Source organism: Exiguobacterium sp. s149, assembly GCF_018618395.1.
Lineage (GTDB): Bacteria > Bacillota > Bacilli > Exiguobacteriales > Exiguobacteriaceae > Exiguobacterium > Exiguobacterium chiriqhucha.
Genome location: NZ_JACSLZ010000002.1, coordinates 1 through 57,671 on the forward strand (window position 1 = coordinate 1; position 57,671 = coordinate 57,671).

Genomic DNA, 57,671 nt, shown 5'->3' on the forward strand with positions numbered 1-57,671 from the left:
CCGCCAGCGTTCGTCCTGAGCCAGGATCAAACTCTCCAAAGAATTTGATATAGCTCTTTAAAAATGACGAAGCTTGCGCTTCATTCAAAAATTGTAAAACATTTTTGCCTCATCGTTCAGTTTTCAAAGTTCGTCAGTTTAAATGGTGGGCCTAAGTGGACTCGAACCACCGACCTCACGCTTATCAGGCGTGCGCTCTAACCGGCTGAGCTATAGGCCCATAATAAAAATGGTGCACCCTGAGAGATTCGAACTCCCGGCCTTTAGATTCGTAGTCTAACGCTCTATCCAGCTGAGCTAAGGGTGCATATTGGTGCGGTCGAGAGGACTTGAACCTCCACGGTGTTAACCACCACTAGGCCCTCAACCTAGCGCGTCTACCGATTCCGCCACGACCGCAGCGTATTAAGGTGTTACGAGGGATAAAAAATGGTGAGTCATGCAGGGCTCGAACCTGCGACCCTCTGATTAAAAGTCAGATGCTCTACCAACTGAGCTAATGACTCAAATTATAAGCTGGGCCGGAAGGGATCGAACCTTCGCATGTCGGAATCAAAATCCGATGCCTTACCACTTGGCTACGGCCCAACGTAAATGGCGGTCTTGACGGGATTTGAACCCGCGATCTCCTGCGTGACAGGCAGGCATGTTAACCCCTACACCACAAGACCGTTATACGTGCTTAAATTTGAAATGGTGGAGGATGACGGGATCGAACCGCCGACCCCCTGCTTGTAAGGCAGGTGCTCTCCCAGCTGAGCTAATCCTCCGTATGATGGTGACCCGTACGGGATTCGAACCCGTGTTACCGCCGTGAAAGGGCGGTGTCTTAACCGCTTGACCAACGGGCCAGATGTATGTGTTTTCTAAAAAATAAGTGGCGGAGACGGAGGGATTCGAACCCTCGCACCGGTTTCCCAGCCTACTCCCTTAGCAGGGGAGCCCCTTATAGCCTCTTGGGTACGTCTCCAAAATAAAATGGCTCCGCAAGTAGGATTTGAACCTACGACCTACCGGTTAACAGCCGGTTGCTCTACCACTGAGCTATTGCGGAACGTTGCTTGAATTTATCGAAGTAACGATTTAAATTGTAACCGCAAACCAGAAACCTGTCAATCACTTTTTTAGAAAAGCTTTAATATTCCATGTCGTCTCTCGGCGACTTCTATAAGATAGCACAGGCAGAAAAGACCGTCAACACTTTTTCATAAAAAAAACCGAGCAAAATGAAAAACATTTTACTCGGTGCTAGTTCCTTCTTATTTAACGTTTCGGCTCCAACATCGTGAGACTGATCCGTCCCCGATTGGCGTCCACTTGTTCGATCCATACGGTGACGATATCACCGACCGCAACGACATCAAGTGGATGCTTGACGTAGCGATTCGACAATTTCGAAATATGGACGAGTCCATCTTGCTTCACCCCGATGTCCACGAACGCCCCAAAGTCGATGACGTTGCGTACCGTCCCTTGGAACTCCATCCCCACTTGGAGGTCCTCTAAGTTCATTACGTCGGTCCGAAGCAATGGTTTCTGAATATCTTCGCGCGGGTCACGCCCAGGCTTCGCGAGCGACTTCAAGATATCCTCGACTGTCGGTAATCCGGCATCTAGCTTCTCACTTAGCACTTTGGCATCGACCGTCTTTAATCGTTCCCGCAGTTCGGCCGTGCCTACCGCTTGCTTCGAAACACCGAGTTCCTTCAATAGAGAGAGTGTCAGTTTATAGCTCTCTGGATGAATCTCTGTCTGGTCGAGCACATCGCTCCCGTTCGTGATTCGTAAAAAGCCGGCTGCTTGTTCATACGCCTTCGCTCCAAGACGTGGTACTTTCTTGATTTCTTTCCGTGTATCAAAGCGGCCGAACTCATCCCGATACGCGACAATATTTTTAGCCGTCGTCTTATTCAATCCGGATACATACGTGAGCAATGACTCCGAAGCCCGGTTCACATCGACGCCGACCATGTTGACGACACTCTCGACAACGAACTCGAGCGATCCTTTCAACTTGTTCTGACTGACGTCATGCTGATATTGCCCGACCCCGACAGACTGCGGATCGACTTTGACGAGTTCCGCCATCGCGTCTTGAATACGCCGAGCAATCGAGACGGCCGAACGTTCTTCCACTTTCAATTCTGGGAATTCTGATCGGGCAATTTCTGAAGCCGAATAGACACTCGCTCCCGCTTCGTTGACGATGGCATAGGCTATCTCGCGTTCCGCCTTCTTCAGCCAGGTCGATACGAACTGCTCCGTCTCACGGGAGGCGGTCCCATTCCCAATGACGATGACCGAGATTGGATAACGCTTCACGAGCGACGTCAACACTTTCTCTGAACCGGCGACATCATGTTTCGGTGCCGTCGGATAGAAGACACCGACCTCTTCGACTTTTCCAATTTCATTGACGACAGCCCATTTACAACCCGTTCGATAGGCTGGGTCAATCCCTAGGACGACGACCTCACGAAGCGGTGGTTGCATGTAGAGCTGTTTCAAGTTTTTTGAGAACACATCGATTGCCTGTTCTTCAGCCGTCTCGGTCAACTCACTCCGGACTTCGCGTTCGATGGCCGGGAACACCGACTTCTTGAAGGCATCCTTCACGGCGAGCGTAACGAGTTCGCGTTTCTCCGTCGGCAAGCGGTCAAACTTACCGAGCGCTTGTCGTATGAAACCCGTCTCATCGAAGACGACCTTCACTTGCAACACATCAGTGCGCTCTCCACGGTTCAAGGCGAGGATTCGGTGTGGGACGATTCCTGCGATTTTCTCTTCATATTCATAATACTGGGCGAACACTTCTTTCTCATCTTCCGCCTGTTTTTTCTTCTGTGAACGAAGAAGCGCCTCTTTCCGGACTCGTGTACGGAGTGATTGTCGAAGCGTCGCCACTTCGCCCCACTCCTCCCCGATAATCGATTGGACGAACGGAAGTGCTTCTTCAAGCGAGAGGTCCCCCGCTAACGACTGTGCTTCGGTCACCGAATATGGCGTTGGTTGACGATACCAGTCAGCGAGCGGTTGGAGCCCTTTCTCCCGTCCTTGCTCGGCTTTCGTCCGTCGCTTCGGACGATAAGGAAGGTAGATGTCATCGACTTGTTGCAGGCTCGTCGCAGCTTCAAGCGCACGGATCAACTCTGGTGTCGCCTTCTCGAGTTCCTCGAGTTTGGCGAGGACGTCCGTCTTACGTTTGTGCAAACTCTCTTCATATTGTAAGGCATCGAGAATGGCTTTGATTTCCACTTCATCGAGATTACCGGTCATTTCTTTACGGTACCGGGCCATGAACGGAATCGTCGCTCCGTCCGCGGCGAGTTGTTGCACCGTCTCGACTTGACTCGTCTTCAACTTCAAATCTTTTGCGATTTTCGTAATCAATCGAATCACTTCCTTTTCTCTTCTCTCTTGAAGTGTAGCAAACTCACGCGTGGACGACAAAAAAACGATGACCGTTTAGTCATCGTTTGAGAATACTTCATTGAGCGGGACTTTGATGGCCTCGCGTAATTTTTCGAGCGCACGACGCTGTAAGCGCGATACGTGCATCTGTGAAATCCCAAGGAGCTCACCCGTCTCTTTTTGGCTCATGTTTTTATAATAAGCACATTCCAGAATCGCCTGTTCCCGTTCATTCAACACGCTGAACGCTTTTTCAAGGATGAGGCGCTGGTCAACCGATTCGTAACCACGTTCTTGACTCCCGACGAGGTCGAGGAGCGTGACGGTCGAACCTTCGTTGTCCGCTTCGATTGAGCTGTCGACGGAAAGGGCTTGGTAGCTCTTACCCATCTCGAGCGTTTCGAGAATCTCTTCATCTGAAACACCGAGGTGATCAGCAATCTCATCGATGCGCGGTGAACGTTGCAGTTCGGTAGTCAATTCTTCGACCGTCTTCTTAATTTTCGGCCCAAGCTCTTTAATCCGGCGCGGAACGTGGACGCTCCACGTCTTGTCACGGATGAAACGCTTGATTTCACCGATAATCGTCGGAACGGCAAACGACTCGAAACTGCGTCCAAACTCAGGGTCGAAACGACGAAGGGCAGCGAGAAGTCCGATCATGCCGACTTGAACGAGGTCGTCATGAATGGCCCGGCCTCGCGAAAACTTTCGTGCAAGCGCCTCAACGAGGTCCGAGTATCGGTTGATGAGGAGCATTTGGACTTCTTCGTTTTGATCGTCCTGTTGATAACGCTCGATCCACTCTAATACTTCATCATCACTGTGATGGCGTTGTTGAGATTTTGCTGGCACTCTGATCCACCTCGTCCCTGTTAAGGAGTTTCGTCATCGTCACCTTGACACCATTGTCCTTGTTGATCGAGACGTCATCCATTAAGGCTTCAATGAGGAAAAGACCGAGTCCTCCTTCGTGAAGCGATTCGATTTCAGCCGTCTCTTCGACTGGCGCCGCTTGGCGTTTCACGTCGTCGGCAAATGTTTTGCCCGAGTCCTCGATCGTCATTTCGAGACGATCTTGATGAACGCCACACGTAAGCTTCACTTCACCTTCTTGATCTTCATAGGCATGTTGAACAGCATTGCCACAGGCTTCCGAGACCGCGATTTTAATATCCTCGATCTCGTCGTACGTATATCCCATACGGTTAGCGATTCCTGAGACGACTAAACGGACCACACCGACATACTCCGGTTTGGCCGGGAACGTCATCACCGTCTGTTCGATGTTACTCATTGCGTGCCACCTCTTACGTTTGTATTGATCGAGAGCAACTTGTGCAGTCCTGTCAATTCAAAGAGACGGTTGACGCGGTCGGTGACGCCGACGAGCGACAACTCTTTCTCGTTACGTTTGGCTATTTTAAGGGCACCGACAAATACGCCAAGACCAGTTGAATCCATATAATCCACTTCATCCAAATGAACGGTAACATCCTGCTCCGTAATAGCCGGGTGCAAGACTTCCTTCAATTTTGGTGCGGTATATGTATCCACTTCTCCGGATACGTAAAGGTGTAATTGTTCTCCAATGACTTGCTCGCGAATCGCTAAATCCATCGTATATTCCCTCCTAATGTGCGTACAGAAAAATTGAGTACGATTAAACTAAATTCCCGTTTTACAGAATTCTAAACTATTTTTTGAAGATTTTTTTGAAAAAAAACCGATACCCATGTATCGGTTTCTTTATATGTAAGCTAGAGAGGGATTAATCCCAGACTAATCTCTAGCGCTCGGTCAACTTTGTGCATCGTCTCATCATCGAGATGAGTGACTTTATCTGTCAGACGACGCTTATCAATCGTTCGAATCTGTTCAAGCAAAATCACGGAATCTCGTTCGAGACCATGTTTGACTTGATACACCTCTACATGAGTCGGCAGTTTTGCTTTCTGGATCTGAGCCGTAATCGCAGCGACAATGACGGTCGGGCTAAAGCGATTGCCGATATCGTTTTGAATGACGAGAACCGGACGAACTCCACCTTGCTCTGAACCGACTACGGGCGACAGATTCGCATAAAACACGTCACCACGCTTTACGATCACTCCGCTCACACCCCGCTTACTTGACGTAAGAGAGCATGTTCGGCTTCCGTCTCAATCATCAGCATCTCTTCTGCCATATTCAAATTAAACGCGGCCATCTCTTGATAGCCTCTCGCCAATTCTTCGCGCAGTGTTTGTTGTCGATCAGCAATTTCTTTGGACAAGTACGTCACTACATCGTTCAATGACAATGATTCACGATCTTTCATCGAAATCGGACCCACATGTTGCGAGAACCGATCTGGAACGGACGCTAAAGCACCCGCAGTTCGCTGTTTCAACATCTTACACCTCCAGAATCGTTTCAATGACTGGCGGAAATCTTCCCGCGTTCTTTACCAATATAACACGCGAGTTTGGGAAAATATAGAGGATTCCCGAAAGAATTCAGATAATTTCACACGTTTTCCGCTTTACACATAACGTCGTGGGAGGCGGCTCGTCAATTGACAGACGACCTCGTAGTTGATCGTCTCGAGATGCGTGGCCAGTTCATTAATCGCGACCGGTCCACCGATGAGCGTGACGACCGTCCCGACCGGAACTGACTCGGGAAGCCTCACCATGAAGCGGTCCATACAGACACGACCGACAATCGGACAACGGTGTCCGTTTACGTCGACTTTGAATCCGCTCGCTTTACGAATCCAGCCGTCGGCATATCCGACCGGCACGGTACCAATCCACTCATCTTCAGTCGTCGTATACGTCGCCCCGTAGCTGATCGTCTGTCCGGCCTCGAGTTGCTTCACTTGCATGAGCTTGCTCTTCAACGTGAAGGCCGGACGTAAAAATGAATAGAAGGAAGCCATCTCAGCCGACGGATACAATCCATAGAGCGCGATGCCGACCCGGACCAAGTTATACGGCACATCTTGTCCGGCCATGCGGATCGCCCCGGCCGAGTTCGATGTATGGATGTAACGGAATCGCGAGTGGAGTCCATCCATCAATTGAGCGAACCGCTCCTGCTGCTCATAGTAAAGCTCACTGTCCGGCTCATCCGCCGTCGCGAAATGCGTATAGATCCCTTCAATGACGAAACGGTCATCTGCCGCTTCTAAAAGGGCATCAAGTTCGGCGCGGGTCCGCAAACCGAGACGACCCATCCCCGTGTCGACTTTCACATGAACGGTCAGCGGACGGTCAGATAGATGTGTGCACGCCTCACGCAACCAGTCGGCCGAAAAGACGGACAACGTCACATCGTGTTCGGCTGCGACGCCCGCAGTTTCTGGGAACTGGGCCTCCATGACGAGAATCGGCGCTTTAATCCCGGCCTCTCGGAGCTCGATTGCCTCCTCGAGTAAGGCCACACCGAGCATCGTCGCCCCGTTCTCGAGTGCAATTTTCGCGACTTCAACGGCTCCATGTCCGTAAGCGTTCGCTTTGACGACGGCCATGAGCGCTTGCGGGATCCGTTTTTTGATTTCGATTACGTTATGCTTGATCGCCGCCCGATCAATTTCAATCCAACTTGGACGAAACATCGTGATCCCCCTCTTCAATGATGACTTGTGCCACGGCGTATTGCTCGCTGTGGCTGATACTCATATGAATCCGGCCTGAGTACGGCGCCGTCATATGTGGTCGCCCGGCCTCGTCCGGTAAAATTTCGATTTGTTGCCACGACAGGCCCCGGGCAATCCCGGTTCCGACCGCTTTGGCATAGGCTTCTTTCGCCGCGAACCGTCCAGCGACGAATTCGATGCGGCGTTGTTCTGGATAGGCGTCGGCGAGCGCCCGCTCAGCTTCGGTCAACAGACGCGCGACGAAACGGTCATTCTTGATCGAGCGAGCAATCCGCTCGAGCTCGACGATATCGATTCCGATTCCCACAATCACAGGACACTCGCTCCTTTCCTTTTTCACTCGTTTCCTTATACAATTAAGGAAAGAGGTGATGCTATGTTTAGTCGTACTGAGAATGTCCAAACGTTCGTCCGAGCGTATCCGCTCGTAACGCTGTTCATTGTAATCCAACTGCTCGTGTTTGTCATCGATTCTTTGGTACCCGATCTCCGAATCGTCGCACTCGGTGGGTCGTTCCATCTCGCGCTCGCCCAAGGGGAATGGTACCGTCTCTTGACGGCCAACTTCATCCACTTAGGGCTCGGTCATTTGCTGTTCAACTCGTTCGCTTTGATTATCTTTGGACCTGCCATGGAACGTATGGTCGGCCATATCAAATTCGCCGTGTTCTATATCGTCGCTGGTGTGCTTGCCAACCTGCTCACGTTTTTCACGGTGACTGAACTGTTCTACCTGCAAGCCGGTGCGTCAGGTGCGATTTTAGCGATTCTCGGTTTCTACGTGTACATCGGTCGGTTCCGTCGGACGCTCATCTATAGCCAGGACGCGCGACTTGTCTATATCTTCGTCGCCATCAGCGCCGTGTTCACGCTCATCGGTGCGAACGTATCACTCTGGGGGCATGTGTATGGCTTCCTGGCTGGGTTCTTGCTCGCGATTCCGCTCTCCCGGTTCGCGGTCCCGTACTCGCGTCCGCTCCGTTACGGGAAGTACAAGCCGCGCAAGTATTCACCGCCAATCATTCATACGGGTGAAGGCAAATGGATTTTCTACGTGATCGTCGGACTGGCCGTATTCGGTTTGTTCGCCCGCTTCTTATGACAGCATTATTAAAGAGAGGATTCGCCAAAGCGGCGAATCCTCTCTTTTCGTTCAGGCGAGTAGCGTGAGCATGAGCGCCTTTTGCGCGTGTAAGCGATTCTCAGCTTGATCGAACACGACCGACTGCGGACCATCGATGACGTCGGCCGTCACTTCTTCGCCGCGATGGGCCGGGAGGCAGTGCAGGAAAATCGCCTCTGACTTCGCTTGTTGCATGAGCGCAGCATCGACTTGGAACGCCGCGAACTGCGTCACCCGTTCCGCCGCTTCCGCTTCTTGGCCCATACTCGCGAACACATCCGTGTAAATGACGTCCGCCCCCGAGGCCGCAACGACCGGATCTTGCCACAGCGTGACGCTCCCCCCTGTCGTTGCCGCGAGTTCGTTCGCCCGTTCGAAAATGTCGGTCTCGACCGTATACGCTTCCGGCGAGGCGATGCGGATGTGCATCCCGCTGAGCGCGCCCCCGATCATGAGCGAGTGGGCCATATTGTTCCCATCGCCGATGTACGTCAACGTCTTCCCTGTTCTCGTGCCGAACACTTCCTCGACCGTCAATAAGTCGGCGAGCACTTGGCACGGATGATGGGAATCGGTCAATCCGTTGATGATTGGAATCGACCCTGCCGCAGCGAGCGTCTCGACCGTCTCGTGGGCGTACGTCCGAATCATGAGCGCGTCGACATAGCGGCTCATGACTTGAATCGTATCCGTCAGTGGTTCCCCACGTCCAATCTGTAAATCACTGCTGCTCAAGAACAGCGGATAACCGCCGAGTTCGACGACACCGACCTCGAACGACATCCGGGTCCGGGTCGAGGCCTTCTCGAATAAGAGCGCCACTTTCTTGCCGGCGAGCCCCGATTGGAACGCTTCCGGCTGTCGTTTCACCTCGGCCGCGAGTCCGAGCAAGTCGTCAAGGGCGGACGGAGTCAGTTCCTCGAGTGTCAGTAGATGATTGATTGTTTTCGTCGTCATAATGGTAGTCCCTCTCCTGTCTGCATCGTTTGAAGTGAACGGACCGGCATCGGTTCCGCTTGCATCGCTTGTTGATAGTATTCGGCAAGATGTGTCTCCGAGATGACATGGACGCCGTTTCGGACCGCCGTCTCACGTGCCGCTTGCTCTTCTGGTGCGTTCGAGAATAGGACCGACACGTTTTGGAACTCGGTCGTCTCATCAAGCGTTTGATCACTATATGACGACCAGCCTTGGCCGGCTACGGTCTCAGTCCGATTCATGACGCGCGTCGTCGTCGCATCGTAACAGAACCGTTCGGACACGTAAGGGGTCATGCTGAATTGGAGTGTCTCTCCAGTCGAGCGCATGACGGGGCCGGTGAGCGGGTCGACGCCCGGCAATTTCAAACTCGAGAACACCGGTGTCTTAATGGCATAGCCGCTCCATACCGGACGTGCGTCTGGGACGACGGTTGCCAACTCATGGCCGAACGCCGCGAGCGTCGCCCATTCGATGAGTGGTTCCCCGGTCACTTTACTGACGATTGGGACCGTCCGAGATGCACGCGGATTGATTTCGAGCACGTAAATGACGTCGCCTTTCAAAACGAATTGGATATTGAGCGCGCCCCGATACGTGAGTGCTCGTCCAATCGTTTGAACGATGGCTTCAATCTCGGCTTGTTGCGCTTGTGACGTCTTGACCGGCGGCAGAATCATCGTCGAATCGCCCGAATGGACACCGGCCGCCTCAATCTGTTCGAGCAAAGCCGGGACGTAGACGCTTTTCCCATCAGTGACACAGTCGACTTCGAGTTCACGTCCATCGACATACGCATCGACGAGGAGCGGATAGGTCAAGTGTGGTTCGACTTGGTGCAAATCCGCCGCGGTCCGGATAATATACATCCCTTTCCCACCGATGACATAAGACGGACGGACGACACATGGATAGCCGAGACGATCGATTGCGGACGTCAACTCGTTTACTGATCCGACCTCTTCTCCAGGGATGTGGGCCACCCCGATCTCGTCGAGGAATTGATAGAACCGATCCCGGTCCTCCATTTGATCGATGACGTCTGCCGTCGCCCCGAGCAAGTGGTAGCCTTTGGTTTCCAGCGCATGGGCGAGTGAGATGCCGGTCTGGCCGCCGAACTGGATGAGGACGTCCTGACAGCCTTCTGCCTCCAATACGTGGACGACATCTTCAATCGTCAACGGTTCGACGTACAGTTTGTCGGCGACCGTGAAGTCGGTCGACACCGTCTCCGGGTTGTTGTTGATCATAATCGTCTCGACCCCGAGCTTTTGAAGCGCCCAGACCGCATGCACCGAACTGTAATCGAACTCGATGCCTTGCCCGATTCGAATCGGACCAGACCCGATGATGGCGACTTTCTGGCGCTCGCTTGGAACGACTTCGGACGTCCCGTGCCACGACCCGTAAAAGTACGGCGTGCGGCTCTCGAATTCGGCGGCACACGTGTCAATCATCTGGTAGACCGAATGGATGTCGTGTTCGAGCCGTATTGCTGCGATTGTGTCGGCCGTGACATTCATCTGTTGCGCAATCTGAGCGTCGGTGAAACCGAACCGTTTCGCCTGTAACAGGTTCGCTGGCGTGGACAGATTCAGACGGATTGTCGTCACGAGTCGCTCGAACGTCATCATGAAGTGCGGGACGATGCCCGTCAGCGCTTCAAGTTGTGACGTCGTGGCGATTCCTCGGTCGAGTAGCGCGAGGCACGCCAGGAGACGACGATCGGTCGGCGCCGAAATTTCAGCGTATAGCGCGTCGGCATCAGCTGTCGCCATCCAACTCGGATAGAGCGGATTCTGCTCGACACCGGCACCACGCCATGCTTTCTGCAGCGCTTCTTCGAGCGTTTTGCCCATCGCCATGCTCTCCCCAGTCGCTTTCATCTGCGGTCCGAGTGTCCGGTCCGTCCCGTTGAACAAATCGAACGGGAACGTCGGCACTTTCGCCGTCACATAATCGAGGGCCGGTTCGAAGCTCGCCATCGTCCCGTTCGTGACGGGATTGATGCAATCGTCGAGTCGTTCCCCGAGGGCAAGACGAGTCGCAATCTTCGCAATCGGATAACCGGTCGCCTTCGAGGCGAGCGCCGAGCTACGTGAGACACGCGGGTTCACTTCAATCACGTAATAGGCGTCTTCCGTCGGATGAACGGCGAACTGGATGTTACACCCGCCGACGACACCAAGTGCCGAGACGATTCGGAACGCGGCGCTCCGTAACGTCTGATGCATGACATCCGATAGCGTCTGGGCCGGGGCGAACACGACCGAATCGCCCGTATGGACGCCGACCGGGTCGATGTTTTCCATGTTGCAGACGATGATGCAAGTCCCGTTGGCGTCGCGCATGACCTCATATTCGAACTCTTTATAACCGGCGATACTCTGCTCGATTAAACACTGTGAAATCGGACTCGCCTCGAGACCACGTTGCGCGAGCGTGTAGGCGGCATCGATCGTCTCTGCAATCCCACCGCCGGTACCGCCGAGCGTGAACGCCGGACGGACGATGAGCGGGACGCCCGTCTCGGCGATAAAGCCGTCAAGGGCTTCGATCGATTCGATGGTCGTGCTGACGGGGAGCGGTTCCCCAAGTTCGTTCATCTTCTGTTTGAACCGTTCGCGGTCCTCCCCGTCGCGAATCGTCTCGAGCGACGTCCCAAGAAGGGCGATCCCGTATTGTTCGAGCACACCGGCCTCGTCCAAGGCGAGCGCCAAATTGAGGGCGGTCTGCCCGCCGACCGTGGCAAGCAAGTGGGTCGGACGTTCTGTCTCGATAATCAACTCGGCCTTCTCTAACGTCATCGCCTCGATGTATGTGTGATCGGCCAAACCGGGATCGGTCATGATCGTGGCCGGGTTCGAGTTGAAGAGCACGACCTCACAGCCTGCTTCCCGAAGCGCTTGGCACGCCTGTGTGCCCGAGTAATCAAACTCGGCCGCCTGTCCAATGATAATCGGACCTGAACCGATGACGAGTACTTTTTTATGCATAGACGTTCACCCCTTGCTGAATCATTTCGTCGAAGCGGTCAAAGATGGCTTGTGCTTCCTTTGGTCCCGGACTAGCCTCCGGATGGAACTGGGCCGTTAGAATCGGGGCAGTGCGGTGCAACGTCCCTTCGACCGACAAATCGTTCACGTTTTCAAATAGCAGTTCGAGCGGCGTCGCTTCCAAACTGTCCTGTTTGACGACGTACCCGTGATTTTGCGACGTCATCCACACTTCACCCGTCTGGACATTTCGGACCGGATGATTGGATCCGCGGTGTCCGTACGTCTGTTTTTCAATCTCACACCCGAAGGCGAGCGCGAGCAGTTGATGGCCCATACAAATGCCGAGTGTCGGATACGCCAGTGACACTTCACGCACATCATCGAGGTAGTCGATTAAATCACGTGGGTCTCCCGGACCGTTCGACACGAGAATCCCGGTCGGCGCGAGCGCATGGACTTGGGCGGCCGTCGTATCGAACGGAACGACTGTCACCGTGTACCCTCGCCCCACCATCGCTTGAACCATCGACGCCTTCACGCCGAAATCAAGACAGACGATATGTCCGTTCACCCCGTCACCGTGACGCACATGACTTGGCGTCGAAACGGTCTCCGTAATCTGATGTAGGTCCCCATCGAACGACACATCTGATTCAGACGTCATCACACCCCACTGATCGCCGTGTTCACGAAGGGCATGGACGAGCGAGCGCGTGTCGATGTCAGACAGTACCGGCACCCCGGACTGCTCCAGCCAATCCTTCAAGTCGGTCGCCACCCCGTTCCCGGCTAACGTCTGGACGAGTACGCCCGCCACTTGAATGTCCGCACTTTCAGATGCTGTGTCGGTCAACCCATATTGTCCGATGAGCGGATAAGTGAACGCGACGATTTGACCGGCGTACGATGGATCGGTCAACACTTCTTGATAACCGGTCATCCCTGTGAAGAAGACGACCTCCCCTTTCGCCGAGCGCGCACTCGTCTCCCACGTCCCTTTGAACTGTTGACCGCTTTGTAACGTCACTGTCCCCGTCATGACACCATCTCCTTTGTAATCACATGTCCAATGATTGCGAGCGCCTCATCCACTTCGGCTTCTGTAAGCAACAAAGACGGCAAGAAGCGAATCACGTCAGGACCTGCCGCAACGACCAAGAGGCCAGCGTCTCGCAACTGTTCGATCCATGCCGCGACCGATTGCGTCGCGACGAGCCCGAGCATCAAACCGAGTCCACGCACTTCAGTGAATGTCTCTCCGTCGACAAATTGTTCCAAGCCCGCTCGTAATCGCGCCCCCATCGCATTGACGTGAGCAAGTGCGTCCGCCTCGAACAAAATGTCGAGCGTCGCTTCCGCCGCGGCCATCGCGAGCGGATTGCCGCCGAACGTCGAACCGTGACTGCCAGCCGTGAAGACGTGTTCCGCACCTGCTGCTGTCAAAATCGCTCCGACGGGGAACCCACTGCCGAGCCCTTTCGCGAGCGTGACGACGTCCGGTTTGAGCGGGGTCTGTTCGAACGCGAAACGGGTACCTGTGCGGGCAATCCCGGTCTGCACCTCATCGACGACGATTTTGACTCCATACTCGGTCGCTTTCGCTTGAAGCGCTTCGAGCCAGGCCGTGTCAGCGACGACGACCCCGCCCTCGCCTTGGACGATTTCGAGCCAGACCGCAGCCGTCTCGTCATCGATCATGTCGAGTGCGTCCATTTCATTGAACGGTGCGTGCACGAAATCAGCCACCATCGGGCCGAATCCGGCTTTGACCTTGTCTTGTCCAGTGGCCCCAAGCATGGCAAACGAGCGACCGTGGAACGATTTCGTGAACGTCACGATTTTCGTCTTGTTCGTCCATTTCCGAATCAATTTGAACGCCCCTTCGTTCGCCTCGGTCCCGCTGTTACAGAAGAACGCATGCGTCAAGTGCGTCTCCGACACGAGTTTTTCAGCGACACGCGCCTGCCCGCTGATGTTATATAAATTCGAGGTGTGCCACACTTTTTGCAGCTGCGCCTCGAGCGCTTGGCTCACGTGTGGATGACGATGGCCCGTCCCGCAGACGGCGATGCCCATGACGAAGTCAAGATATCGGTTGCCTGCCGTATCGGTCACGTAAGAGCCGTTCGCCTGTTCGATTTCAATAAGTCGTTGTCCGTATGTCGGTAGTAGTGAATGCATGGTGCACCTCCTGTAGTGTTGTCCCGGGATGAGCCGGTTGCTTGCCGTCACGGATGACGGCGACTTCAATGCCTCCTGTTAAAGCGCCAAGGAGCGCCTCGGTCTTCGGAATCATGCCCCCATAGATTTGCCCCGAAGTGATGGCCGTTTCGATGTCTTCGCGCGTGAGCGTTTGACGGAACGTCCCATCGATGCGAATACCCGGCACGTCGGTAATCATTTCAAAACGATCGGCCTGGAGCGCGACCGCGACGGCAATCGCACAATCGTCCCCGTTACAGTTCAACGTGCCTTCCGGTCCTTGTAGAAGTGACGTCACGACAGGCACGTAGCGACCCGCGAGCAACAGCTCGAACAAGTCTGTCTCGACCCGGTCGACTTCACCGACCGCCCCGAGTTCCACCAATTGCTTTCCTGTCAGCGTCTGTCCGTCCACACCCGAGAGACCGACCGCTTGAATATGATGACGACCGAGGGCAGCGACGATTTCGGTCTGCATCTCCCCCGCGAGCACGCGCTCGGCACCGGTCAACACGTCCGCTGTCGTGACACGACGTCCGTCTTGAAACACCGGTTCGATTTGTTGGTGCTCGCAATAAGCGGACAACGCAGGTCCACCCCCATGAACGATCACAAGTTCATGCCCTGCGTCGAGCCACGTCCGCCACTCGTTGAAATAGTCCGGATGGAGCGTGTCCCAAACGCTCCCGCCGAGTTTGACGATTTTCCGTTGTTTCATGTCCGGTAACTCGCGTTGATTTTGACGTAATCGTAAGTCAAATCGCAGCCGTACGCCTGACCCTGTCCGGTGCCGTCCTGCAATCGGATTTGGATTGAGACGACGTCTTGTCCCATCTCTTCTGTCGCGAGCGCCTCATCGAACCAGACCGGCGCACTTTCCATCAGCACATGCTGTGACCCGATGCGGATGTCGACGTGGTTCACGTCAATTGGTTGCTCCGAGGCACCGATGGCGGCGATGATGCGTCCCCAGTTCGCATCTTGTCCATAGACGGCCGTCTTCACGAGCGACGAGCCGACGACTTGTTTCGCAATCATCCGAGCCGCCTCATCCGTCTTCGCCCCGACGACCTCGACCTCAATCAATTTCGTCGCCCCTTCCCCGTCACGAGCAATCGCCTTGGCGAGATCTGTGCACACGTCAGTCAACTCTTGGCAGAAGCGGTCATAGGCTGTTGTCCCTTCGATGATTTCATCCATCTCGGTCAGTCCGCTCGCCAAAGCGAGCACCATATCGTTCGTCGAACTGTCCCCGTCGACGGTGATGCTGTTAAACGAGGCGTCCACGCTCTGTTTCAGCGCCCGTTGCAACACGTCGGGCGCGATGACGGCATCGGTCGTGATGAAGCCGAGCATCGTCGCCATGTTCGGATGAATCATTCCCGAGCCTTTGGCCACACCTGCGATCGTCACGGTCGCTCCTCCTTCGGTGTACTCGACGCCCGTACATTTTGTTCCCGTATCGGTCGTCAAAATCGCTTCCGCGAACGACTCCGCCCCCGCCTCCTCATGAATCGGTTCAAGCAAATCGATCCCGTTTAAGAGCGTCTCCATTGGCAACAGTTGACCGATGACACCTGTCGAGGCAATCGCCACTTCTTCCGGTTTGACCCCGATATGTTCGGCCGCCTTATCGCGCATCGTATACGCGTCCTCGAGCCCTTGCGGACCGGTGCAGGCGTTGGCGTTTCCACTGTTAATCAAGACGGCACGAATCTTCCCGCTCGACGCGTGTAGCGTTTCTTTCGTCACTTGAATCGGGGCCGCTTGAAATTGGTTCGTCGTATACACCGCGGCGGCACTAGCCAGCTGTTCGCAGACGAGCAACGCCAAATCTTTACGTTTTCGTTTTAATCCGGCGTGAACTCCGCACGCTTGAAACCCTTTCGGCGCGACGACGTGGACGACAGGGCTGATCGTTGTTTCAATCATCCGTTTGACCTCCTTATATGTACTGGGGTTGTTCATTCAACCCGGCTGTTTCGTTTAATCCAAAGCGGACATTGGCGTTTTGAATCGCTTGTCCGGCCGCACCTTTTTGCATATTGTCGATGACCGAGATGATGGTCAGTCGATTCGTTCGTTGGTCGAGGTACACCCACAAATCGCAGTAGTTCGACCCGACGGCCGTTCGAATCTCCGGTTCGCCTTGTTGCACCCGGATAAATGGTTCATCCGCGTAAGCCTGTCGCAATGCGTCCACCCAATCCGCTTCGCTCTGCTCAAGCGTCGGGACGACGCTCATCGTCGCCATGATGCCTCGATTGATGGGCAACAGGTGTGTCGAGAGTGACACGGTCGCTTGCGTCCCGCTCACTGCATAAAGCGTCTGTTCAATCTCCGGGATGTGTTGATGCGTATGGATTTTATACAGTTGCACGTTTTCGTTGGAGCGGGCGTGGTGCGTCTTGGCGCTGAGTCCCTTCCCGGCACCCGTAATTCCGGAGCAGGCCGAGACGATGATTTCGTTCGGGTCGATCCAGCCTCCGTTCACGAACGGCAATAAGCCGAGCGCGACCGCCGTGGCGTAACACCCGGGATTGGCAATCCAATTGGCCGACCTTATAGTGTCTCGATTCCATTCCGTCAATCCATATACCGCCTGCGCTTGTAACGATGCCGGTAAGGCCGGTTTGCCATACCACGTCTCGTAGCTCGATGCCGGCAGACGTAAGTCTCCGCTCAAATCGATGACTACCCCTTCATATTCCGTCAACTGCGTAACGTATTGCGCCGACACCCCGCTCGGCGTCGCTAAAAAGATGACGTCGATGTCGTCCAATGCGTCCACTTGGAACGGCTCGAGCGTCAAATCTTCAATCTCTAACCATGGATACAGTTGCGCGAGCGTCGACCCGGCGCTCGAGTCGCTCATCGCCCGGACGAGCGTGAACTCGGGATGTTTGCCGATGAGCTTTAACAGCTCCATCCCGGCGTACCCCGTGACGCCGACGATTCCACAAGTGATCATCTGCCGAACCTCCTTAAAAGAATAAATTGATTAAAACATACGTATATTTATACTGTCAATTGTATTTTTATACAAATTGAATAGAGCGATGCTCGCCGGAACATGAAAAAACGGCCCGGTGCAACAGCACCGGACCGTGGACATGAATTAGATTTGATTTTTATGACGAGCGTCTTGAAGCGCATCGACCAAGTCTTTCACGTCTTCGACAAGATTTTGAATCGTATCTTGGTTCTCTTCGTAGAGCGCCTTCAAATCCATGACGCGATCTTTCAAACTCGCTTTCGAAGAGGCTTGAAGGCCGACCGAATGAGCTTGTGTAGACGTATCGTGTGACTTGAGTCGTGATTTCATATGCTTGAGCTGGCTGACTTGTTGCTCGCGCGTCTCTCTGTGGAGAAGCGATGCCCCGGCTCCGATGACGGCACCTGCGGCCATACCTAACCAGAAATAGTTCTTGTTCATAAAAAATCCTCCCCTAACGTGACGTTATGTTTATTATAGGTCATCTGTTGCATCGACGACATAGTGTTTTATGATCGGACCTGCTCCTTTTTGTTCGACGGCTTCTTTCAGCCATTCTTGGAACAAGACGTAGTCGGTCGAATCACGAAAACGATTCCCGCCTTCGGTGAATTGGATGAAAACAACCCCGTGGTTGTCTTCCGGGTCGACACCGAGCCGATAGGCGGCAAAACCGCTATGGCCAGACCCAAGGCGTGATTTGTCTTTCAACAAACGATGGAACAAGAGCGACCGGGCGTTCGAATCGACCGGAATGTTCGCATAGACAATATTCCCTTTCGGGGCGAATTGTCCTTCTGCTTCTTCGATTTGAAACGTCTTTCCGCTCTGGAACGGAGACTTGTCCCCTTCGGCGAGTAAAATCGTTTCCGTCCCGTTTGCGACGAGCACACCCGGTTGTTGACGCAATCGTTCAGCGACCGTACCTGAGGCAAATGTCATGAATAGCTTAGACAAGCTCCTCACAACCTTTCGCGAGCATGATGTCTTTCTCCGTGATTCCACCTTCGTCATGCGTCGACACGGTCAACGTGACGTTCCGATACTCGATTAAGATGTTCGGATGGTGATCGAGCGACTCCGCCAAATCGGCGACGAGATGGACGAATTGAATCGCCTCTGGAAACGTCTCGAGACGATACGTCTTTTGCAATTCTCCTTCGACAACGTCCCAGCCGTTTAAGCGGGACAGTTGCTCTGACAGTTCGGTTGATGACAGCAGCATGTGCTGATTCCCCTTTCGCAAACAGTTCTTCTTACACTTAGTACCCGACCGCAATCAAAAATAATCTTTTTCGCTTTACGCAAAATGATTTAGAATAAAAAGGATAGCCAACTATTCTTCACATGAGAGAGGAGATCTCGCCATGCGAGCATTGATTGTGATCGACTACACGTTTGATTTTATCGCAGATACGGGTCGTTTGACTTGTGGAAAACCAGGGCAAGACATAGAAGAACGAATCGTCCAGTTAATCGAGGAGTTTGCGGACGAGGATTATGTCGTCATCGCGAACGATGTCCACGACGCCGGCGACACGTATCATCCTGAGACGACGCTCTTCCCGCCCCACAACATCCGCGGCACGGAAGGCCGTGAACTGTATGGAACCGTCAAAGCGGCAGCAGCGCGGGCCGACCATTGGATCGATAAGACACGCTACAGTGCCTTCGCCGGGACCGACCTTGATTTGCGTTTACGCGAACGGGCCATCACGGAAATCCATCTCGTCGGTGTGTGCACGGATATTTGTGTGCTCCATACGGCAGTCGACGCGTACAACCTCGGCTATACAATCGTCGTCCACGCCGATGCCGTCCAAAGCTTCAACCCAGTCGGACACGATTGGGCGCTCGAACATTTTGTCACGACACTCGGGGCCACTGTGACCGGGAAGTGACGTAAAACAGAAAGGAACGATTATGTTACATCGCAACCTAGCGCTTCACACTGACCTATACCTCCCACGTTGGATGTATATCTATTGGAAACAAGGTCGTCACAACGAACGGGTCGTGTTCGACCTCTACTATCGCTCGAATCCGTTCAGCGGGGGCTACGTCGTCTTCGCCGGCCTGCAAAACATCGTCCACTACTTAGAGAACGTCTCGTTCACGGAAGAGGACATCCATTACTTGAAACAACAACTCGACTTCGAGGACGAGTTTGCGGACGTACTCCGCAACTTCAAGTTCACCGGCTCGCTCTATAGCGTCCGTGAAGGAGAAGTCATCTTCCCGAACGAACAAGTCGTCCGCATCGAATCGACGATTTTTGAGGCGAAACTGTTCCAGACGGCGCTCTTGAATATCGCCAACCATGAATCACTCATCGCGACGAAATACGCGCGTATCCGTCAAGCCGCGCCGAATGAGACGTTGCTCGAAGGCGGGGCCCGTCGCGCCCAAGGTGTCGATGCTGCGTATTACGGGACTCGGGCCGCCTATATCGCCGGTTTCGACGTCACGAGTTTAGTTTCGGCCGGACGCGATTTTGATGTCCCGACCGGCGGAACGATGGAACACGCCGACATCCAGTTCCATGATGAGGAGCTTGAGGCGTTCCGCTCGTTCGCCGAGATGTATCCAGACAACACGAGCCTGTTGATTGACACGTACGACACGCTCAAGTCCGGTCTTCCGAACGCGATCACGGTCGCCAAGGAACTCGAGGCGAAAGGCTATCGCTTGAAGTCGGTCCGACTCGACTCAGGTGACTTGGCCTACTTGTCGAAACGGGCTCGGAAAGCACTCGATGCGGCCGGACTCGACTACGTCAAAATCGTCGTCTCGGGCGACCTTGATGAGTACGTCATTCAAGACTTGCGGATGCAGGGCGCTGAAGCCGACACGTTCCTCGTCGGGACGCGCGGCATCACGGCCTACGAACAACCCGCGCTCGGCATGGTGTACAAGCTCGTCGCCCGCGAAGGTGCCGACGGGAAGCTGAAGCCGGTCATCAAAGTCTCGTCTTCGAAAGTGAAGACGACGACACCACACAAGAAAGAATTGTATCGCATCATCGATAACGAGACCGGGAAGTTCAAAGGGGATTATATCGCCCTAGCTGACGAGCCGGTCGAGACGTATAAAGAGATCGACTTGATTGATGTGCGCGACCCAGCGTTCCGCATCAAGACACGCAACTTTAGTGTCAAACGTTTGCTTGTCCCGATTTTCCAAGACGGCGAACGCGTCTATGACTTACCGAACGCGACAGAAATCCGCACGTATCATCACGAGCAGATGAACGGTCTGTGGGAAGAGTACAAACGCCTCCGCTTGCCGGAAGTGTACTCGGTCACATTCAGTAAACCGCTCTGGGACTTGAAGCTCGAGATGATTCGTCAAACTCGGATCCCGAAATAAAAACAAGAGGCTGCGGATTTTTTTCCGTAGCCTCTTGTTTTATGCCGTCGTCATCTCGTTCGCATGGATTTTATCTTCTTTTCTCCGAAAGTAAAGTGCGATTGAAAGAGAGATCAAAATCAATATGAAGTAAACGGTCCGTTGCCAAAACGTCGCTTCCGTATCCCCTTGGAACAACGCGATGATATAATCACTCCCGCTCACGAAAAACAATCCCGCGAGCAAGAGAAAGATTCGATATCCGGCCCGACTCCGCTCCTGCTTTACTTTGAAGAAAAGGACACCATAATAACCGATTGCTAGAATCGTGATATACCCGATTATGCCAACAACCCAACTCATCTTGATGCCTCCTTGTCCTCTATTTTTTTACGTCGCTTCCCCGCTATCGTAACACAATCTTCGAAGCAGACTATGTTAAGATGGATTAAAGAAAATGTGGAAGGGACCGATATGATGAAAACGTTCCGCCTAGTCCAAGTTCGCCTCGTCCAAGACGAGTATGGCAACGAGTTGAACCTCCCCGTCGAACTGCTCGATGGGTTGATTATCTCGAAAGAGCATGACAACGAATGGCTCCTCGAGATGCTCGTTCCGACCGAATTTGCCGTCACGCTTCATCACTATTTGAATAAGCGAATCCTGCTCCTTGCCGAAGCCGTCATCACGTCACCGGCGAACCGCCCGGCCGCCCTCGCGTTGACGTTCACGAGCGAACGGTCGCTCAGCGACCATCACACGTTCGTCGCGGAAGGGCTCATGCTGATGCCGAAACAAGATCCGACCAAGCAAGTGCTCGATTCGTTGATTTCCGAAGGCGTGGCGAACGCCGAACTCAAACCGTCCTTCTTCGAAAAACAAGTCGAACAGCAGCAGTCGTTCAGCCGCTCCGCCTTCACCCAGCTCGTCAAGACAGGATCGTTCGAATAAATCGAACGGTCTTGTTTTTCTTTCCCCGTTTTTATAAAATTCTCAACCAAAAAAGGCGAAGAAGTTTCTTCGCCTTAGATGTAGATGAAAAACAAGATGACCATCATCGTCATCCCGACAACTTTAAGCATCGTGCTGCCGAGGAAAGCGAGTACGGTCCCGACACCGATGCTCCACGCTTCCCGCGTCGACTTCCCGAGCGTGAGTTCCGCTAAAAACGCGAAGATGAACGGGAAAATGAGCACTCCGACGAGCGGGAAGATGAACGGCCCTGCAATCAAACCGATGGTCGCTCCCCACTTCGCCCGTTCAGAGCCGCCCCGTTTATCGACCGTAGCCCGGGTGACGATATAGTCGACCACGAACAGGAAGATCAAGAACAAAATCTGCCAGAGCCAAAACGTCCATGTGAGCGGCTCGAATGAGAAACCGAAGCCATAAATCATGTAACCGATGAATAAGAACAAGACGCTCGGGATGACCGGATAAATCAATCCCGCGAACGCGACAACAAATGAAGCGATGATGAATATCCAGAGCAATGTCGTCATGAGCTTCTCCTCACTTTGCGACGATCACATTCGTAATATGGTCGGCGACATTGACCGCCTTGACCACGAACTGACCGTCTTGATGTTCGATATAGTTCGAGCAGGCGTTGCGCATGGCATGACGGAACGTATACGTGTCATCAATCGCCGACAGGGCGGCTTTAATCGCATGTGAATGACAGACGGCGATGACACGCTTCCCGGCATGTGTCTCGACGAGATCGCGCATGCCGCTCAAGACGCGGGCCCGCATCTCATCCTCGGACTCAAGACCGGGTACGCGGTCTTGATCGTCGGCTTGAACGGCCTCATAAATGCCCGGTACCGGTTTTCCCGACGCGGCTCCGAATTCACGCTCGATGAAGCGCTCATCTTGAATGATGTGTGCTGCGTCGATGCCGCACGCCTCCGCGATGTAACGCGCCGTGTCGACGGCCCGTGACAACGGGCTCGCCACGATAACGTCCCAAGATTCTTGACTTAAAAAGGCCGCACTCTCTTCGGCCTGCCGATGTCCGAGTGCGTTGAGCGGGATATCTTCCCGTCCTTGAATGATTTCTTGAAAATTCCAATCGGTCTGACCATGTCGGACCAAACAAAGTTCTGTCACGCGAGTCACTCCTTTTTGATTCCTAAATCCTATCCCATCGTACCATCTTTGCGAAAAAGCGCAACGTCACATCATCGCGTCATCGATGAAACGGTCGATGCGAGCCATGAGCTGCGTTTCTTTGATCGGGTTGTCGGATTGGAGAAAGCTCGCTAACGAGTGTGTGCCGTTCGGGAAGGAAATCAGTTGCACGTTCGCACCGACCTCACTCGCGTGTTCGACGAAGTGAAGCGCCTGTCCGAACGGGACGATCGGGTCTTTCTTTCCGTGCAAGATGAGAATCGGTGGTGCATCGTCATAGAGATGTGTGACCGGCGAGCACTTCACCATCAGCTCGCGCCACGCTTCGCGACTCCCCTCATAAAATTTCAAATGAGCGAGCCACGTCTGGATGAACTTGAACAATAAGAAGTTCGTCGGCGGATAGAGCGCGATCACCCCTTTAATCGGTGGCACGTCATCTCCAAGTTCACCGGTGAACTGTTTGCTTCGATCGAGCGCCGTCGCTAAGACGAGGGCCGCACCTGCCGAGTCACCCCAGACGATCAATCGGTTAATATCCAAGTTGAGCAGACCGTCGTGCTGTTTCAAATAACAGAGCGCATCGGAGACGTCGATGATGTTGTCCGGGAAATAGACCCCATCCTCGAACAGACGATAGTCGATACTGATGACCGCGAACCCTTTGGCGAGAAAATGGTCGAGTAACGGATGGAACAACGTCACCATGCCTCGGTTCCCTCGGACGAACGCCCCCCCATGGGCATATACCGCGACCGGGAACGGTCCATCCCCTGGCGGATAATACACGTCAAACTGGAGCGGGCGGTCATTGACAATCTTGTACGTGTGCGTTCGACGTTTACGGGTGGAGGGTTGCGCCGGCAATTCGGGCTCTTGCCAACGCACGAGCGATCCATACTGGTTCCATACGCTGGCCCCTGCTGCCGTGGCGGCCGCGAGTGCCGCACCTCCGACGAACCAGGCGGTCTCCTTTCTCATATACATCCACTCCTCGTTCTTTTTTTAATCATATTCCCTTTTTCTCGAAAAACCATCCATCGGAAGTCGGACTTGACGTGCACGGGTTCGCCCCCTATAATATAACTCGCAGTCACAGAACGTAACGGTTACGATTTAAAGGTTCACATAGAGAGGACAGGTGGAAGAGTTCATGAATAAAAAATTATTAAGTGTCGCCGCTGCCGGCACACTTTTATTAGGTGGATGTGCAAGTAATGAAGAAAACGGAGCGACGGAGGAGACGAACGACCAGTTGACCGTCTATGCGTCAACGTTCGCTTTGAAGTCATTTGCGAAAGAAATTGGGGGCGACCGTGTCCGCGTCGAGATGGTCATCCCGCCTGGCGCTGACCCTCATACGTACGAGCCGACATCGAAGCAGATGACCGATATCGCCGAAGCCGACTTGTTCTTGACGGTCGGGCACGATCTCGAGCCATACGTCGAGTCGATGGAAAAGAGCTTGGCCAATGAGAACGTCACGTTCGTGAAGACGGCCGAGGACGTGACACTCCTATCGGCAGAAGACACGGTTCACGTCCATGGCGAGGATGAGCATAGTGAGGACGAACATAGCGAGGACGAGCACGGACATGAGGTGGACGCTCATGCCGAGGAAGAAGCCGGGCATAGCGAAGATGACGGGCATAACCACGGCCAATACGACCCACACGTCTGGCTCGACCCAATGAATGCCGTCTCGATGGCGGAAGCTGTCGAAGCAGCCTTCAGCGAACAGGCACCGGACTATAAAGATGAGTTCGCGGATCGTTTAAGCGCCTTCAAAGAAGAAGCTACGACGTTAGATGGCGAACTACAAGCAGCAGTCGATGGCGGCTCGAAGTCAGAGTTGCTCGTGACACATGCAGCTTACGGCTACTTGGCGGAGCGCTACGGCTTTGAACAACTCCCGATCACGGGTCTCACACCTTCCGAAGAACCGTCGCAACAAGCGTTGAAGCGCGTCATCGAAGAGGCACAACTTCACGACTTGAAATATATCGCTTTCGAGGATACGGTGACACCGAAAGTCGCACAGGTCGTTCAAAACGAGATCGGTGCGGAGACGGTGACGATTTACAACTTAGAATCGGTCACGAAAGAGCAGATGGACAAGAGTTACTTCGATCTCATGCGCGAGAATGTCAAAGCGCTCGAGACGGCATTAAAATAAGACAAAAACTCGGCGCTGCGGCGTCGAGTTTTTGTTTGTCTGGAATGGCATTACACTCGTCTCACTTACTAGCGTTTGTCGTGATTGGCTTTGTCCTGTAGAAGTCGTTCCGCGACCAGGACATAGACTAGAGAAACTAAAACTCCCACGGTACCTGGTAAAACGGCCACGATCGGGTCGGCTAAATATGAGGCTGGGATTAGGTAAGTGAATAAGGACTTCACGCTATAAAGTGCTAGTAGAGCCGTAAGGAGAATGATGATTCTAGTTTTTTTCTTCACATTTCCGAAAAAACTGACGTTCAGTTTGATCTGTATTCGTTATGCCTAACCAAGATAACATTCAGTGGACCTCCATCGAATTATAGATACATTACTAGTTAATCAGGTCACAGCACCGCTCGACGCTATGTCGTCGAACTTTTCACTTGTCCGGCTGCCAATCGATTTGTCGCAACCGAATCCAGATGACACTTGTGACAAACAGTACGACTGTCATCATACTCGCTTGTAGCATCATTTCCCATAGCCCATCACGTGAATCGAGACGATACGCGACTACTAAGCTTCCTAAAAGGAAACTGGTTGCTACGGCAACGATCCGCATCAAAGAATGGTTAGGCCAACGTTCATATAAAAACATTGCGCTAGTCATCACAGTTAATAAAAGATTCAAGAACAGCAAGATGCCCCAAAGTATCGAGACAGGATGGTCGGAAAGCGTCCCCGCGCCAAGGACATATCCCCAGCTTACGATATAAAACAAAATCGTCATCATATTCAGCTTCGCAAAGCGTTTTCTACCGATTCGATATGCAAACACAGGGCTAACTATCATATACAATAAAGCCAAATTAACAAGGAAATTACCCACTTATCCCACCGCCATTTTTTCAATATTATACCATTTAGGCGATATCATTCATAATAAATCAACACGAGCTCATCCCGCTCCATCGCTTCTTCACAGAATCGTTTCAACAGCGTCCATTTGAGCCAGACGTCATCGAGGCCTTCATGGTCGACGAACGCCATATCGGCCACATCTTCTTTCGTGAATGCGTTCATCGCATCTTTGACGATATGGAGCAGCTGCGGCGTCAAAATCCCGACGACGACCGCCTGCTTCTCGTTGACGATTAACTCCTCCCCGATGACGGCCATCTCTAAGTTATACGTGTCATCCCCATCGATATAAATCTCGATTTGTCCGAGAATCTTTTGGAAGCGCTCGATACTCGGGAGCGTCAATGTCTCATACGTGTCACGTTGTTGACTATGCACGTGCAGCAGCCAATCTAAAATCATTTCCGGATCTTGTCCGAATGAGACCCATACTTCCGGGGAAATGCGTATATAGTGTGTCGTCTCCATCATTGAACGCCCCCCTTTTCTTCAGTTTACCCATCTTGCGGGCGCAAAAAAACCGTCTACGTGCTTTCGTAGACGGTTTGTCGTTTATGAACGGATTGTACCTGTTTTGACTTCTTCTTCCGATTCCCAAGCCTCGATGTACTCGCGGCCTGGCAGATCTTCAATCGAATCGGCGTAGAAGACCGGATCTTCACCTTGACGGCGTTGCTCCAAGTAATCGTCGAGGACGAGACGGGCAACTTTCGCGAGGCGGAAAATCGCATACAAGTTGACGAGTGCCATGAGACCCATGAACACGTCCGCGATTGACCAGACGAGACCGGCCGAACGGACCGCTCCGAAGAGGACCATACCGACGACACCGATGCGGTAGAGCGTGACGTAAATCTTTTTATCCGAAATGAACTGGATGTTCGTCTCACCATAGTAGTAGTTTCCGAGAATCGAGCTGAACGCGAACAAGAAAATCGCGATTGTGAGGAAAGATGTCGCCATCGGACCAATCTCGGCAGTGAGCGCGGCCTGTGTCAACTCGACACCAGCGAACGACTCTGAACCGGCGACGCCTGACAATAAGATGATCATCGCTGTCGATGTACAAACGAGAAGTGTATCGACGAACACACTGAGTGATTGAATCAACCCTTGTTTAACCGGGTGTGATACTTCAGCTGTAGCTGCCGCGTTCGGGGCTGAACCCATTCCCGCTTCGTTCGAGAAGAGACCACGACGGATCCCTTGAAGTACCATTGCTCCAATGGCACCACCGAACAGTTGCTGAAGACCGAGTACGCCTTCCGAGAAAATCAAGCCGAACACTTCAGGCAATAGTGAAGCGTTCGTAATCATAATCCAAGTGGCAAGTAGAATGTAGCCACCCGCCATGACCGGAACGATGATACTCGAAAGAACGGCAATCGATTGAATCCCACCGAAGATGATGACTGCAGTGACGAGCGCCAAAATGATACCGACTGTTGTCGTGCTAATCCCGAACTGGTTGCTGACTGACAACGAAATTGTGTTCGACTGAACCGAGTTGAAGGCGAAACCGAACGAGAACGTGATCAAGATGGCGAACAAAATCCCGAGCCAGCGCTGACCGAGCGCACGTTCCATGTAGTAAGCTGGACCACCGCGCCATGTGCGACCGTCGCGGATTTTATATACTTGCGCGAGCGTACTTTCGACGAATGCCGAAGCCGATCCGATGAGGGCGATGAGCCACATCCAGAAGACGGCTCCCGGGCCTCCGAGCGCGATGGCCGTCGCGACACCGGCGATGTTCCCGGTCCCGACGCGCGCCGCCGTCCCGATGGCGAATGCCTGGAACGACGAAACTTGGCCTTTTTCACGCTTCATGCCATCTTTGAATAAGAGACGAACCATCTCTGGAAACATCCGGAACTGGACGAACCCCATGCGAACGGTGAAATACAAACCTAAGGCGACAAGGACAACGATTAGCACTGACGACCAGAGCAGGTCGTTGGCTGATGAAACGAGATCTTCTACGAATTTCTCCATCTTTCAATCCTCCGTGTATGTGTGAGTTATAAGAAAAAGTTATGTCAACTTTCTTTACATGAGTAGAATTATAGGAAAAACGTTTAAAAAATGCAATCTTTTTCGACAATTTTCATTTCGGGTGTCGAACAACAAAAAGGCGACCGGTCAAGTGACCGGCCGCCTAGATTATCTCAGTTGGTTAGATAAAGAGGTTCAAGTTACCGTCTTCGGCTGCCCCGAGGTATGCTGCCACACCACCGAGGTCGATGCCGTCGATTAACTCTTCTTCTTTAATGCCCATGACGTCCATCGACATCGTACAAGCGACCATTTTAACGCCTGCCTCTTGAGCCGATTTAATCATTTGATCAAGTGATGGCACGTTTTTGTCGCTCATCACTTTCTTCATCATCTTCTGACCAACGCCACCGAAGTTCATGTTCGAGAGCGGAAGCTCACCCGCATGAGATGGCATCATCATGCCGAACATCTTCTCGAGGCCTTGCTTCTTCACTTCTGGCGCATCTGGTTTACGGATGACGTTGAGTCCCCAGAATGTGAAGAACATCGTGACGTCTTTACCCATTGCTGCTGCACCTTGCGCGATGATGAATGAAGCGAGTGCACGGTCGAGGTCCCCACTGAACACGACCATCGACGCGCCGTCGCCTGCTGGTGCGCCCGCTTGGACGGCTGCAGGGCCTTGACCTTTTTGGAGGACCGCTTCGACGCGACCGTTCACAAATTGTTTTGAGACGAGCTTGTTGCCCGTTTTCTTCGCCCATGCTTCGATGTCCGCAAAGAAGCCAGGATCACTTGCGAGGACGCGGAGCGTCTCGCCTTCGCCAAGTTCGGCTACTTTTTTGTTGACTTCTAAGATTGGTCCTGGGCATTGCAGACCGCACGTATCTAAGAAAATCGGTTCCCCGACTGTTTGATTCATCATTGCTGGTGGTGCCTCCTCCGTTGCTGTTGCGGCAGTCTCATTCGCTGCCTTCGTTCCTGCTTCAATCGCATCAAAATCACGTCTCACTTGTGACCACGTCTTGTAGCCACCGCTCAAGTTTTTAACCTTGAATCCATTTTGACGCAAGATGCGGGATGCGAGATATCCGCGAAGCCCGACTTGGCATGTCACATAAATCGTTTCGTCTTTGCTGTAGTTGTCCAAGTGATCGCGTAGCGAGTTGAGCGGAACGTTGATTGAGCCTGGGATTTTACCGAGCTCGTGCTCTGATTCGTCACGGACGTCGAGTAATGTCGCACCGTTTTGGACCAAGTCGTCAATCTCGTTCCAATGTACGACTTCGTTATCGCCGAGGACGACGTTCGACGCCACGTAACCGATCATGTTGACCGGATCTTTCGCCGAGCTGAACGGTGGGGCATAGCTGAGTTCGAGGTCTGGAAGGTCAAGGACCGTCAAGCTACCTTTCATCGCTGTCGCAATGACGTCAATCCGTTTATCGACACCGTTCATCCCGACGCCTTGCGCGCCATAGATTTCACCGGTCATCGGATGGAACAACAGTTTGAGCGACACGGGTGTCGATCCTGGGTAATAGCCCGCATGTGAACCCGGGTGCACGTGAACGGCTTCGAACTCTTTACCAGCTGCTGTCAAACGTTTCTCGTTCCAACCTGTCGAAGCAACGGTCATATCGAATACTTTGGCGATCCCAGTCCCCATCGTTCCGTTGTATTTAACGTCACGACCGTTGATGATATCGGCGACGAGACGACCTTGGCGGTTGGCCGGCCATGCAAGCGGAACGACCGTCGGCTCTTTGAAGATATAATCGAGCACTTCGACGGCGTCACCGATGGCGTAGATATTCGGGTCTGACGTGAGCATCTTCTCGTTGACACGGATGGCGCCGCGGATGCCTGTTTCAAGTCCTGCTTCCGTTGCGATCGAAGATTCGGGCACAACACCGATTGACAAGACGACCATATCGGTCTCGATGACGCGACCGCTCTTCAAGTGGACACGTTTCCCTTTCTCAGAGAAGGAGTCGACACCGTCAGAAAGCTGAAGGTCGACGCCGTGCAAACGCATATGCTCGTGAACCGGTGCGACCATCTCACGGTCGAGCGGCGTCATGACTTGGTCGGCCATCTCGACGAGCGTGACATCGACGCCACGTTCCCGTAAGTTTTCAGCCATTTCAATCCCTATGAAACCGCCACCGATGACTGTCGCGTGTTTCGGCGCTTTGTCATCGACGTAGCTACGGATTTTATCCGTGTCCGGAATGTTGCGGAGCGTGAAGATGTCTTCTGCCTCTTCAATCCCTGGGATGTTCGGACGAATTGGTTTCGCACCTGGTGACAAGACGAGGACGTCGTACGACTCTTCGTACGTCTCACCTGTCTGGACGTGTTTCACCGACACCGTCTTCTCGGCACGGTTGATTTTCGTCACTTCCGTCAAGTTACGGATGTCGAGTTGGAAACGCTTGTTCATCCCTTCGACGGTTTGAATGAGCAATTTTTGACGGTCTTGAATCACATCACCGATGTAATAAGGAAGTCCACAGTTCGCGAACGAGATATACTCGCCCCGGTCGAACATGACGATTCGGTTCTCTTCATTTAAGCGACGAAGACGGGCGGCTGCCGAAGCACCACCAGCGACCCCACCGACGATTACGATTTTTTTACTCATTGCGCATTTCCTCCTTTGACGACTTCACCTGGCCAGCTCATCAAGCCATCTTCTATATTGACCACTTTATAACCTTTCGCTTCCATTTGCCAAGTTGCTTGCGTGCTGCGAGCCCCTGAACGACAAAGGACGATGTATTCTTCTTCAGGGTCGAGTGTCTCAATCCATTCCGAAATTTCAGATAGCGGATAATTTCTCGCACCAGCAATGTGCGCTTCCTGGAACTCGTCACGTTCACGAACGTCGACGATGTTCACTGGTACTTCGAAATCCATTTGACGTTTCAAGGCAGATGCTTTCATGTTTGTTTACCCATCCTTTTGATCTATGATATTTCACTTATTTATTCGTCAGCTTGGTAGCGGGCGTTCGACGAAAATTTGTGATTCGTTGAACATATCGCTTTCACGTCATTAATATACCCCCTGTGGTATTTGATTGCAAGGGATTTGTTTGTCGAATCGGTAAACGTTTGAAAAAATTTCACATCAAACGTTGTTGCTCGACACATACTCCCCCACGTATTAAGATGAGACTACACAATAAATAGTTGGGTTACTGAACGATTTGAATATAGAGGTGAATCTAATGGAACAGTATCAATACGATACAAAAGTGTTGAACCGGATGAAACGGGTCGAAGGACAAATCCGGGCCATCATCCGCATGATGGAAGAAGGGAAAGAGTGCCGTGACGTCGTGACACAGTTGAGTGCGGCTCGATCAGCGCTTGACCGCGCCTCGACCATCATCGTCGCGAAGAACTTGGAGCAGTGCATCATCACCGCCCAACAAGATGGCGAAGATACGTCAGAAACCGTCGAAGAAGCCATCAAAATGTTGATGAAACGCTAGTTCCACTTGCTTTCCCTCCGCAAATGGGCGAAAGTTAGAGTAACGACTTTTAAGGGGGACTTGTTTGTGAACTTCGAAGAAAAAGTAGAATCATTTAAAGCGCTCGTCGCTGAACGCAATATGACGTTCAAAGAGAGCGAGACTGAAACGCATGTCACATTTTTGACGCGTGAAACGACTAAATCCGGGGCTCAGCCCGTTATGATTATCGCCTTCAATAAAAAGACGACAGATGCGGAACTGTATGCCGCGACGGTCACCCACGTGCCGGATTACGTCGAAGACCTACCGATTCTGAACGCCTTGAACGAGTTCAACCAAGAGTTCAAATACTTCCGCTGCGTACTCGACAGCGACCGTGATGTTACGCTCGCCTCGACGCTCGACCTCGACCTCGGCTTCTCGCCAGAGATCATCTTGCAACATTCATTCATGATGTTCCAAGCGGCCGATGAAGTGAACGAGTATATGCAGAAGTTGTATACGCAAGTCCAATAACAAGCAGCCGCCCCGGACGAATTGATACGCTCCCTAAAAAGTAGACAGGTTAAAAAATAAAACCTGTTTCCTTTTGAAGGGAGTTTTTTGTATGGCTCAAAAAAAGTATCCTCCAGAGTTAAAAGTTGAAGCTGTCACAGCCTACGAAACAGGTCAAATGGCTTTCTCTCAGGTATTACGACAGTACGACATACCCCAAAAGACGTTCCAAGATTGGATTAGGCTCTATCGAGCCGATGGGATTGACGCTTTCCTAAAACCGCGTACTTGGAAGAACTATTCGAAAGAACTCAAAACCAACGTAGTTCTAGATTGTGTTAACGGCAAACTCTCACCTAATGAGATTGTCAGGAAATACGGATTGTCATGTCGGAGTGTTCTTCAGGGATGGATAAATCAGTATACTGGTCATAAAGAACTCAAAGCCACCTCGAGGGGAAGAGACACGATGACCAAGGGGAGAGAGACGACGTTCGAAGAGAGACTTGACGCAGTGATTGACTGTTTGAGCCACAGAAGGGACTATCGCAAAATTGCGGAGACCCATCGGGTATCTTATCAACAGATCTATTCATGGGTGAAGAAGTACGACCAGGGTGGCCCTGACGCCCTGCTTGATCGACGTGGGCACAAGAAGGATAAAGCTGCCTTGACACCTGATGAACGTGTCCAAATAGAGCTAAAACGTTTAGCGAAAGAGAACGAGCTCCTCCGCATGGAGAATGACTACCTAAAAAAATTGAAGGAAATCGGAAGGGGGCAAAGCTGAACCAAATTTGGTATGCGCATGAATATGAGTCCATCCGCCGTCTACATTCCACGTGTGGTCACCCGGTGGCTCGCCTCTGTGAAATCGCTGTCGTCTCAAGAGCAGGATATTATAAATGGTTGAAACACGAACCCTCGGCACGTGAAATCGAGAACAGACAAATCCTCGAAGAACTGCGAAGCGTCCACCTTGAGGTCAAGGGTATCTACGGGTATCGTCGCATGGGCATGAATCTTCGGAGACGGTTCGACCGACATATCAATCACAAGCGTGTGTACCGACTCATGGAGGCCGGTGGCCTGCGTTGTGTCATCCGTAGACGAAAGAAGAAATACGTCTATTCGACTCCTCAACAGACAGCTGAGAATCTTTTGAACCGGGAGTTCCGTGCCGATCGGCCGAATGACTAAGGAGGCCGGTATCACCCAGAGTATGTCACGTGTGGGTCGATGTATTGACAATGGCCCGATGGAAGCCTTTTTCGGTGCGCTCAAATGTGAGAGCTATCGCCTTCGAAAGTATCGTACCTATGACGATCTCAGTGAGTCCGTGGCAGAGTACATTCGTTTTTACAACCAAGACCGTTACCAAGAACGACTAAACGGCCTCAGCCCTTTAGAATTCAGGGCTGAAGCCGTCTAAACGATTTTTATTATTTCCACTGTCTACTTGACAGGGGGCGGTTCACTATTCGGTGACAGGAGAGGTTTCTTGTTTATTGAGGCTCGATAGACGGTTCCGAATCGATTGGTCGAACTAAGACTTGATCGATTCGACGACCATCCATATCGACAATCTCAAAACGCAGACCGTACGCCTCGATTACGTCTCCCTTTTGAGGGACTTTACCGAGCTGCGTGATCAAAAAGCCGGCCAATGTGTGATAGGCGGCCCGTTCTTGTCCTTCTAAAAAATCTGGAAGTCCAAACAACTGTTTGGCCTCGTCGATATTGAGCATGCCATCGGCGAGATATGAGCCGTCCTCGCGCCGGACGACCGATGGCTCTTCCTCCTCGATGATGACTTCCCCGACGATTTCTTCTAATATATCGAATAAGGTGACGATCCCAAGGAATCCGCCATACTCATCCAACACGAACGCCATCCCGACACCACTCTGTTGCATAGCTTGTAAGACGAGGCTCGCTTCTCGCTGGCGCGGCACAACGAGCGCTTGTTTGACCCGCTTCAAAATCTGCGACTCGTGTTTCAGTGACGGGAGCGTCAAAAGATCGCGCACTTCGACGAAACCGATGAACTGATCAAGACTTCCGCGACCGACCGGCAGCTTGCTATGTTGACTCTTATAAATTCTCTCTTGGATCCCTTCAATTGAGTCGTCGAGATCAATCCATTCGACAGTCGTACGTGGTTGCATCAATTGATAGATGTAGCGGTCATGGAAGGCAAACAATCGCTCGACTTGTTTGACTTCGTCATGGGCAAAATCACCTTGTGCCATCCCTTCGCTCAACAACTGTTTGATTTCAAGTTCCGTTTCTCCGCTTGATTGCTCAGATTTTAACCCGAGTAACTTGTATACGATGAGTGTCGATTTCGACAATACCCACACGAACGGCTTCATCACTTTACTGAAAAAGTCGAGCGCAGGGATGATTGTCATCGTCACCCGCTCCGGTGTCACGAGGGCGATCCGTTTCGGGACAAGTTCCCCGATGATAAGCGACAAGTACGTGATGATCGTGACGACGATGATGTATCCGAGTGTGCCAGCAAGCTCGCTCCCGATACCGAGCGCAATCAACTGTTGCGCCAATGGCTCCGAGAACCGCGCTCCACCGAACGCCCCGTTGATGATTCCAATCAACGTGATTCCGACTTGGACGGTCGACAACAAGTCGGTCGGATCTTTCGAATGTCGTAAGGCAATCTCCGCGCTTCGGCTACCTCTTGACGCAGCCGCCTCGAGTCGGCTCGGTTTAGAAGAGATGAGCGCAATCTCCGACATCGCAAAAATACCGTTCAATACAATGAGAAACCAAATAATCGATAAATCAATCAGCCAGGATGAATCCAAGGCTTATTCCACCTCTTTCAAGTTTGTTACTTCACATTATACGAGAGCCTGTCCTTCATTCTCAACTTCGCAGGTGCTCGACAGTATTTTCACACAGTTCCCTCGCCAAAATTCCTCAACCTGCTTTTAATTCGAACAATCTGTATTTAAATGCTTTACTTTAAGTTCTTACGACCTCAAATTGATTATATAGAGTTCATATGACCTTAAAATGAGGAATTATTGTTGACCCTACTCATCGCCTTTTTGGCACTCGTCATCTTCATGCTCGCACTTGACCTCGGGGTGTTCCACCGCAAGGCACACGAAGTCTCGCTCCGCGAGGCATGGACACGGACGTTCGTCTGAATCGGGATCGCCATCGCGTTCGGCGGTTGGTTGTTCTACTCGCAAGGCAGCACCGTCGCGACAGAATATGCGAGCGTCTACTTCATCGAGAAGGCGCTCGCCATCGATAACGTGTTCGTCTTCTCGCTCGTGTTCGCCTACTTCGCGATTCCGCTCAAGTATCAGCACAAGGTGTTGTTCTGGGGCATTCTCGGGGCAATCTTCTTCCGGGCCGTCTTCATCGTCGCCGGTGTGTCACTCTTGGAAAACTTCGGTTGGGTCTATTACGTGTTCGGTGCCTTCCTCATCTATACAGGATGGATGATGTTCAAGAACATCGGCAAGGACGAGTCGCTCGAGGAGAACAAGACGATCCGTTGGCTCGAACGCCGCTTGCCGATCACGCAAGACATCTCGTCTGGTAAGTTCACGAAACGCATCAACGGCAAGCTGTTTTTCACGCCGCTCTTCATCGCGCTCATCTTCATCGAGCTGTCGGATATCGTCTTCGCCGTCGACTCGGTCGCGGCTAGCTTCGCCTACTCGCGTGACCCGTATATCATCTTTTATGCGAACATCATGGCGATTCTTGGACTCCGTAGCCTCTACTTCGTCCTCGCCAACTTGATTGACCGCTTCTACTATTTGAAGCACGGGCTCAGTTTCATGCTCGTCTTCATCGGGGCGAAGATGGTGTTGGGCGACGTCTACAAGATGCCGATTTGGATGTCACTTGGCGCCATCATCCTCGTCATCTTGATCAGCGTCGTCTATAGTTTCTATAAAACGAAACCTGGTCAGAAAAATCACGTATAACAAAAGGGAGATGTGCTAGCCTCCCAGGTGGTTCACTTCTCATTGGTGGGTAAACCTTTAGCCTAGCGAACACAGAAAAGGTGGTTACGAATGTTTGACCGTATGGGTGATGTGAGTATTGGACTCGTCTTCGGGATCGTGTTGATGCTTCTGTTCAACAGTCTTTGGGGACTTGGGGTCGGCGTGATGTTAGGAATCTTCTTCCTCGTCGCACCACGCTCGACAAACTGCCGTACTAGAAAATATATACCGCAGACCCGCTAAGCCTGGGTGAACTGCTCCCCGATTAGGTAGACAGATGAAATAACAAATCTGTTTATCTAATTCGGGGAGTATTTTTTATGGCAAGAAATCGACATTCAATCGAACAAAAACTGAGTGCACTACATACGATGGAAGAACAAACATATATATAGGGATTCATCTGGAGCTAGGGATGTCCATACGGTTTATTGTGAGATAGCTGAACGCACACAGGAGCGCTAAATACGAAGCTTGACGAAACTACGCTCCTGACGATCATCCGGAAGCTACCGGCAACCTGGTCCCCAGAACAGATCGTCGCTCACCTCTACATGGGAAAAATCGCCTTCTCGACGATTTATCGCTGGGTCTATGGGGGTAATCTACGTGCCCATGACCTTGCTCCGGCAGAAGGACAAGCACCGGAAACGAGTGCAGACCTGCGGGCTTATCAACGTCGGTTTGACCATCCCGGACCGCCCGTGGGAGGTGCGCACACGCGAGACGTTCGGGCACTAGAAGCTAAACACGGTGGTTTAAATACGAGGGAAGGCGAAGGCCTGCATCGCGGCGAAAGAGCCCACACTGCCGATCAAGGGCCGCACCGAGGCCTCGATAAAGGGAACGATTCGTGCATTGATTGGCGTGCCGATGAATTTCGCCGACCCGTACTTGTCATGGCAACATGAACTCCAAGAGAATCCTTCGCGAAAATCACGCATGACGCGCTCGCCAAGAGCAACGGGAGGCCGAGAAAGTGTCTGAACCGGAAAACGGCACAGCGGACCTTTACGAGGAAGTATTGCGCTTAATTTGACAAACCGCCCATCTAAAGGACGAATGTATCTTATGCACAGGTAAGTTAAAGTCAGCATTTCTTTTAAGAGTGATCCAAAACAATTATTTATTATAAATATCATGTTTTACATTAACTTAGATCGGGGAAATATACATGAACCAAACTATTAGATTGATTAAGGGGGCAAGGAAGATGTCGACGAACAGCTGTGATATTTGTGGAAAGCCAGCATCAGTCAGAGTCCAGGCAAACTTGAATGGTCAGTTACGAAATATGGAGTTATGTGAAGGTCATTATCAAGAATTTTTACAACGCAATGGATTAAACATTTCTCCAATCGAATCGTTATTTGGAATACGTGGCACTATGCTCGATAACTTTTTTTCGAGCAAACTACCTTTTTTTAATGTAGATGAAGAAGTTAGTAAAGAAAATGTTTATGATGAAACCTCGAGCGAAGTGGCACGGCGCAAGCGTGGTAGTGCTTTAACTAGCCGATTGAGTGAAAACGCGGAAGAGATGCTTCAAAAAGCGGGACAATATGCATCTGAATTTAACAGACCCGAAATAGATACAGAGCACTTATTGTTGGCGTTGACAGACAGTGAGGTTGTTCAAAGTATATTTAATCAATTCAAAATTAAAGTGGAAGATTTGAAAAGACAAATTCAAGCTGAGGCGAAGCATGGAGAGACAATGCATGAAGGTGAGATTAGCGTTTCACCGCGAGTAAAAGACGCCTTAAGTCGTTCTTTTATTGCTTCAAATGATTTAGGACACACTTATGTTGGTCCCGAACATTTTTTGATTGGTTTATCTGAAGAGGGAGAGGGACTGGCTGCAAACATCCTTCGCAAATATGGTTTGACGCCTCAATCTATAAGACAGCAAGTGAGTAAGGTTGTCGGGAACGGTGAAAACAAAGGAGGTCTATCCAATTTGAGTAACACCCCTGAACTGGAGAAATTTTCGCGCGATCTTACTAAGATGGCTAAAGAAGGGAAGCTAGATCCGGTCATAGGTCGTGCCGAAGAAGTGGAAACCACAATAGAGATATTAGCTCGACGTAGAAAAAATAATCCAGTACTGATTGGTGATCCAGGGGTTGGAAAAACTGCTATTGTAGAAGGCTTAGCACAACGAATTGTTGACGGTGAAGTACCTGAAGGTTTAAAGGATAAGCGATTAATGGAGTTAGATATTAACGCAATGGTTGCTGGATCAAAATACAGAGGAGAGTTTGAAGAACGTGTTCAAAAAGTGTTGAAGGAAATATCGGAAAATAAAGATGATTTAATTATGTTCATTGATGAGGTCCATACGATTGTAGGCGCTGGACAAGGTGGGGAAGAAGGCGGTCTAGATATAGCTAACGTTTTCAAACCAATGCTTGCTAGAGGAGAGTTGAATCTCATTGGCGCGACTACTCTGAATGAATACCAAAAGTACATTGAAAAAGACGCGGCTTTAGAAAGAAGATTTCAACCGGTTATTATTCACGAGACGACTCCAGAGCAAACGATTATGATTTTAAGAGGTTTGCGCGATACTTTTGAAGCGTATCATAAGGTGACTATAACCGAAGAAGCTATTATTTCTGCAGTAGAGTTATCAGATCGATATATTCCTTCTCGTTTTTTACCTGATAAAGCCATTGACCTTCTTGATCAAGCGGCAGCTAGAGTTAAACTAGTTGCCACTTCACGTCCTGCCGGAATTCAAGAAATCGAAGCTGAATTGCAGCACCTTCTAAGAGAGCGAGATTACGTTGCAAATAGAAAGCAGTACGATAAAGCAAGCGAACTTACAAAAGTTATTGAAGAAAAAGAAAGTGAGTTAAAAAAATTAACAGAAGAATGGGAAGCCGAAAAAGGATCAGGGAGTACAGAAGTAAAACCTGAACATATTGCTCATGTGGTTTCGCAATTGACTGGCATTCCAGTGAACGAACTAACAACAGAAGAAAAAGACAAACTTTTACGCATGGAAGAACAACTACATCAGCGCTTAGTAGGTCAAGAAGAGGCAGTAAACGCTGTTTCAGATGCAGTTCGTTTGTCTCGTTCAGGATTACGCGAAGAAAATAAGCCTGTCGCTACTTTTCTTTTCTTAGGACCTACCGGGGTAGGTAAGACCGAGCTTGCAAAGGCTTTATCAGAAGTTATTTATGGAGATGAAAATGCATTATTACGAATTGATATGTCAGAATATGGAGAGCGGCATGCAGTAGCACGTCTTGTAGGTGCTCCTCCTGGGTATGTGGGTTATGATGAAGGCGGTCAGCTCACCGAAAAAGTACGACGTTCACCTTACAGCGTGATATTGTTAGACGAAATTGAAAAGGCTCATCCTGACGTGTACAATATCTTACTTCAAGTTTTCGATGATGGACGACTTACTGATGGAAAAGGAAGAGTTGTAGATTTCACCAACACGATAATTATAGCTACGTCAAATTTAGGGTCGGATATTATTCGTACTAGATTAAACAGCGATAGTTCTTCTAAAGAAGATTATGAAGGCGTAAAAAAAGAAGTTATGACTGTCTTGGCAAGTCATTTCCGTCCTGAGTTTTTAAACAGGATTGATGAAATTATTGTATTTAGTGCTTTAAATAAGGATCAAATACACGAAATTGTATCACTTCAACTACAACGTGTCGCGAAGAATGTGTCGAAACAGGGTATTACTATTTCTTTCGATCAAACTTTAGCTCGCCACTTTTCAGAAGAAGGGTACAAACCTGAATTTGGTGCCCGAGAACTCAAACGTGTAATCCGTAGTGAGCTAGAAACGAAATTAGCTCGTGAAATTTTAGGAGGGGCTATTGAGAAAGGGGATAAAATATTAGCTAAATGGGACGAACAATCACAACAGATTGTTTTTGAACGCACGGAGACTAATGAGGATTAACCCAATTTTGGGAGTATAGCCTATATTTCAGAGAAGGTGTCAACAGCGTTTTTTCATTTTTCTCTGATAACTGTGTAGTTCAAAATAAGAGTGATTATTATGCGATGTTGGCTAACGATGACGAGCGACCGCCTTTGGGTGGTTGCTCGTTTTTTTCAATATCAGTGGGCGCAGCTCAGGTCAGAATTTCGACAAAGTATCTGAAACCTGAGCAAATCAAAATTTCCCCTTCTATAATCATGATTGTCTCCAGAAATGACAAAATAACTCGAGGCCTGTCTAATACAGGTCTCAAGCCGCCTAATCTGATTTTCATTATTTTCCCTGTCTACTTGACGGGGAGCAGTTCAAATCCAGGGCGGCTTTTTTTGAATCATTCTTTCGATTAAGCTCGTATAAGGAGAAAAAGGAGGAATTGCTGATGATGACACGCTATACGCATTACCTCGAAGCACTCGAGGCAATCAGAGGAGCGACAAAGTGGTTCACCGATGATTTCCGACGCTTGATGGCCATCAATTATGCCATACACGACACCCCGTTCGATGAAGCGCGGTTCGAGCAGGCTCAAGCGGCCGTCAAACGGAAAACAAAAGCCTTCTCCAAGTTTCGCGGCAGCAATAATTTCGTCTGGCTGTCGTTTCTCGATGCCAAGTATGAAGACATCGAATCCGCCATCGACGAGGCACTCCGGCTTGATACGCTACTCGACCGGAAGCACTTCCGTTTCAGTATGTTGCGGCCCTTCATCGCGAGCCAACTGATCAACGTCGATGAACCCGAGCGCCGGCTTGACGAGGCGAGCGCACTCTATCAGACGTTCAAACGAAACCATCCTTGGCTGACGAGCGAAGAAGACCTTCTGTCTGCTCTCGTCCTCGTTCAAGCGTTCGATGACCACGATGCGTTGAGCCAACGGATTGAGACGTATTACGAAGCGTTGAAAGCCGAGTTGCCCCGCTCAAACGAGCTCCAACTCGTCTCCCATCTGCTTGCTTTTAGCGACTTGCCTTCAGACGAGGTCATCAATCGCCTGCTCGAGTGGCGCACGCGACTCCAAGGACAAGCAATCGCCGTCAAAAACGAGCATCTGCCAGCGCTCGCCCTCTTGGCCATCGTCGCGGCCCCGAACGACAACGACGAGCGCGACCTGATCGACATCACGAACGCCGAGAAGGAAAAGCATCGCTGGTTCCACACCCATGCGTTGACGGTCGCCTTGCAACTCGTCGCGGCAAACAACATCAAGGAAGACGCGAGCGATTTACTGTTGCACGGGACGTTCGCCCATCTGCTCGCCATGCAACAGGCGGCAACGGCAGCGGCGACCGTGGCTATCATTTCGAGTACATCTTCGAGCGACTAAAAAAGAAGGGCTTCCCCTTCTTAACTAAATAAATACCAACTGAGACAACCGAGCACGAACACCGAGTTGGCGATTTCGACGATCCCGATCTTCATGATGGGGATCTTTTTGCCGTAGAACGCGACCGCCCGGACGAGACTCGGCACGTAAGCGAGTGCCAAGACCGGATAGCCAAACGCGATGAAGATGGCGACGAGCAAAAAGTGATACCCCCATGATACGTTCCGATAAAACAAGCTCTTCTTCTCCCGAATCATCGTTTTGACGAAAAAGATACTTCCGAGGAAATATAAGTACGGCAAAGCGAACATCCACACTATCGTCCCATCCAAGATGCGCGCCCCGAGATAATAGCTCGCCATCCCGCCGATACAAAATGAGGTGACGGCGCTGACGTCGTTCCAGACGTTGCGCTCATCCTTAATTTTGGCAAAATAGGCGTTGATGAGACCGAATGGAATCATAGCAAGGACAAACCAGACAAGACGCCACTCGGACAAAAACACCGGGATGGCAGCTACAATCGCAATCGTTAAATACGTCACGACCGTACGCAACAGCTCTTGTGACTTCTTCCGTTGCTTAATGTATTGGAACAAGAAAAATGTACCCATATAAACGAACAACCAGGCGATGGCGAACGGGATGTGCGCGAGCGTCCACCCTCCGACAATGCCGCCGAGTAAGAACGGTAAAATCAGCATCGACCAAGCGCCGTGCTGTTTTGGAATCATCCATTTCATGTGACTTCCTCCTTCTATGTTTAGTGTAGAAGAAAGATGACTGTAAAACTGTGATAAATTTTACAAAACAAAAAACGATCTCACGCGAGATCGTTTTTTGTTTTTAGTTTGGTCACACTTGGTACGGTTACTTCGACCACATCGTCCGTCAACATCTTCGTGACGACACGACCTGCGATCGAGACCGCGAGAAGCGTATAAAGCGCATTCGACAATGGCAAATAGATGAGCGAGATCGCCAAAACGATGACATCAAATATGATGAGAATCGTCCCGACCGATACGCCGGTCCATTTTGATAGGCCGAGTGCGAATAAATCGTCGCCCCCGGTCGCCCCGCCCGATTTCAAGACGAGACCGAGACCGTAACCAGTCACAATCCCGCTCGCGATGGCGGCGAACAACGTCGCCGGCCACACTTGGATATCGAACGTGAGTAAATCCAACCGATCCCACATGGCGTAGCTGAGCGACAGTGACGCCGCGGCAAGCACGGCTTGCCCGACGAAGCGCCAGCCTTTCCACCACAGGGCGATTAAAAAGAAGGGAATATCGAGTACAATCATCGAGATCGCCGGATCGATATCAAATAAATAGCGGCCGAGCAATGCTAGCCCGACGAAGCCCCCTTCTGCCAAACCAAACTGTTCATTCAAATAATAATAACCGAACGCCATGATCAGCGTTCCGAGCACTATGGTAGCAACTCGTTTCATTCCGATTGTCCTCCCCGTTTTCAACGGAGAGGAGGATCCTCAGTCGTAGCCGCGGTTCCATCTGTTCCATCTCCGATCTTCCGTTTGTTGATTTTTACATTGATGTCGCTTGTAAAAACTCAACGCTAGAAGTCCGGTAATTGAAACAGAGGCCATGTCCTCTCGGTATCCATAAAGACCTTCCTTTCCCAAATTGCGCGTAATCATGAGACTATTTTAACATACTCTCGCGATTGTTTCATTAAATGTATATTTAGTTTAGATTACGTTTCGGTAAATTTTTCTTACCAAACCACCACCAGTTCCAGTCCCCGAGCAGTTTCATCAAGGATGGGACAAGTAAAATCCGGATGATTGTCGCATCGATAAAGATCGCGAGCGCGATGCCGACACCGAGCTGTTTGATTGGACTAACACCGGTAAAAGCGAACGCCCCCGTGACGACAATCATGATGACTGCGGCCGACGTGATGATTTTACTCGTCTTGGCGAGTCCCATCTCCGTCGCGTAATCGTTATCCCCGGTCTCCCGATAATATTCCTCAATCCGCGAGACGAGAAACACCTCGTAGTCCATCGATAGGCCGAACACGAGCGAGAAGATGAACACCGGGGTCAAGATACTGATCATCTCGGCATCGTACACGTAGCCTGATTCGAAGATGATGACGAGCAGACCGAACGTCGCCCCGAGACCGAGCACGTTCATGATGATCGCCTTAATTGGAATCAAGACTGAGCGGAACGCCCACATGAGAATGACCATCGTCGCCAAGATGACAGTCACGACCGCATACGGGATGCTGTCATAAATCTCTTCATAAATTTCTTCGTTGAACGCGGCTGGTCCCCCGACGTCAAAACCGCTCTCGCGCCAATCTCGGACGAACGCTTGCGCGTCTTTATCACTCGGCGGGACGTTGAAACTAACGTTGACGAGGGCAAGGTCTGTATTCCCTTCAAGCGTGACGAGACGTTCGAACGCCTCGAGTTGCTCTGGTGCCGCTTCAGCGAGTTGTTGGAATTCGGCTGGTTCGAGACCGGATGCCGTCAAGAACGTCGTGACGTTGTCGACAATCGGATCCTCGGATAGCTCATCGGTGAGTGCGGTCAATTCATCGAGAATCATCGAATCGGTCAAGTCATTCGTCTCAAACAAGAGCACCGCATCGGTCGACGTCTCCCCGAACACGTCGTCCCACCGCTCAAGGGCGGCCCGCGACTCGTACGAGGTCGGGAGTGCATCGGCGTCCGGGATGTTCAATTCGAGGTCACGGACGAACCAGAGACTCGGTAGTAACAGCAAGAGCGCGACGAGTGTCATCGTGACGGGACGTCTCATGACGAAACGGGCCAACTTCTGCCACCGTACTTCAGAACGCGTCTCATTCGTTTTGATAAGAGGCCCTTTATTGATCGCATCTCCGACGATATATAAGGCGGACGGCAACAGCGTGAGCGCCGATAAGACCGCGCCCGCCACCGCAATCAGCGCACCGAGCGCGATGGCTTGGAACACGTCGACTTGGATGAATAGCAACCCGGCCAGTCCGACGAACACACAAAGCCCTGAGAACAGAATCGAACGTCCGGCCGTCGCGACCGTTCGGACGATGGCTGCCTCTCGCGACTTCCCATGTGCGAGCTCTTCCCGGTAACGGTTGACGAGCAATAGGGAAAAATCGATGCCGAGCGCGATGGCGATCATCGCGACCGCATTCAAGACGAAAATGGATAGTTCCATCGTCTGGGCAAAGAAGAACAACGAGCCGGCAGCCACGATGAATGTAATCAATCCAACGAATAATGGCATGACCGCGGCGAGCGGCGTCCCGAAGACGAGCAAGAGGACGAGCAACGCGACCGGGATTCCAATCAACTCGGCCCGAATCAAGTCATTCTTCGACGCTTCATTCAAGTCATCCGCGAAGACCGGCTCTCCGGTCAATCGCACGTCTGTATCCGTATCTCGAATCAAGGCGTTGCGAACGTCATCGATTGACGCCTCGGCCGTATCGTAATCCTCGAACTCGAGCAATAAGTAAGCTGCGTCCCCTGAGCGGGCATCGGGATTCTCGGCTGGCGTGATCACGCCGTCGATTCCATCGACGTCAATCAGTCGATCCCGTTGCTGCTCGATGACCGTATCAAGGTCCCCACCTTCCAACAAGACGATCATCGAGGCCCCGGCCCGGTCGAACCGGTCGTTCAACGTATCTTCCACTTGGGCGAAGCGCCCGTCTTGAATCGCAAATCCATTGCCGCGCAGTTCACTTGGCAACTGTAATCCGAAATATACCGATACCGCGAGCAATACCGTCCAAATCAACACGACAGCGTAGCGCCATCGGACTAACGCTTGTCCTAATCGTTCCATCCCTGTCCACTCCTCTCCATCTAAGAAGACTGTTCCCGTTTTTAGACGAGATTCTGTAAGCCTTCGTAAAAAAATCCTGAACCATGCCCTGGTCCAGGATTGTCAACGCTCGAACACTTGCAGCCAACTATGGCAGAAGCGACGCGGCGTCGATAGGACGACAAGTCTGTCGCCCGGCTCGTCCAATAAGACGACTTTCAACAATTCGGTCTCGGCACATACTTCTGATGAGAACACTTCACAATCGCGCTCAAACAGTTGGAACGATGTCATCGAGGTGATAGCAGTCGTCACACCCATTTGATCGACGATGACCAAGTCACGGTCACCCCCGTATGGAATCTTCCAACGCGCGCCCGCTTCGACGTCCTCGACCATGAACTGTTGATTCCGTTCATCGTACAAGGTCACGAGGCCAGGTGCCGTGAATCGTTCGAAATCATAGGTCGATTGATATGCGAGTTCGATGATGTTCCCGAACTCCGGGATTTCCTCGTAACGGCTATACCGAAACGTGTGATCGTTCAAGTTCAAGGCGACGATATCTGATTCGGCCGAGTACAAATACAAATCGTCCCCTGACCAGTAATGCAGGTTACTGAACCAATCGTCATGGAACGTCCGTGGAATTGGGTGACGTTCCATCGTCCCGTTCGTCAAATCCATGACTCCGTATGTCTGCAAATCTCGAAATAGCGCGACGGCTCTTCTACCATGTGGTTCAATATATAGTGCGCAAGGTGCCCATTTCCACTCGAGTTCCCATCGGATTTGGAATGTCTCGTCAAAAAACAGAAACCCGGTTTGCGCCAAATACAACATCCATCCTCCACCAACGCGCTCTAACCATTCAACCGTTTCATGAAATTGATAGTCTGCTACTTGTTTGTACATTTGATCACTTCCTAGTTTCAGCTTAGCAACGCACGACGCATTTTTCGATTTTGAATGTGTTCACAGAACACATTCTCCATCTGTCCGCTTTTCCTGTATACTGGCAGTAGCACACCCGTAATCGGAAAGGAGGAACCCTCATGCGCCCACTTCAACTCTCTCCCGAGACGGCGGTTGAGCTTGCCAAAAAGCTAAACGTCCCACTCGAGGAACTCATGCATATGCCAAAACACATCATCGTCAAAAAGATGATGGAGCTCGAGGCAGCCAAAACTGAAACGAACGAGGAAAAGGAGACGGAATGACGTCTCCTTTTTTCGCGCTTACTTTTGTTTCGGTTTCCGTTTTTTCGCAACATACCAGAGACCGAGGATAGCCAAGGCAGCTCCACCGGCGACCGCATATTTGCTGTAATCCGGACGGCGTTCCGTCACGACGAGTGTCGATAACGGCGCGACCGTGACATGCCGCTCCTCGAGGAGACGTGGTGCCGTCAAATTGACGGTGTGATCTTCGACATGGACCTCGAACTTGCCGGACGGTAGTTTCACCTCGACCGCTTCTTCGAGTCCGTTATGGTATACGAGATGGCGTTCGACGTAACCTTCGACGTGGCGACTCAGTTCAAAGGCGATGACGCCCTCGTCTTCATCGAAGAAACGTAAATGTTTACGAATCTGTTCCGCGTTCTCAAGACGGAACAACGGATATTGTTTGCGCAGGCTGATCAAGCCCTTCACATATTCGACGCTCGGCGTCTCTTGCTCGGCCCGCGTCCAATCCAAACGGTTGACAACCTCCCCCGAATTGAAGCTGTTCTCGTCCCCGTCTTTCGTGCGGAAGAACTCTTGACCGCTATGCAGGAACGGGATGCCTTGACTGAGCAACACAATCGATGTCGCGAGACGATGCCGGCGGCGGCGTGTCGTCTCATCGTCGTCCGGATTCGTAACGGCCAGTTTGTCCCAAAGCGTCAAGTTGTCATGGCACTCGACATAGTTCACGACTTGGTTCGGTTCGTCAGCAAAGCTTTGGCTCGTGACTGCACCGGCAATCCCACGTTTGACGTCCGCCGTCATATCCGCGTTGCCGCTGATCCAACCTGGCAAGTCTTCGATGAACACATCCCCACGGACACCGTCGCGAATCGCGTCGTTGAACTGGGCGATGCGCGGCATCTTGTGGGCGTTATGTTGGTTCGCTTTTTTACGGACCGGAAGCGGTGTGTCGAGATCCCAGCCTTCTCCGGTCACGAGAATCGATGGGTCGACGCGATCGAGCGCCCTGCGGACCTGGTTCATCGTCTTGACGTCATGAAGTCCCATCAAATCGAAGCGGAAGCCATCAATCATGAACTCTTTCGCCCAATACGACACACATTCGACGATCAATTTGCGCATCATCGCCCGTTCGGACGCCGTATCGTTCCCGCACGCCGAACCGTCGGCGAGCGTACCGTCCTCGTTCAAGCGGTAATAGTAGTCCGGTACGAACTGTCCGAGCGGCGTCGTCAATGCATCATACGTATGGTTGAACACGACGTCCATGATGACACGGATGCCACGATCGTGAAGTGCTTGAATCATCGCTTTCAACTCGATGATGCGAGCGGCCGGATCATCCGCTGAGGAAGCGTATGAGCCTTCGACGGCAAAATAGTGGACCGGGTCATAGCCCCAATTATAATTCGCCTCACTCTCGCGTGACTCATTCACTGAACCGTAATCGAAGAACGGCATGAGTTGGAGATGCGTGACGCCAAGCCCGGTAATATAGTCGAGACCCGTCGGATAACCCGTCGGTGTCTTCGTTCCGACTTCGGTCATCCCGAGGAATTTCCCGCGATGCATGACACCACTGTCCGGATGACTCGTCAAATCACGGACGTGCGCTTCATAGATGACCGCTTCTTGTGACGAGTGGAAGAGCGGACGTTCTTTGACCCAATGGTCTGGGTTGAGCGTAGATGGGTCGAGCAGACACCCGCGCTTCCCATTGATCCCGACGACTTTTGCATACGGGTCGAGCGATTCGATACGTTTCCCAGCTACGACCGCCTCGAACACATAAAACTGACCTTCAAACAAAGCACGATCGAGTTCGATGACCCACGTCCCTTTCTCGGCCCGTTCTAACGACAACCGTTCGAACTTCCGCGCTCGCGGTGTCCGGTATAGTTTTACCGTCATCTCTTCGGCAACCGGTGACCAGACCCGCAACCGGATGAGGTCACTTTTAAACGTCACCCCGAGGTCTTTGCCGTGATATGCCATATGGTCTAAATCTACATTTGTCTGTTGATCGATAGTATGTTCCATCTCTTTCACTCCTTCACTACTTCAAATCTGCTATCATTATAACAAAACCCTTGTAAAGGATGGATGAAACATGGCAAAAGACAATTCTTTTGATATTGTGTCAGAAATGAACCTCGAAGAAGTGAAGAACGCGATTCAAATCGCCGAGAAAGAAATTTTGAACCGTTACGACTTTAAAGGTTCGAAGAGTGAGATGTCACTCGATAACGGCGACCTCGTCCTCGTCTCAGATGACGACTACAAACTCGAGCAATTGAAAGACGTCATGATCACGAAATTGATTAAACGTGGCGTACCGACGAAAAACCTTGATTATCAAAAAGTAGAACGTGCGCTCGGCGGCACAGTGCGTCAACGCGTCAAATTGAAGAGCGGCATCGATAAAGACGATGCAAAAAAAATTAACAACGCCATCAAAGAATCAAAACTGAAAGTGAAGTCGCAAATTCAAGACGATCAAATCCGTGTGACAGCCAAGTCGCGCGATGACCTTCAAGCCGTCATGCAGCTCGTCCGTGAGCTCGAATTGTCCGTCGATGCCCAATTCACAAACTACCGATGAAACTCGCCATCATCAGTGACCCACATGGTTCGTTTGATGATTTGAAAGCCGTGCTCGAGTCGGTCCTCCGCGAGACGGAGCACATCCTTTGCCTCGGCGATCTGTACGAGTGTCATATCGGTAAGAAACGGCGCAACGAGCGCTTCCATGAAGTGTCCGATGTCGTGACGTACGACCCTGACTACGAGGCGCTCCTCACCTTCCCTAGCCTGCGCGGCAATCAAGAAGAGCGGATTGACGAAGTGCTCGTGGTGTCGCATCCGGTCAAGACACGAATCGCCTTATTACCGGAGCAGACGACGCTCGATGAGGCGCTATTCTTGCATGGACACCAAGTGAAATGGAGTCCGGACTGGGAACCGCTTGTCGAGAAAGGGAAGTATCCGCTCGTCTTTATCGGACACAGCCATATTCCGGGGATTTACCGGAAAGGTCGCTCGATTCCCTGGGAAATCGGGAAGCCGTTCACCTTGAAGAAAAAACGGTACGTCATCAATGTCGGCGCCGTCATCTTCGACCGGGAATGGTGTCTGTATGATACAAAAGCCCGGACGGTCACACGCATGAAGGCATAGGAAAAGGGACCCCCTCAAAAGGGTCCCTTATTTGTGCTTACATTTCTTCTGGAGCTTGAACACCGATCAAACGGAGTCCTTCCGTCAATACGATCGTCACCGCTTTGACGAGGGCGAGACGTGATTGTTTGCCTGCATCTTCTTCGAGGACACGGACATGACCGTAATACTTGTTGAACGCTTGCGCCAAATCGAGCACGTAACGGCTAATGATTGATGGTTCGCGACGTTCATGGGCACGTGTGATGACGTGTGGGAACGCGTTGAGCATCGTCACGACGCCCCACGTGTGGTCGTCGTTTGCGCCAGTGAACGTCGAGCCGTCGTAGTTACCTTTACGAAGGAGCGAGTTCGCACGCGCGTTCGTGTACTGCACGTACGGGCCCGTCTCGCCTTCGAATTTGAGCATGCTATCGAGGTCGAACTCGATGTTGTTGATGCGTTCATTCTTCAAATCGTGGAAGATGACCGCGCCGACACCGACCATGCGTGCCACGTCGTCCGCGTTCGCAAGTTCCGGATTCTTCTGAGCGATGTTCGCTTGTGCTTTCTCGATTGCTTCTTTGAGCACTTCCTCGAGCAAGACGATGCGACCTTTACGTGTCGACATCTTTTTCCCTTCTTGCAAAATCAAGCCGAACGGCACGTGATGCATGCCATCGACGAAGTCATAGCCGAGCTTGCGCAGGACTGAAAACAGTTGTTTGAAGTGAAGCGCCTGCTCGCCGCCGACGACGTAGTTCGCCTGGACGAAGTTGTACGTCTCATGACGATAGACGGCAGCTGCCAAGTCGCGTGTCGCATAAAGCGTCGCGCCGTCTTTCTTTTTAATCAAACATGGTGGCAAGTTCTCATCTTCAAGCGAGACGACCATCGCCCCTTCACTTTCGACGAGAAGGTTTTTCTCTTCGAGCATGGCGACAACACGATCCATCTTGTCGTTATAGAACGCTTCCCCGCTAAAGCTGTCGAATTCGACACCGAGGAGGTCGTATACTTTTTGGAACTCTTTGAGTGATTCGTCACGGAACCACGTCCACAGCTCAGTCGCTTCCTCGTTGCCGTCTTCAAGTTTCTTGAACCACGCACGGCCCTCATCTTCAAGTTCCGGTCGAGTCTTCGCTTCTTCGTGGAAATGGACGTAGAGCTTCAAGAGCTCAGCAATCGGATGTGCCCGGACCGCTTCCTCGTCGCCCCATTTTTTATAGGCGACCATCAGTTTACCGAACTGTGTGCCCCAATCTCCGAGGTGGTTGATGCCGACGACGTCATAGCCGTTTTTACGGGCGATTTGGTTGATGGCATTCCCGATCACCGTTGAACGAAGGTGTCCCATCGAGAACGGTTTGGCGATGTTCGGTGACGAGAAATCGGTGACGATTGTCTCGTTGCGTGTCGCATGCGTCGCATAGTCCGCTTGTTCATCGAGCACCGTGTTGATGATTTCTTGTGAGACGACGTCACGGCTCAAGAAGACGTTCACATACGGGCCGGCCGCCTCGACTTTCGTGAACAACTCATCGTTCAAGTCGTTTGCGATATCCGTCGCGATCATGACCGGTGCTTTACGATAGGCTTTCGCAAGTTGGAAACACGGGAAAGCAAGGTCCCCGTGTGCCTCATGTTTCGGTTTTTCAATCAATGCTTCAATCTGGTCGAGCGTCAACTCGTCCCCGATGACACGGGACAAGGCTTCCGCATATTTGCGTTCATAACTCATTCTAATTCCTCCTTATCATTTGTTCATAAAAAAAACGCCCTTTGCACAGATGCAAAGAGACGGGATGGCCCGCGGTACCACTCTTCTTGCCTGCTTGACGCAGACCGCTTTATCGGTGATAACGGGGGTCCCCCGGCTACGCCTACTCAAGTTCGGATAGCATCTCAAAAGTGCGTTTCGCGATGTTTGTCAGCCTAGGCTCTCACCAATCCCTAGGTCGCTTTGTTGACGGAACGATCGTTACTCTCTTTTTCATCGACTTTCGTCTATGTGGTTGAAAAGCAATTTCATTATAGAGGATATTTCATATAGACTCAATGCTAGAATTCCGCCATTATGGTGGATAGGCAGGACTCGGGCGTGATTGTGCCGAATCTTCTACCATACATAATTGAATTTTTCCCACATAGGAGGGAACCATGAACCATTTCCGCAAGATGTCCGTCCTCGGTTGGAGTATTTGGAGTATGCTATTCAGTTTGACCCTCATCTTGTTCGCTACAGGCGTATTAAACATGCCGGCCATCGAGCCGTTACCGTTCATCTTGATTGCGTTGCTCGTCATTACTTTTCAAATGGACTCCATTGAACGGAAAGGCGTCTACTTTACCTTTTCAGAAAGTATCGTCTTAATTATTTTTTTATTCTTTGATTTTGAGACAGCGCTGTTCGTCAATCAGATTGGACTACTCGTCTTCCAGTTCGTCAACTTGAAACCGCGCGTCGCGCTTCGACGGTTCCGTTTTACGTATCCGTGGAACGCCATCACGTCGTTTTTGGAAATCGCCATCCCGGCCAGCGTCTACTTGGCACTCGGTGGTGTGACCGGTCTCGGTTTTTATTCCCAAGATTCGTTTCTGCCGCTTGCCGGCTTGATTGTGGCCATCATCTTAAACACGGTCGTACAAAAGTATCAAGTCGGTTGGTGGTTCCGTGTCGATATCCCGGTCCGCGACTTTCTAAACATCGCGTTTTACACGTATATCGTCAGTCTCGTCTTCATTTTAGCAGCCTCGCTCTTCCGTGAGACGAACTTGCTTGTCGTCAGCAGTATCGCCGCCGCACTCACCTTCTTTATTAAGCGGCTCATCATCCAGAAAGGTCGGCAAGACGCCTTCAAATCGTTGATTGAACAATATGATGAGGCAAAAGAAGCCGTGTCGTTGTCACAAAGCGAGGCGCAAGCGATTGAGGTGTTCCTCAGTCAATGTGAACGACTCAACGAGTACGACGAAGGGTTCGTCGAGTTCAAACTGTTCGACCGCACACTTTACTTTGATTTAAAGACGCGCCAGCCGATCGATCGCCACGTCGTCTTTGATTTACTCGATGCAACCTATCCGAACGAAGCCTCGGTCGAGTATGAGATGCGCTTTGAATGGGACGCCCCGTTATCGAACGAGTTCGATGAAGACTATCATAGCTTCATCTCGGTCCGTTCCGAGGAAATCGAAGGCATCCGCACGTGGCTCGTCATGACCGGCGAGCACGTCTATGGCTATCCGCCCATCATTCAACGTGAGATTGTCAAACTGCTCAAATCGTTCAATCGAACGATCAGTCGTTGTCATGAACGCGACCGCCTCTATACCGAGAGCCGGACGGACAGCTTGACGTTGCTTGCCAATGCACGGGCTTTTTATGAATACGGGATTCAACAAATCTCGGACGGCTCGATGTATCCGATTTCCGTCGCAATGCTCGATATCGACTTCTTCAAAAAAATCAACGACACGCACGGTCATCAAGTCGGAGACAGCGTGCTCCAAGAGTTTGGTCGCCGCATCCGCCAAGTGCTCCGCACCGATGATTTCGCAGCCCGTTATGGCGGCGAGGAGTTCATCTTGCTGTTGAACCGATGCGATGTCGAAGCCGCCGTCGAGATTGCCGAGCGCATCCGTCAACAAATCGAAACCAAACCATTCCACGTCGACGGAATCGATATCCCAGTGACCGCCTCAATCGGCGTCGATACGATTCAAGCGTTCGGTGACAAACGACTAGACGATACGATTCGCAACGCCGACCGAGCGCTTTACGTCGGCGGGAAGTACGCAGGACGCAACCGCGTCGCCCATTACAATTTTTTGACGTCCTGACTCGCCCCCACGTGCATCGCGTGGGGGTTTGCTATTGACAAGCAGATTTGAAACAGGTACGTTAGGGAACGTGTCTTATAACTAAATATCACAACTTTTTTATCAAGAGAGACTGAGGGACTGGCCCGATGACGTCTCGGCAGCGGGTAACCTGTGCCAAATCCAGCGAGCGGTCTGCTCGAAAGATGAAAAAAGTGTTTCTTGTAGAGAGAGCCTTTTTTCAGAAGGCTCTCTTTTTATTTTTATGAATGAGGTGAATCGATTGGAACAACCAACAGCTAACAAATGGGCGCTCTTGCCCTTACTCGTCTTCCTCGTCTTCTTTATCGGGGCAGGCATCTACTATGACGATTTTTATAAATTTCCCGTCTTGATTGCGGCCTTGATTGCCGTCATCGTCGCGGCGATGATGACGAAAGGAAGCGTCACCCAGACGGTCGAACGTGTCGCCCAAGGCGCCGGCAACCCAAGCATCTTGATCATGGTGTTCATCTTCTTGCTCGCCGGCGCGTTTTCAAGCGTCGCAGAAGCAATCGGGGCGATTGATGCGACCGTCAATGCGGCATTGACGTTATTACCGCCTTCGCTCCTCTTGAGCGGCCTGTTCGTCATCGCGGCTTTCATCTCAATGGCGATGGGCACATCGACCGGGACGATTGCCGCACTGGCGCCGATCGCCCTCGGCATCCATGAGGAGAGCGGCGTCAATATCGCCATCGCAGCAGCGGCCGTCGTTGGCGGTGCCATGTTCGGTGATAACTTGTCGTTCATTTCGGACACGACGATTGCAGCCGTCCGCACCCAACGGACGAACATGCGCGACAAGTTCCGGACTAACTTTTGGATCGTCTTGCCGGCAGCCGTCATCACAACGATTTTGCTCGCCGTCTTATCGAGCGGTGAATCGACCATCGAGCCGGCAGCGTTTGAATGGTATAAGCTGATTCCGTACCTTGCGGTCATCGTGCTCGCCTTGACGGGAATGAACGTCATCCTCGTCTTGCTCGGCGGCATCGCCCTGACCGGCATCATCGGTCTGTTGGACGGCAGTCTAGCCGTCACCACGTACGTCACCGCCATGGCGGACGGCATGATGGGCATGGCCGAGATTTCACTCCTGACATTGCTCATGGGTGGGCTCGTCGGACTCATCTCGCATAACGGCGGACTCACGTACTTGCGTGACGCGCTCACGTCCCGAATTAAAAGACGGGCCGGCGCGGAGTGGAGCATCGCCGGGCTCGTCAGTGCGACAAACGTCGCGACGGCGAACAACACGATTTCGATTCTCGTGGCTGGTCCGCTCGCCGCGAACATCGCCGACGATTATGACATCGAACGTAAAAAGTCAGCGAGTGTACTCGATATCTTCTCGTGTGGGGTCCAAGGTCTGTTGCCTTATGGGGCACAGCTTCTCATTGCGGCCGAACTGACGAACACAGCGTCACCGGCGCTCGTTCCGTATATGTTCTATCCGTTCTTGTTGTTCATTTGCGGAGGATTGGCCATCGCCTTCAACTTCCCGCGTTTCAAAAAACGCGCTTAACGAAAACGACCTTGTGAAGCAGTCGCTTCACAAGGTCGTTTGTCGTTTCGCTTCAAGTTCACGTTTCAGCTGCTCGTTCCGTTTTCTGAAGGCACGCCGTTTAAGCAGTTCTTCGAGTCCACGGCTGATGGCCCATAGGACAATCAGTAATAAGACGAGCATCGATAATCGGAACGGGCTTTGGATAAACTCTTCCCACTGGTCGCCAATGACAGAGAAAATCAAGACGACGAGCAACTTGCCGAACCCGGCCGCCATGATGAACGTACGGAGCGGCATTTGAATGAGCGCGAGTAAGTATGTGATCAAGCTGACCGGAATAAACGGGAGCGAGTACAGAAACCCGAGTGAGACCGGACTCATGTGCTTGATGCGTTCGAGCCAATAGACGCCTTGCTTATGTCTCTCGAGCCACCGCGTCATCGGCTTTCGGAACACGTAGCGAACAGCTACAAACACAAGAATTGTTCCGAGCAAACTCCCGATCCAAGACAGTAACGTCCCAAGCAAAAATCCATATGTCGCTGCGTTCGCCGAGATGATGAGGACGAGTGGGAGAAATGGAAAGATCGCCTCCAGGAACGGTGCCCCAAGTCCTGCCCAAGGTCCGCCTGGAAGTCCTTGTAGCCATTCAATCAAGTTTAAAATATATTGTTGGAGTGATGTCAGCATGTCAGTTTCCACCTTCAACTTTCGTTATTCCTTTTTACCCGATTTCGCTCAGGAAGACGCATCCCCCTGCCCACCGCCGTAAAAAAATAAAAAGTATTTGCGAAATTCCGCTGTGATATCTATCATATAATATGGACTTGTGGTTGCAGGCAAGTCCGTTCGTCGAACGACACAACCCAACGTTCGTTTTCCTGCAAAAAACTGAACACAGGGGAGTAACACACATGGAAACAAAACCAATGCGGGTCTTGCTGTACTATAAGTACGTCAATATCGAAGACCCAGAAACGCTCACACAAGAGCACCTCAAGTATTGCAAGGATCTCGGCATCAAAGGACGCATCTTGATTTCTTCCGAAGGAATCAACGGGACGTGCTCTGGGACTTGGGAACAGACCGAGCAATACATGAACGACTTGAAAGCGAACCCGCTATTCAGCGACATCGAGTTCAAAATCGATGAAGTCGAAGAGCATGCGTTCTCGAAAATTTTTGTCCGTCATAAGAAAGAGCTTGTGACGTGGCGCTTTGATGGTGAGTTCGACGTGCCTAAACAGCACGGTGCATACCTCGAACCGGCAGAATGGAAAGAGATGATGAATCGCGACGATGTCGTCATCCTCGACGTTCGTAACAACTACGAGTACGATCTTGGTCACTTTAAAAACGCGATCAAAATCGATGTAGAGGCTTCTCGTTACATGCCAGATTGGCTCGAAGAGAACAAGGACCTCTACGAAGGGAAAACGTTACTCACGTACTGTACCGGAGGCGTCCGTTGCGAGAAATTTACCGCATATATGCGTGACCAAGGTCACGACAACATTTTCCACCTTAAAGGCGGCGTCGCCATGTACGGCAAAGACGAAGCCACGAAAGGCGAGGACTGGGAAGGTGAGCTTTACGTCTTTGACGAGCGCATCAACGTCCCGGTCAACACGGTCAACCCGTCCGTTGTTTCGGAGTGCATGCACTGCGGAACGAAGACGGTCCGCTACGTTAATTGTGCCAACCCGGTGTGTAATGCCCAACACTTCTGTTGTGAAGAGTGTGAACCAAAACAAATGCGTTCATGCTCGAAAGAGTGCCAGGAGCATCCACGCAACCGCTATATCATCGAGAATATCGCGGACAAACTTCAGGAGACTGAAGGCGTCGTCGGGTAACAAAAATCGACCAGAAAGCACTTCGAGCCTACGCTCGGGGTGCTTTTTTGACAGAAACTTTACGTCTAGCCGATGACAGAATCGGGTATAGTGTAGATACCATTGTCAGACAGGAAGTGAATCGATTGCTCTTTAACGAACCTTTACTCGCCGCCTTGCTCGCTTGGTTCATCGCACAAGCAGCTAAGCTCGTAACCGAACTCATTAAAACACGAGATTTTGAATTAGAAATCATGTTTGCCTCGGGTGGGATGCCAAGTTCCCACTCTTCGACCGTCGTCGCCTTAGCGACCGTCATCGGTCGAATCGAAGGGCTCGATTCCAGCATGTTCGCGCTCGCCTTGATTTTTGCGACAATCGTCATGTACGATGCGACCGGTGTGCGTCAGGCGGTCGGATTCCAGGCCCGCTTGTTAAACGACTACTTCAAAGGAATCAAGCACGAGACGCCCATCTTAAATGAACTGGTCGGTCATACCCCGTTCCAAGTCATCGTCGGTGCCTTGCTCGGTCTCGTGGTCGGACTGTTTTTCCCAATTTAATGTGAATGATGCAGGCATGTCGTTCCTCCTTCTAAAAACTCACCATCTTTTTGTGAACTTTCACAACAGAGACGGTATAGTGAAAGAGAGGAGGAATCGACATGCCTTTTTTGCAGAAATCTTATGAGTCGCTCGATACGCTCGCCGAAGCAATCGGACAAGCGATTCGGGCCCCCATCACGATTGAAAACCGACACCATCAGTTACTGGCCTATAGCACCCATCCCGACTCGACCGATCCGGCACGTATCGCGACGATTATCGGCCGCCGTGTCCCGGAGGCGGTCATCGAGGACTTATGGGAAAGCGGGATTCTTCAAGAAGTGATTGACCGTGACGAACCGGTCGTCATCCCTGCTCGAATGGCTGTCGGACTAGGCGAACGAGCAGCCGTCGTCATCAAACAACAAGGTGACGTGCTCGGTTACATTTGGAGCCTGGCCCGAACGACGCCGTTCTCGGAACAAGAACTCACCGTCCTACAAGAAGGAGCGAACATCGCCAAAAAGCTACTGATGACCATCGCGATGCACGAGCGGCGCATCGATGCCGAATTGGA

General features: G+C 51.5%; 58 protein-coding genes, 10 tRNA genes, 1 riboswitch and 1 other annotated feature (1 of these 70 running past the window's edge). Of the genes, 23 read left to right on the top strand and 45 right to left on the bottom strand.

The genetic code is table 11. From position 1 onward, the window contains the following. Positions 1-143: 143 nt before the first annotated feature. The 18 genes from KNP81_RS03125 to acpS form a co-directional block, all read right to left on the bottom strand. Positions 144-220 (bottom strand) — tRNA-Ile (locus KNP81_RS03125). 10 nt (positions 221-230) lie between these two features. Then, positions 231-307, bottom strand: a tRNA-Arg gene (locus KNP81_RS03130). Positions 308-311: 4 nt separating this feature from the next. Continuing rightward, positions 312-399, bottom strand: a tRNA-Leu gene (locus KNP81_RS03135). Between the two features lie 31 nt (positions 400-430). Beyond that, positions 431-506: transfer RNA gene (locus KNP81_RS03140), tRNA-Lys, on the bottom strand. A gap of 10 nt (positions 507-516) precedes the next feature. Continuing rightward, a tRNA-Gln gene (locus KNP81_RS03145) sits at positions 517-588 on the bottom strand. A gap of 7 nt (positions 589-595) precedes the next feature. Next, a tRNA-Asp gene (locus KNP81_RS03150) sits at positions 596-671 on the bottom strand. A gap of 23 nt (positions 672-694) precedes the next feature. Next, positions 695-770 (bottom strand) — tRNA-Val (locus KNP81_RS03155). A gap of 6 nt (positions 771-776) precedes the next feature. Continuing rightward, positions 777-851 (bottom strand) — tRNA-Glu (locus tag KNP81_RS03160). Positions 852-878: 27 nt separating this feature from the next. After that, positions 879-970, bottom strand: a tRNA-Ser gene (locus tag KNP81_RS03165). Positions 971-979: 9 nt separating this feature from the next. Continuing rightward, positions 980-1,054 (bottom strand) — tRNA-Asn (locus KNP81_RS03170). A 209-nt stretch (positions 1,055-1,263) separates the two neighbouring features. Then, positions 1,264-3,390 carry a Tex family protein gene (locus KNP81_RS03175; protein WP_214718827.1) on the bottom strand — a complete coding sequence of 709 codons (2,127 nt, stop codon included), beginning with the start codon at positions 3,388-3,390 and terminating at the stop codon, positions 1,264-1,266. 75 nt (positions 3,391-3,465) lie between these two features. Continuing rightward, positions 3,466-4,266 (bottom strand): RNA polymerase sigma factor SigB, encoded by an 801-nt coding sequence (sigB, locus tag KNP81_RS03180; protein WP_021068185.1) that lies wholly within the window; start codon positions 4,264-4,266, stop codon positions 3,466-3,468. After that, positions 4,232-4,708 carry an anti-sigma B factor RsbW gene (rsbW, locus tag KNP81_RS03185; RefSeq protein ID WP_021068184.1) on the bottom strand — a complete coding sequence of 159 codons (477 nt, stop codon included), beginning with the start codon at positions 4,706-4,708 and terminating at the stop codon, positions 4,232-4,234. The genes sigB and rsbW overlap by 35 nt, the downstream gene beginning before the upstream one ends. Beyond that, complete coding sequence (locus tag KNP81_RS03190; protein ID WP_021068183.1) at positions 4,705-5,031, bottom strand: STAS domain-containing protein; 327 nt, start codon at positions 5,029-5,031, stop codon at positions 4,705-4,707. Before KNP81_RS03190 ends, rsbW begins: the two co-directional genes overlap by 4 nt. Positions 5,032-5,171: 140 nt before the next feature. Then, complete coding sequence (locus tag KNP81_RS03195) at positions 5,172-5,522, bottom strand: type II toxin-antitoxin system PemK/MazF family toxin (protein ID WP_029596222.1); 351 nt, start codon at positions 5,520-5,522, stop codon at positions 5,172-5,174. Positions 5,523-5,527: 5 nt separating this feature from the next. Then, positions 5,528-5,806: a hypothetical protein gene (locus KNP81_RS03200; protein WP_021068181.1), complete on the bottom strand. Its 279-nt coding sequence runs from the start codon at positions 5,804-5,806 to the stop codon at positions 5,528-5,530. A gap of 129 nt (positions 5,807-5,935) precedes the next feature. Next, the gene (alr, locus tag KNP81_RS03205; RefSeq protein ID WP_214718374.1) at positions 5,936-7,012 is read right to left on the bottom strand and encodes an alanine racemase; all 1,077 of its coding nucleotides are present in this window, start codon (positions 7,010-7,012) and stop codon (positions 5,936-5,938) included. Then, positions 6,990-7,367, bottom strand: a complete 378-nt coding sequence (gene acpS, locus KNP81_RS03210; RefSeq protein ID WP_214718376.1) for a holo-ACP synthase — start codon at positions 7,365-7,367, stop codon at positions 6,990-6,992. Before acpS ends, alr begins: the two co-directional genes overlap by 23 nt. Positions 7,368-7,430: 63 nt before the next feature. On the opposite strand from acpS, the gene KNP81_RS03215 reads away from it, so the two are divergent. Beyond that, positions 7,431-8,156 (top strand): rhomboid family intramembrane serine protease, encoded by a 726-nt coding sequence (locus KNP81_RS03215; RefSeq protein ID WP_214718378.1) that lies wholly within the window; start codon positions 7,431-7,433, stop codon positions 8,154-8,156. Between the two features lie 51 nt (positions 8,157-8,207). Here the strand turns inward: KNP81_RS03215 and argF are convergent, their stop codons facing one another. The 10 genes from argF to KNP81_RS03265 form a co-directional block, all read right to left on the bottom strand. Further along, positions 8,208-9,134 carry an ornithine carbamoyltransferase gene (gene argF / locus KNP81_RS03220; protein WP_214718380.1) on the bottom strand — a complete coding sequence of 309 codons (927 nt, stop codon included), beginning with the start codon at positions 9,132-9,134 and terminating at the stop codon, positions 8,208-8,210. Beyond that, entirely contained in the window at positions 9,131-12,151 is a 3,021-nt protein-coding gene (gene carB / locus KNP81_RS03225; RefSeq protein ID WP_214718384.1) for a carbamoyl-phosphate synthase (glutamine-hydrolyzing) large subunit, read from the bottom strand. Before carB ends, argF begins: the two co-directional genes overlap by 4 nt. After that, a complete protein-coding gene (locus KNP81_RS03230) occupies positions 12,144-13,193 on the bottom strand; it encodes a carbamoyl phosphate synthase small subunit (protein ID WP_214718389.1) in 1,050 nt (349 codons plus the stop codon). Before KNP81_RS03230 ends, carB begins: the two co-directional genes overlap by 8 nt. Then, positions 13,190-14,335, bottom strand: coding sequence for an aspartate aminotransferase family protein (locus tag KNP81_RS03235; protein ID WP_214718396.1), 1,146 nt, complete (start codon positions 14,333-14,335; stop codon positions 13,190-13,192). The genes KNP81_RS03230 and KNP81_RS03235 overlap by 4 nt, the downstream gene beginning before the upstream one ends. Beyond that, positions 14,295-15,074, bottom strand: a complete 780-nt coding sequence (gene argB / locus KNP81_RS03240) for an acetylglutamate kinase (RefSeq protein ID WP_214718398.1) — start codon at positions 15,072-15,074, stop codon at positions 14,295-14,297. Before argB ends, KNP81_RS03235 begins: the two co-directional genes overlap by 41 nt. After that, positions 15,071-16,288: a bifunctional glutamate N-acetyltransferase/amino-acid acetyltransferase ArgJ gene (gene argJ, locus KNP81_RS03245; RefSeq protein ID WP_214718400.1), complete on the bottom strand. Its 1,218-nt coding sequence runs from the start codon at positions 16,286-16,288 to the stop codon at positions 15,071-15,073. Before argJ ends, argB begins: the two co-directional genes overlap by 4 nt. A 13-nt stretch (positions 16,289-16,301) precedes the next feature. Continuing rightward, a complete protein-coding gene (argC, locus tag KNP81_RS03250; protein ID WP_214718402.1) occupies positions 16,302-17,327 on the bottom strand; it encodes an N-acetyl-gamma-glutamyl-phosphate reductase in 1,026 nt (341 codons plus the stop codon). A 147-nt stretch (positions 17,328-17,474) separates the two neighbouring features. Continuing rightward, positions 17,475-17,792 (bottom strand): hypothetical protein, encoded by a 318-nt coding sequence (locus KNP81_RS03255; RefSeq protein WP_021068170.1) that lies wholly within the window; start codon positions 17,790-17,792, stop codon positions 17,475-17,477. Positions 17,793-17,825: 33 nt separating this feature from the next. Further along, positions 17,826-18,308, bottom strand: coding sequence for a hypothetical protein (locus tag KNP81_RS03260; RefSeq protein ID WP_251130260.1), 483 nt, complete (start codon positions 18,306-18,308; stop codon positions 17,826-17,828). Then, positions 18,301-18,576, bottom strand: a complete 276-nt coding sequence (locus KNP81_RS03265) for a 4a-hydroxytetrahydrobiopterin dehydratase (protein WP_021068168.1) — start codon at positions 18,574-18,576, stop codon at positions 18,301-18,303. Before KNP81_RS03265 ends, KNP81_RS03260 begins: the two co-directional genes overlap by 8 nt. Positions 18,577-18,718: 142 nt before the next feature. Between KNP81_RS03265 and KNP81_RS03270 the strand changes: the two genes are divergently transcribed. Beyond that, positions 18,719-19,252: a cysteine hydrolase family protein gene (locus KNP81_RS03270; protein WP_021068167.1), complete on the top strand. Its 534-nt coding sequence runs from the start codon at positions 18,719-18,721 to the stop codon at positions 19,250-19,252. 22 nt (positions 19,253-19,274) lie between these two features. After that, a complete protein-coding gene (locus KNP81_RS03275; protein WP_214718404.1) occupies positions 19,275-20,720 on the top strand; it encodes a nicotinate phosphoribosyltransferase in 1,446 nt (481 codons plus the stop codon). Between the two features lie 39 nt (positions 20,721-20,759). Here KNP81_RS03275 and KNP81_RS03280 read toward each other — a convergent pair whose 3' ends face one another. Continuing rightward, a complete protein-coding gene (locus tag KNP81_RS03280; RefSeq protein WP_131471580.1) occupies positions 20,760-21,062 on the bottom strand; it encodes a hypothetical protein in 303 nt (100 codons plus the stop codon). Positions 21,063-21,173: 111 nt separating this feature from the next. On the opposite strand from KNP81_RS03280, the gene KNP81_RS03285 reads away from it, so the two are divergent. Further along, on the top strand, positions 21,174-21,650 hold the full coding sequence (locus KNP81_RS03285; protein ID WP_251129049.1) for a YwpF-like family protein: 477 nt from the start codon (positions 21,174-21,176) through the stop codon (positions 21,648-21,650). A gap of 74 nt (positions 21,651-21,724) precedes the next feature. Here the strand turns inward: KNP81_RS03285 and KNP81_RS03290 are convergent, their stop codons facing one another. The 3 genes from KNP81_RS03290 to KNP81_RS03300 form a co-directional block, all read right to left on the bottom strand. Further along, entirely contained in the window at positions 21,725-22,201 is a 477-nt protein-coding gene (locus tag KNP81_RS03290) for a DUF456 domain-containing protein (RefSeq protein ID WP_214709337.1), read from the bottom strand. Positions 22,202-22,211: 10 nt separating this feature from the next. After that, positions 22,212-22,811, bottom strand: coding sequence for a histidine phosphatase family protein (locus KNP81_RS03295; protein ID WP_214718406.1), 600 nt, complete (start codon positions 22,809-22,811; stop codon positions 22,212-22,214). Between the two features lie 66 nt (positions 22,812-22,877). Then, positions 22,878-23,813, bottom strand: coding sequence for an alpha/beta hydrolase (locus KNP81_RS03300; protein ID WP_214718410.1), 936 nt, complete (start codon positions 23,811-23,813; stop codon positions 22,878-22,880). A gap of 172 nt (positions 23,814-23,985) precedes the next feature. Between KNP81_RS03300 and KNP81_RS03305 the strand changes: the two genes are divergently transcribed. After that, the gene (locus KNP81_RS03305; protein WP_214718411.1) at positions 23,986-25,008 is read left to right on the top strand and encodes a metal ABC transporter solute-binding protein, Zn/Mn family; all 1,023 of its coding nucleotides are present in this window, start codon (positions 23,986-23,988) and stop codon (positions 25,006-25,008) included. A 423-nt stretch (positions 25,009-25,431) separates the two neighbouring features. On the opposite strand, the gene KNP81_RS03310 is transcribed toward KNP81_RS03305, so the two are convergent. From KNP81_RS03310 to KNP81_RS03330, 5 genes are all read right to left on the bottom strand, one after another. Then, a complete protein-coding gene (locus KNP81_RS03310) occupies positions 25,432-25,785 on the bottom strand; it encodes a hypothetical protein (RefSeq protein WP_214718414.1) in 354 nt (117 codons plus the stop codon). A gap of 140 nt (positions 25,786-25,925) precedes the next feature. Further along, complete coding sequence (locus KNP81_RS03315; protein WP_251130261.1) at positions 25,926-26,384, bottom strand: DUF1877 family protein; 459 nt, start codon at positions 26,382-26,384, stop codon at positions 25,926-25,928. A gap of 81 nt (positions 26,385-26,465) precedes the next feature. After that, positions 26,466-27,908 carry an alanine/glycine:cation symporter family protein gene (locus KNP81_RS03320; RefSeq protein ID WP_214718416.1) on the bottom strand — a complete coding sequence of 481 codons (1,443 nt, stop codon included), beginning with the start codon at positions 27,906-27,908 and terminating at the stop codon, positions 26,466-26,468. A 181-nt stretch (positions 27,909-28,089) separates the two neighbouring features. Beyond that, positions 28,090-30,558, bottom strand: coding sequence for a CoA-disulfide reductase (locus tag KNP81_RS03325; protein WP_214718418.1), 2,469 nt, complete (start codon positions 30,556-30,558; stop codon positions 28,090-28,092). Beyond that, complete coding sequence (locus KNP81_RS03330) at positions 30,555-30,860, bottom strand: rhodanese-like domain-containing protein (RefSeq protein ID WP_214718419.1); 306 nt, start codon at positions 30,858-30,860, stop codon at positions 30,555-30,557. Before KNP81_RS03330 ends, KNP81_RS03325 begins: the two co-directional genes overlap by 4 nt. A 286-nt stretch (positions 30,861-31,146) precedes the next feature. On the opposite strand from KNP81_RS03330, the gene KNP81_RS03335 reads away from it, so the two are divergent. The 5 genes from KNP81_RS03335 to KNP81_RS15440 all read left to right on the top strand — a co-directional run bounded on the left by KNP81_RS03335 (position 31,147) and on the right by KNP81_RS15440 (position 33,322). After that, the gene (locus tag KNP81_RS03335) at positions 31,147-31,413 is read left to right on the top strand and encodes a metal-sensitive transcriptional regulator (protein WP_016509666.1); all 267 of its coding nucleotides are present in this window, start codon (positions 31,147-31,149) and stop codon (positions 31,411-31,413) included. Between the two features lie 66 nt (positions 31,414-31,479). After that, entirely contained in the window at positions 31,480-31,911 is a 432-nt protein-coding gene (locus tag KNP81_RS03340; protein ID WP_016509669.1) for a type III secretion system chaperone family protein, read from the top strand. A gap of 91 nt (positions 31,912-32,002) precedes the next feature. Next, positions 32,003-32,680 (top strand): helix-turn-helix domain-containing protein, encoded by a 678-nt coding sequence (locus tag KNP81_RS03345; RefSeq protein ID WP_214718420.1) that lies wholly within the window; start codon positions 32,003-32,005, stop codon positions 32,678-32,680. Positions 32,681-32,799: 119 nt separating this feature from the next. Then, a complete protein-coding gene (locus tag KNP81_RS03350) occupies positions 32,800-33,090 on the top strand; it encodes an IS3 family transposase (RefSeq protein WP_214718422.1) in 291 nt (96 codons plus the stop codon). A 58-nt stretch (positions 33,091-33,148) separates the two neighbouring features. After that, positions 33,149-33,322 (top strand): IS3 family transposase, encoded by a 174-nt coding sequence (locus KNP81_RS15440; protein WP_418508257.1) that lies wholly within the window; start codon positions 33,149-33,151, stop codon positions 33,320-33,322. A gap of 73 nt (positions 33,323-33,395) precedes the next feature. On the opposite strand, the gene KNP81_RS03360 is transcribed toward KNP81_RS15440, so the two are convergent. Then, positions 33,396-34,718, bottom strand: coding sequence for a hemolysin family protein (locus KNP81_RS03360; RefSeq protein ID WP_214718426.1), 1,323 nt, complete (start codon positions 34,716-34,718; stop codon positions 33,396-33,398). Positions 34,719-34,943: 225 nt separating this feature from the next. Here KNP81_RS03360 and KNP81_RS15355 point away from each other — a divergent pair, with 225 nt between their 5' ends. From KNP81_RS15355 to KNP81_RS03380, 5 genes are all read left to right on the top strand, one after another. Next, entirely contained in the window at positions 34,944-35,066 is a 123-nt protein-coding gene (locus KNP81_RS15355; protein ID WP_285800938.1) for a hypothetical protein, read from the top strand. A gap of 12 nt (positions 35,067-35,078) precedes the next feature. Further along, on the top strand, positions 35,079-35,861 hold the full coding sequence (locus tag KNP81_RS03365; protein WP_353048073.1) for a TerC/Alx family metal homeostasis membrane protein: 783 nt from the start codon (positions 35,079-35,081) through the stop codon (positions 35,859-35,861). A 90-nt stretch (positions 35,862-35,951) separates the two neighbouring features. Next, a complete protein-coding gene (locus tag KNP81_RS03370; protein ID WP_214718428.1) occupies positions 35,952-36,125 on the top strand; it encodes a hypothetical protein in 174 nt (57 codons plus the stop codon). A 970-nt stretch (positions 36,126-37,095) separates the two neighbouring features. Continuing rightward, complete coding sequence (locus tag KNP81_RS03375; RefSeq protein ID WP_214718430.1) at positions 37,096-39,816, top strand: ATP-dependent Clp protease ATP-binding subunit; 2,721 nt, start codon at positions 37,096-37,098, stop codon at positions 39,814-39,816. 421 nt (positions 39,817-40,237) lie between these two features. Then, positions 40,238-41,182 carry a DUF4003 family protein gene (locus KNP81_RS03380; protein WP_251128945.1) on the top strand — a complete coding sequence of 315 codons (945 nt, stop codon included), beginning with the start codon at positions 40,238-40,240 and terminating at the stop codon, positions 41,180-41,182. A gap of 20 nt (positions 41,183-41,202) precedes the next feature. Here KNP81_RS03380 and KNP81_RS03385 read toward each other — a convergent pair whose 3' ends face one another. The 4 genes from KNP81_RS03385 to KNP81_RS03400 all read right to left on the bottom strand — a co-directional run bounded on the left by KNP81_RS03385 (position 41,203) and on the right by KNP81_RS03400 (position 45,912). Further along, positions 41,203-41,925, bottom strand: coding sequence for a YwiC-like family protein (locus tag KNP81_RS03385; RefSeq protein ID WP_214718432.1), 723 nt, complete (start codon positions 41,923-41,925; stop codon positions 41,203-41,205). Between the two features lie 80 nt (positions 41,926-42,005). After that, complete coding sequence (locus tag KNP81_RS03390) at positions 42,006-42,641, bottom strand: YitT family protein (protein ID WP_034780845.1); 636 nt, start codon at positions 42,639-42,641, stop codon at positions 42,006-42,008. A 253-nt stretch (positions 42,642-42,894) separates the two neighbouring features. Continuing rightward, positions 42,895-45,018: an MMPL family transporter gene (locus KNP81_RS03395; protein WP_214718434.1), complete on the bottom strand. Its 2,124-nt coding sequence runs from the start codon at positions 45,016-45,018 to the stop codon at positions 42,895-42,897. A gap of 102 nt (positions 45,019-45,120) precedes the next feature. Beyond that, a complete protein-coding gene (locus KNP81_RS03400) occupies positions 45,121-45,912 on the bottom strand; it encodes a hypothetical protein (protein ID WP_214718436.1) in 792 nt (263 codons plus the stop codon). A gap of 140 nt (positions 45,913-46,052) precedes the next feature. Here KNP81_RS03400 and KNP81_RS03405 point away from each other — a divergent pair, with 140 nt between their 5' ends. Then, entirely contained in the window at positions 46,053-46,217 is a 165-nt protein-coding gene (locus KNP81_RS03405) for a YycC family protein (protein WP_021068148.1), read from the top strand. Positions 46,218-46,235: 18 nt separating this feature from the next. On the opposite strand, the gene pulA is transcribed toward KNP81_RS03405, so the two are convergent. Further along, complete coding sequence (gene pulA / locus KNP81_RS03410) at positions 46,236-48,230, bottom strand: type I pullulanase (protein WP_214714998.1); 1,995 nt, start codon at positions 48,228-48,230, stop codon at positions 46,236-46,238. Between the two features lie 70 nt (positions 48,231-48,300). Here pulA and KNP81_RS03415 point away from each other — a divergent pair, with 70 nt between their 5' ends. Continuing rightward, the gene (locus tag KNP81_RS03415) at positions 48,301-48,792 is read left to right on the top strand and encodes a YajQ family cyclic di-GMP-binding protein (protein WP_021068146.1); all 492 of its coding nucleotides are present in this window, start codon (positions 48,301-48,303) and stop codon (positions 48,790-48,792) included. Next, positions 48,789-49,367, top strand: a complete 579-nt coding sequence (locus tag KNP81_RS03420) for a metallophosphoesterase family protein (protein ID WP_214718437.1) — start codon at positions 48,789-48,791, stop codon at positions 49,365-49,367. Before KNP81_RS03415 ends, KNP81_RS03420 begins: the two co-directional genes overlap by 4 nt. A 37-nt stretch (positions 49,368-49,404) precedes the next feature. Here the strand turns inward: KNP81_RS03420 and argS are convergent, their stop codons facing one another. After that, the gene (gene argS, locus KNP81_RS03425; RefSeq protein ID WP_214718439.1) at positions 49,405-51,087 is read right to left on the bottom strand and encodes an arginine--tRNA ligase; all 1,683 of its coding nucleotides are present in this window, start codon (positions 51,085-51,087) and stop codon (positions 49,405-49,407) included. Between the two features lie 52 nt (positions 51,088-51,139). Next, positions 51,140-51,352, bottom strand: a binding site (T-box leader). A gap of 154 nt (positions 51,353-51,506) precedes the next feature. On the opposite strand from argS, the gene KNP81_RS03430 reads away from it, so the two are divergent. Further along, positions 51,507-53,186, top strand: a complete 1,680-nt coding sequence (locus tag KNP81_RS03430; RefSeq protein WP_034804305.1) for a GGDEF domain-containing protein — start codon at positions 51,507-51,509, stop codon at positions 53,184-53,186. A gap of 96 nt (positions 53,187-53,282) precedes the next feature. Continuing rightward, a riboswitch (SAM riboswitch) is annotated at positions 53,283-53,378 on the top strand. A gap of 52 nt (positions 53,379-53,430) precedes the next feature. Further along, positions 53,431-54,732, top strand: a complete 1,302-nt coding sequence (locus tag KNP81_RS03435) for a Na+/H+ antiporter NhaC family protein (protein ID WP_034804307.1) — start codon at positions 53,431-53,433, stop codon at positions 54,730-54,732. A 27-nt stretch (positions 54,733-54,759) separates the two neighbouring features. On the opposite strand, the gene KNP81_RS03440 is transcribed toward KNP81_RS03435, so the two are convergent. Next, entirely contained in the window at positions 54,760-55,404 is a 645-nt protein-coding gene (locus KNP81_RS03440; protein WP_214718447.1) for a TVP38/TMEM64 family protein, read from the bottom strand. Between the two features lie 224 nt (positions 55,405-55,628). On the opposite strand from KNP81_RS03440, the gene trhO reads away from it, so the two are divergent. From trhO to KNP81_RS03455, 3 genes are all read left to right on the top strand, one after another. Continuing rightward, positions 55,629-56,570, top strand: coding sequence for an oxygen-dependent tRNA uridine(34) hydroxylase TrhO (trhO, locus tag KNP81_RS03445; RefSeq protein ID WP_034804313.1), 942 nt, complete (start codon positions 55,629-55,631; stop codon positions 56,568-56,570). A gap of 116 nt (positions 56,571-56,686) precedes the next feature. Beyond that, positions 56,687-57,112: a divergent PAP2 family protein gene (locus KNP81_RS03450; RefSeq protein WP_029596250.1), complete on the top strand. Its 426-nt coding sequence runs from the start codon at positions 56,687-56,689 to the stop codon at positions 57,110-57,112. Between the two features lie 101 nt (positions 57,113-57,213). Beyond that, positions 57,214-57,671: the 5' end (the start) of a PucR family transcriptional regulator gene (locus KNP81_RS03455; protein WP_034804315.1), read on the top strand. Its footprint extends 766 nt past the window's final position; the window shows 458 of its 1,224 coding nt (coding positions 1-458); its start codon is at positions 57,214-57,216; the stop codon falls past the right edge of the window.

Coding starts and splice junctions, on each gene's coding strand:
- KNP81_RS03315 (WP_251130261.1), bottom strand. CDS start 26,384: ATGATGGAGACGACACACTATATACGCATTTCCCCGGAAGTATGGGTC.
- argC (WP_214718402.1), bottom strand. CDS start 17,327: ATGATCACTTGTGGAATCGTCGGCGTCACGGGGTACGCCGGGATGGAG.
- KNP81_RS03375 (WP_214718430.1), top strand. CDS start 37,096: ATGTCGACGAACAGCTGTGATATTTGTGGAAAGCCAGCATCAGTCAGA.
- KNP81_RS03330 (WP_214718419.1), bottom strand. CDS start 30,860: ATGAAAGCATCTGCCTTGAAACGTCAAATGGATTTCGAAGTACCAGTG.
- KNP81_RS03320 (WP_214718416.1), bottom strand. CDS start 27,908: ATGGAGAAATTCGTAGAAGATCTCGTTTCATCAGCCAACGACCTGCTC.
- KNP81_RS03405 (WP_021068148.1), top strand. CDS start 46,053: ATGCGCCCACTTCAACTCTCTCCCGAGACGGCGGTTGAGCTTGCCAAA.
- KNP81_RS03300 (WP_214718410.1), bottom strand. CDS start 23,813: ATGAGAAAGGAGACCGCCTGGTTCGTCGGAGGTGCGGCACTCGCGGCC.
- KNP81_RS03290 (WP_214709337.1), bottom strand. CDS start 22,201: ATGACGACATTGCTCTGGATATTCATCATCGCTTCATTTGTTGTCGCG.
- KNP81_RS03335 (WP_016509666.1), top strand. CDS start 31,147: ATGGAACAGTATCAATACGATACAAAAGTGTTGAACCGGATGAAACGG.
- KNP81_RS03390 (WP_034780845.1), bottom strand. CDS start 42,641: ATGAAACGAGTTGCTACCATAGTGCTCGGAACGCTGATCATGGCGTTC.
- rsbW (WP_021068184.1), bottom strand. CDS start 4,708: ATGAGTAACATCGAACAGACGGTGATGACGTTCCCGGCCAAACCGGAG.
- KNP81_RS03380 (WP_251128945.1), top strand. CDS start 40,238: ATGATGACACGCTATACGCATTACCTCGAAGCACTCGAGGCAATCAGA.
- KNP81_RS03190 (WP_021068183.1), bottom strand. CDS start 5,031: ATGGATTTAGCGATTCGCGAGCAAGTCATTGGAGAACAATTACACCTT.
- carB (WP_214718384.1), bottom strand. CDS start 12,151: ATGCATAAAAAAGTACTCGTCATCGGTTCAGGTCCGATTATCATTGGA.
- KNP81_RS03280 (WP_131471580.1), bottom strand. CDS start 21,062: ATGAGTTGGGTTGTTGGCATAATCGGGTATATCACGATTCTAGCAATC.
- KNP81_RS03385 (WP_214718432.1), bottom strand. CDS start 41,925: ATGAAATGGATGATTCCAAAACAGCACGGCGCTTGGTCGATGCTGATT.
- argS (WP_214718439.1), bottom strand. CDS start 51,087: ATGAGTTATGAACGCAAATATGCGGAAGCCTTGTCCCGTGTCATCGGG.
- KNP81_RS03230 (WP_214718389.1), bottom strand. CDS start 13,193: ATGACGGGGACAGTGACGTTACAAAGCGGTCAACAGTTCAAAGGGACG.
- KNP81_RS03200 (WP_021068181.1), bottom strand. CDS start 5,806: ATGTTGAAACAGCGAACTGCGGGTGCTTTAGCGTCCGTTCCAGATCGG.
- KNP81_RS03305 (WP_214718411.1), top strand. CDS start 23,986: ATGAATAAAAAATTATTAAGTGTCGCCGCTGCCGGCACACTTTTATTA.
- KNP81_RS03400 (WP_214718436.1), bottom strand. CDS start 45,912: ATGTACAAACAAGTAGCAGACTATCAATTTCATGAAACGGTTGAATGG.
- argB (WP_214718398.1), bottom strand. CDS start 15,074: ATGAAACAACGGAAAATCGTCAAACTCGGCGGGAGCGTTTGGGACACG.
- KNP81_RS03395 (WP_214718434.1), bottom strand. CDS start 45,018: ATGGAACGATTAGGACAAGCGTTAGTCCGATGGCGCTACGCTGTCGTG.
- KNP81_RS03265 (WP_021068168.1), bottom strand. CDS start 18,576: ATGCTGCTGTCATCAACCGAACTGTCAGAGCAACTGTCCCGCTTAAAC.
- alr (WP_214718374.1), bottom strand. CDS start 7,012: ATGTTTCGTCCAAGTTGGATTGAAATTGATCGGGCGGCGATCAAGCAT.
- trhO (WP_034804313.1), top strand. CDS start 55,629: ATGGAAACAAAACCAATGCGGGTCTTGCTGTACTATAAGTACGTCAAT.
- KNP81_RS03440 (WP_214718447.1), bottom strand. CDS start 55,404: ATGCTGACATCACTCCAACAATATATTTTAAACTTGATTGAATGGCTA.
- KNP81_RS15440 (WP_418508257.1), top strand. CDS start 33,149: ATGGAAGCCTTTTTCGGTGCGCTCAAATGTGAGAGCTATCGCCTTCGA.
- KNP81_RS03420 (WP_214718437.1), top strand. CDS start 48,789: ATGAAACTCGCCATCATCAGTGACCCACATGGTTCGTTTGATGATTTG.
- KNP81_RS03430 (WP_034804305.1), top strand. CDS start 51,507: ATGAACCATTTCCGCAAGATGTCCGTCCTCGGTTGGAGTATTTGGAGT.
- KNP81_RS03310 (WP_214718414.1), bottom strand. CDS start 25,785: ATGATGACGATTTTGTTTTATATCGTAAGCTGGGGATATGTCCTTGGC.
- argJ (WP_214718400.1), bottom strand. CDS start 16,288: ATGATTGAAACAACGATCAGCCCTGTCGTCCACGTCGTCGCGCCGAAA.
- KNP81_RS03370 (WP_214718428.1), top strand. CDS start 35,952: ATGTTTGACCGTATGGGTGATGTGAGTATTGGACTCGTCTTCGGGATC.
- pulA (WP_214714998.1), bottom strand. CDS start 48,230: ATGGAACATACTATCGATCAACAGACAAATGTAGATTTAGACCATATG.
- KNP81_RS03325 (WP_214718418.1), bottom strand. CDS start 30,558: ATGAGTAAAAAAATCGTAATCGTCGGTGGGGTCGCTGGTGGTGCTTCG.
- KNP81_RS03270 (WP_021068167.1), top strand. CDS start 18,719: ATGCGAGCATTGATTGTGATCGACTACACGTTTGATTTTATCGCAGAT.
- argF (WP_214718380.1), bottom strand. CDS start 9,134: ATGACGACGAAAACAATCAATCATCTACTGACACTCGAGGAACTGACT.
- KNP81_RS03415 (WP_021068146.1), top strand. CDS start 48,301: ATGGCAAAAGACAATTCTTTTGATATTGTGTCAGAAATGAACCTCGAA.
- KNP81_RS03215 (WP_214718378.1), top strand. CDS start 7,431: ATGTTTAGTCGTACTGAGAATGTCCAAACGTTCGTCCGAGCGTATCCG.
- KNP81_RS03345 (WP_214718420.1), top strand. CDS start 32,003: ATGGCTCAAAAAAAGTATCCTCCAGAGTTAAAAGTTGAAGCTGTCACA.
- KNP81_RS03275 (WP_214718404.1), top strand. CDS start 19,275: ATGTTACATCGCAACCTAGCGCTTCACACTGACCTATACCTCCCACGT.
- KNP81_RS03435 (WP_034804307.1), top strand. CDS start 53,431: ATGAATGAGGTGAATCGATTGGAACAACCAACAGCTAACAAATGGGCG.
- KNP81_RS03235 (WP_214718396.1), bottom strand. CDS start 14,335: ATGCATTCACTACTACCGACATACGGACAACGACTTATTGAAATCGAA.
- KNP81_RS03285 (WP_251129049.1), top strand. CDS start 21,174: ATGATGAAAACGTTCCGCCTAGTCCAAGTTCGCCTCGTCCAAGACGAG.
- KNP81_RS03255 (WP_021068170.1), bottom strand. CDS start 17,792: ATGAACAAGAACTATTTCTGGTTAGGTATGGCCGCAGGTGCCGTCATC.